At 55.0% G+C, this 40,874-nt stretch carries 42 protein-coding genes (1 of these 42 only partly in view); 23 read left to right on the forward strand and 19 right to left on the reverse strand.

Going from position 1 to position 40,874, the window contains the following annotated elements:
• A protein-coding gene (locus RC73_RS08865) for an aldehyde dehydrogenase (protein ID WP_039034303.1) crosses the window boundary here: on the reverse strand, positions 1-910 show its 5' portion. It extends 587 nt beyond the left edge of the window; 910 of the gene's 1,497 nt are visible here — the first part of the coding sequence; the start codon lies at positions 908-910; its stop codon lies off the left edge, out of view.
• Positions 911-1,165: 255 nt separating this feature from the next.
• On the opposite strand from RC73_RS08865, the gene RC73_RS08870 reads away from it, so the two are divergent.
• The 4 genes from RC73_RS08870 (at position 1,166) to RC73_RS08885 (ending at position 5,227) form a co-directional block, all read left to right on the forward strand.
• Complete coding sequence (locus RC73_RS08870) at positions 1,166-2,503, forward strand: aspartate aminotransferase family protein (protein WP_143078447.1); 1,338 nt, start codon at positions 1,166-1,168, stop codon at positions 2,501-2,503.
• A gap of 16 nt (positions 2,504-2,519) precedes the next feature.
• Positions 2,520-4,004 (forward strand): CoA-acylating methylmalonate-semialdehyde dehydrogenase, encoded by a 1,485-nt coding sequence (locus RC73_RS08875; RefSeq protein ID WP_039034305.1) that lies wholly within the window; start codon positions 2,520-2,522, stop codon positions 4,002-4,004.
• 18 nt (positions 4,005-4,022) lie between these two features.
• Entirely contained in the window at positions 4,023-4,385 is a 363-nt protein-coding gene (locus tag RC73_RS08880) for a cupin domain-containing protein (protein WP_052248106.1), read from the forward strand.
• A gap of 119 nt (positions 4,386-4,504) precedes the next feature.
• Complete coding sequence (locus tag RC73_RS08885) at positions 4,505-5,227, forward strand: TorF family putative porin (protein WP_373296848.1); 723 nt, start codon at positions 4,505-4,507, stop codon at positions 5,225-5,227.
• Positions 5,228-5,356: 129 nt separating this feature from the next.
• Here RC73_RS08885 and RC73_RS08890 read toward each other — a convergent pair whose 3' ends face one another.
• The gene (locus RC73_RS08890; RefSeq protein ID WP_327268473.1) at positions 5,357-5,608 is read right to left on the reverse strand and encodes a hypothetical protein; all 252 of its coding nucleotides are present in this window, start codon (positions 5,606-5,608) and stop codon (positions 5,357-5,359) included.
• Positions 5,609-5,746: 138 nt separating this feature from the next.
• Between RC73_RS08890 and RC73_RS08895 the strand changes: the two genes are divergently transcribed.
• Complete coding sequence (locus tag RC73_RS08895) at positions 5,747-6,088, forward strand: DUF3634 family protein (RefSeq protein WP_039034306.1); 342 nt, start codon at positions 5,747-5,749, stop codon at positions 6,086-6,088.
• Here the strand turns inward: RC73_RS08895 and RC73_RS08900 are convergent, their stop codons facing one another.
• The 13 genes from RC73_RS08900 to RC73_RS08965 all read right to left on the reverse strand — a co-directional run bounded on the left by RC73_RS08900 (position 6,089) and on the right by RC73_RS08965 (position 18,221).
• The gene (locus RC73_RS08900) at positions 6,089-6,343 is read right to left on the reverse strand and encodes a hypothetical protein (RefSeq protein ID WP_052248098.1); all 255 of its coding nucleotides are present in this window, start codon (positions 6,341-6,343) and stop codon (positions 6,089-6,091) included.
• Positions 6,344-6,757: 414 nt separating this feature from the next.
• The gene (locus tag RC73_RS08910) at positions 6,758-7,351 is read right to left on the reverse strand and encodes a DUF3833 domain-containing protein (protein ID WP_235369982.1); all 594 of its coding nucleotides are present in this window, start codon (positions 7,349-7,351) and stop codon (positions 6,758-6,760) included.
• Positions 7,345-8,037, reverse strand: coding sequence for a hypothetical protein (locus RC73_RS08915; RefSeq protein ID WP_052248100.1), 693 nt, complete (start codon positions 8,035-8,037; stop codon positions 7,345-7,347). The genes RC73_RS08910 and RC73_RS08915 overlap by 7 nt, the downstream gene beginning before the upstream one ends.
• Before the next feature lie 12 nt (positions 8,038-8,049).
• Positions 8,050-8,673, reverse strand: coding sequence for a DUF2878 domain-containing protein (locus RC73_RS19860; protein ID WP_052248101.1), 624 nt, complete (start codon positions 8,671-8,673; stop codon positions 8,050-8,052).
• Between the two features lie 3 nt (positions 8,674-8,676).
• Positions 8,677-9,936 (reverse strand): SAM-dependent methyltransferase, encoded by a 1,260-nt coding sequence (locus RC73_RS08925; protein WP_039034308.1) that lies wholly within the window; start codon positions 9,934-9,936, stop codon positions 8,677-8,679.
• 321 nt (positions 9,937-10,257) lie between these two features.
• The gene (locus RC73_RS08930) at positions 10,258-11,049 is read right to left on the reverse strand and encodes a DUF1365 domain-containing protein (protein WP_039034309.1); all 792 of its coding nucleotides are present in this window, start codon (positions 11,047-11,049) and stop codon (positions 10,258-10,260) included.
• Positions 11,046-12,317, reverse strand: coding sequence for an NAD(P)/FAD-dependent oxidoreductase (locus RC73_RS08935; RefSeq protein ID WP_039034310.1), 1,272 nt, complete (start codon positions 12,315-12,317; stop codon positions 11,046-11,048). Before RC73_RS08935 ends, RC73_RS08930 begins: the two co-directional genes overlap by 4 nt.
• A complete protein-coding gene (locus RC73_RS08940; protein ID WP_039034311.1) occupies positions 12,314-13,063 on the reverse strand; it encodes an SDR family NAD(P)-dependent oxidoreductase in 750 nt (249 codons plus the stop codon). The genes RC73_RS08935 and RC73_RS08940 overlap by 4 nt, the downstream gene beginning before the upstream one ends.
• Entirely contained in the window at positions 13,060-13,554 is a 495-nt protein-coding gene (locus RC73_RS08945; RefSeq protein ID WP_052248102.1) for a nuclear transport factor 2 family protein, read from the reverse strand. The genes RC73_RS08940 and RC73_RS08945 overlap by 4 nt, the downstream gene beginning before the upstream one ends.
• Before the next feature lie 27 nt (positions 13,555-13,581).
• On the reverse strand, positions 13,582-15,081 hold the full coding sequence (gene phrB, locus RC73_RS08950) for a deoxyribodipyrimidine photo-lyase (RefSeq protein ID WP_052248103.1): 1,500 nt from the start codon (positions 15,079-15,081) through the stop codon (positions 13,582-13,584).
• A 1-nt stretch (position 15,082) separates the two neighbouring features.
• Positions 15,083-16,054, reverse strand: a complete 972-nt coding sequence (locus tag RC73_RS08955) for a MerR family transcriptional regulator (RefSeq protein ID WP_052248104.1) — start codon at positions 16,052-16,054, stop codon at positions 15,083-15,085.
• Positions 16,044-17,000 carry a YbgA family protein gene (locus RC73_RS08960; protein WP_039034312.1) on the reverse strand — a complete coding sequence of 319 codons (957 nt, stop codon included), beginning with the start codon at positions 16,998-17,000 and terminating at the stop codon, positions 16,044-16,046. The genes RC73_RS08955 and RC73_RS08960 overlap by 11 nt, the downstream gene beginning before the upstream one ends.
• A gap of 300 nt (positions 17,001-17,300) precedes the next feature.
• Positions 17,301-18,221 (reverse strand): DUF368 domain-containing protein, encoded by a 921-nt coding sequence (locus RC73_RS08965; protein WP_039034313.1) that lies wholly within the window; start codon positions 18,219-18,221, stop codon positions 17,301-17,303.
• A gap of 372 nt (positions 18,222-18,593) precedes the next feature.
• Between RC73_RS08965 and RC73_RS08970 the strand changes: the two genes are divergently transcribed.
• From RC73_RS08970 to RC73_RS08980, 3 genes are all read left to right on the forward strand, one after another.
• Positions 18,594-19,088: a hotdog fold domain-containing protein gene (locus RC73_RS08970; protein WP_039034314.1), complete on the forward strand. Its 495-nt coding sequence runs from the start codon at positions 18,594-18,596 to the stop codon at positions 19,086-19,088.
• A 98-nt stretch (positions 19,089-19,186) separates the two neighbouring features.
• Complete coding sequence (locus tag RC73_RS08975) at positions 19,187-20,353, forward strand: DUF418 domain-containing protein (protein WP_082014285.1); 1,167 nt, start codon at positions 19,187-19,189, stop codon at positions 20,351-20,353.
• A complete protein-coding gene (locus RC73_RS08980) occupies positions 20,350-20,979 on the forward strand; it encodes a cold shock and DUF1294 domain-containing protein (RefSeq protein ID WP_039034315.1) in 630 nt (209 codons plus the stop codon). Before RC73_RS08975 ends, RC73_RS08980 begins: the two co-directional genes overlap by 4 nt.
• Positions 20,980-21,037: 58 nt before the next feature.
• On the opposite strand, the gene RC73_RS08985 is transcribed toward RC73_RS08980, so the two are convergent.
• A complete protein-coding gene (locus RC73_RS08985) occupies positions 21,038-21,598 on the reverse strand; it encodes a TetR/AcrR family transcriptional regulator (RefSeq protein ID WP_039034316.1) in 561 nt (186 codons plus the stop codon).
• A 116-nt stretch (positions 21,599-21,714) separates the two neighbouring features.
• Here RC73_RS08985 and RC73_RS08990 point away from each other — a divergent pair, with 116 nt between their 5' ends.
• On the forward strand, positions 21,715-22,263 hold the full coding sequence (locus RC73_RS08990) for an HPP family protein (protein WP_081737197.1): 549 nt from the start codon (positions 21,715-21,717) through the stop codon (positions 22,261-22,263).
• Here the strand turns inward: RC73_RS08990 and RC73_RS08995 are convergent.
• Entirely contained in the window at positions 22,250-23,560 is a 1,311-nt protein-coding gene (locus tag RC73_RS08995; protein WP_039034317.1) for a short-chain fatty acid transporter, read from the reverse strand. The two genes, RC73_RS08990 and RC73_RS08995, sit on opposite strands and share 14 nt — an antisense overlap.
• 469 nt (positions 23,561-24,029) lie before the next feature.
• On the opposite strand from RC73_RS08995, the gene RC73_RS09000 reads away from it, so the two are divergent.
• The gene (locus RC73_RS09000) at positions 24,030-24,500 is read left to right on the forward strand and encodes an FKBP-type peptidyl-prolyl cis-trans isomerase (RefSeq protein ID WP_039034318.1); all 471 of its coding nucleotides are present in this window, start codon (positions 24,030-24,032) and stop codon (positions 24,498-24,500) included.
• A gap of 141 nt (positions 24,501-24,641) precedes the next feature.
• On the opposite strand, the gene RC73_RS09005 is transcribed toward RC73_RS09000, so the two are convergent.
• Complete coding sequence (locus RC73_RS09005; RefSeq protein WP_039034319.1) at positions 24,642-25,142, reverse strand: zinc ribbon-containing protein; 501 nt, start codon at positions 25,140-25,142, stop codon at positions 24,642-24,644.
• Between the two features lie 122 nt (positions 25,143-25,264).
• On the opposite strand from RC73_RS09005, the gene leuS reads away from it, so the two are divergent.
• The 12 genes from leuS (at position 25,265) to RC73_RS09065 (ending at position 38,646) form a co-directional block, all read left to right on the forward strand.
• A complete protein-coding gene (gene leuS / locus RC73_RS09010) occupies positions 25,265-27,844 on the forward strand; it encodes a leucine--tRNA ligase (protein ID WP_039034320.1) in 2,580 nt (859 codons plus the stop codon).
• Positions 27,845-27,861: 17 nt separating this feature from the next.
• Positions 27,862-28,371 (forward strand): LPS-assembly lipoprotein LptE, encoded by a 510-nt coding sequence (locus RC73_RS09015; protein ID WP_025011678.1) that lies wholly within the window; start codon positions 27,862-27,864, stop codon positions 28,369-28,371.
• Positions 28,371-29,402, forward strand: coding sequence for a DNA polymerase III subunit delta (gene holA, locus RC73_RS09020; protein ID WP_039034321.1), 1,032 nt, complete (start codon positions 28,371-28,373; stop codon positions 29,400-29,402). Before RC73_RS09015 ends, holA begins: the two co-directional genes overlap by 1 nt.
• 9 nt (positions 29,403-29,411) lie before the next feature.
• Positions 29,412-30,068, forward strand: a complete 657-nt coding sequence (nadD, locus tag RC73_RS09025) for a nicotinate-nucleotide adenylyltransferase (protein WP_039034322.1) — start codon at positions 29,412-29,414, stop codon at positions 30,066-30,068.
• A gap of 91 nt (positions 30,069-30,159) precedes the next feature.
• On the forward strand, positions 30,160-30,489 hold the full coding sequence (gene rsfS / locus RC73_RS09030; RefSeq protein WP_039034323.1) for a ribosome silencing factor: 330 nt from the start codon (positions 30,160-30,162) through the stop codon (positions 30,487-30,489).
• Positions 30,489-30,959, forward strand: coding sequence for a 23S rRNA (pseudouridine(1915)-N(3))-methyltransferase RlmH (rlmH, locus tag RC73_RS09035; protein ID WP_039034324.1), 471 nt, complete (start codon positions 30,489-30,491; stop codon positions 30,957-30,959). Before rsfS ends, rlmH begins: the two co-directional genes overlap by 1 nt.
• Positions 30,960-31,046: 87 nt before the next feature.
• Positions 31,047-32,891: a penicillin-binding protein 2 gene (gene mrdA, locus RC73_RS09040; protein WP_039034325.1), complete on the forward strand. Its 1,845-nt coding sequence runs from the start codon at positions 31,047-31,049 to the stop codon at positions 32,889-32,891.
• Entirely contained in the window at positions 32,875-33,978 is a 1,104-nt protein-coding gene (rodA, locus tag RC73_RS09045) for a rod shape-determining protein RodA (RefSeq protein ID WP_039034326.1), read from the forward strand. Before mrdA ends, rodA begins: the two co-directional genes overlap by 17 nt.
• 11 nt (positions 33,979-33,989) lie before the next feature.
• Positions 33,990-34,985 (forward strand): lytic murein transglycosylase B, encoded by a 996-nt coding sequence (gene mltB, locus RC73_RS09050; RefSeq protein WP_039034327.1) that lies wholly within the window; start codon positions 33,990-33,992, stop codon positions 34,983-34,985.
• Positions 34,972-35,763, forward strand: a complete 792-nt coding sequence (locus RC73_RS09055; protein ID WP_039034328.1) for a septal ring lytic transglycosylase RlpA family protein — start codon at positions 34,972-34,974, stop codon at positions 35,761-35,763. Before mltB ends, RC73_RS09055 begins: the two co-directional genes overlap by 14 nt.
• Positions 35,764-35,891: 128 nt before the next feature.
• Complete coding sequence (locus tag RC73_RS09060) at positions 35,892-37,073, forward strand: serine hydrolase (RefSeq protein WP_039034329.1); 1,182 nt, start codon at positions 35,892-35,894, stop codon at positions 37,071-37,073.
• Between the two features lie 271 nt (positions 37,074-37,344).
• Positions 37,345-38,646 (forward strand): DEAD/DEAH box helicase, encoded by a 1,302-nt coding sequence (locus tag RC73_RS09065; protein ID WP_039034330.1) that lies wholly within the window; start codon positions 37,345-37,347, stop codon positions 38,644-38,646.
• 170 nt (positions 38,647-38,816) lie between these two features.
• Here RC73_RS09065 and RC73_RS09070 read toward each other — a convergent pair whose 3' ends face one another.
• Positions 38,817-39,374 (reverse strand): DJ-1/PfpI family protein, encoded by a 558-nt coding sequence (locus tag RC73_RS09070; protein WP_025889577.1) that lies wholly within the window; start codon positions 39,372-39,374, stop codon positions 38,817-38,819.
• A 295-nt stretch (positions 39,375-39,669) separates the two neighbouring features.
• Between RC73_RS09070 and RC73_RS09075 the strand changes: the two genes are divergently transcribed.
• On the forward strand, positions 39,670-40,302 hold the full coding sequence (locus RC73_RS09075; protein ID WP_039034331.1) for a DUF2913 family protein: 633 nt from the start codon (positions 39,670-39,672) through the stop codon (positions 40,300-40,302).
• The last annotated feature ends 572 nt before the right edge of the window (positions 40,303-40,874 follow it).

The following is a 40,874-nucleotide window of genomic DNA, read 5'->3' on the forward strand; positions in this document are numbered from 1 at the left end:
TGCAAACTTCGCCCTGGTTGAAGGCGATGGCCGAAGCTGCCGCCTGCGCCGCCGCCTTGAGATCCGGGCAATCGTTAAAGACTATGTGCGGGCTCTTGCCACCGGCCTCCAACCACACACGTTTCATATTGGACTGACCGGCGTAGACCATCAGTTGCTTGGCTATCTTGGTGGAGCCGGTAAACACCAGGGTATCGACATCCATATGCAGCGCCAGCGCCTTGCCAACGGTATGACCAAAACCGGGCAATACATTGAGCACTCCGGGCGGGATCCCGGCTTCCAAGGCAATGGCAGCCATACGAATCGCCGTCAGAGGGGATTTTTCCGAGGGTTTGAGGATAACAGAGTTACCGCTGGCCAGCGCCGGCCCCAGTTTCCAGCAGGCCATCAACAGGGGGAAGTTCCACGGCACAATCGCGGCCACCACCCCGACAGGCTCACGGGTGATCATGCCGATTTCATTGTCAGCGGTGGGCGCTATCTCGTCGTAAATCTTGTCAACCGCTTCGCCGGACCAACGCAAGGCCCTGGCAGCATTGGTCACATCCACCGACTTGGAAAAACGGATTGGCTTGCCCATATCCAGGGTTTCCAGCAAGGCCAGTTCATCACTATGCACCTCCAGCAAATCGGCAAAGCGTATCATCACCTTTTTGCGCTCTACCGGCGCCATTCGCGACCAGACTCCGGATTCAAAACTGGCTCTGGCACTGGCCACCGCCGCCTCGGCATCGGCCAGATCGCAACTGGCTACGGCGGCAAGCTTGTTGCCATCCACAGGGCTGATGCAATCGAAGGTCTCGCCGGATACGGCTGCACAATACTCTCCATGGATAAAGGCCTGGCCACAGATCTGCAATTGCGCGGCCAACTGCTGCCATTGCTGACGGGTTTGCGGTGTACTCATAAATCCTCTCATCTGCTTGCAAGCGGGCATTCCACTACCTCAGTAGGCCTATCGCGGCCAACTCGTGCAGCCATCGCCAGTTATTCGGGTCGCTCCAGATTAGCCTCGAGCACGGCATAAATTCAATATATTTTACAAAAATAGATTTTTTGGCACAAATAATTGCACACAGGCCTTCCATGTTCATTATTTCTGACATAGCATAGCGAAATATCAATCACCATTAACAAGCCCGCAACACTAAGGTTAATGCTTATGGCAGAGCTAAAACAACAGGCGAAAACACAGGGCAATCTCGAGCATTACTGGATGCCTTTCAGTGCCAACCGTCAATTCAAGCAGACTCCCAGGCTACTGGCTTCGGCCGAAGGCATGTATTACCGGGATGTCGATGGCCGTCAGGTGCTGGACGGCACCGCAGGTCTTTGGTGCTGTAATGCCGGCCATGGCCGGGCGGAGATCAGCGAGGCGGTCAGCCGTCAGATCCGCGAAATGGACTATGCCCCCAGCTTTCAGATGGGTCATCCGTTGGCATTCGAGTTGGCCGAGCGCCTCAGTGAAATCGCCCCGCCCGGCATGAACCGTATCTTCTTTACCAACTCGGGCTCAGAGTCGGTCGACACCGCACTCAAGCTGGCGCTGTGTTACCACAGAGCCAATGGCGAGCCGAGCCGCAGCCGTTTTATCGGCCGTGAGCTGGGCTACCACGGTGTGGGGTTTGGCGGTATTTCGGTGGGCGGAATTGGCAATAACCGTAAAGGTTTCAGCCCGCAGCTCCTCGGCGGCGTCGATCACCTGCCCCACACTCTGGATATGAAAGCCAACGCCTTCAGCCGCGGCTTGCCCGAGCATGGCGCCGACAAGGCCGAGGCGCTCGAGGGGCTGATTGCCCTGCATGGCGCCGAGAATATCGCCGCCGTTATCGTCGAGCCCATGTCAGGTTCGGCCGGGGTAATATTACCCCCCAAGGGCTATCTCAAGCGCCTTCGGGAGATCACCCAAAAGTACGGCATCTTGCTGATATTCGATGAGGTAATCACAGGTTTTGGTCGGGTGGGCGGCGCTTTTGCCAGCAACCACTGGGATGTGACCCCGGACATAATGACCACGGCCAAGGCGCTCAACAATGGCGCCATCCCCATGGGCGCGGTGTTTGTGCAGCAAGCTATTCACGATGCCTGTATGCAGGGCCCCGAGGCGATGATCGAGTTCTTTCACGGCTATACCTATTCGGGGCATCCGGTTGCGGCAGCGGCGGCACTGGCCACCCTGGATATCTACCGTGACGAAAAGCTGTTTGAGCGCACTACAGCGCTGGCGCCCTATTTTGAGCAGGCGCTGCACAGTCTCAAGGGGCTGCCCAATGTCATCGATATTCGCAATACCGGCCTGGTGGGTGGCATTCAGCTGGCCCCCAGCCCGCAAGGTGTCGGCAAACGCGGCTATCAGATTTTCGAGCGCTGTTTCTGGCAAGGTGCGCTGGTACGGGCCACCGCCGACATCATAGCCCTCTCTCCGCCGCTGATAGTGGAAGAGTCCCAAATAGATCAACTGATTTCCACCCTGGCCGACGCCATCCAAACCGTCGACTGAAGCACACAGGATAGTTATGCGTATTTACAGCCACTATATAGATGGACATGAAACAGATGGCAGCCGGGCACAGGCTTCACTGCCGATTTTCAACCCGGCCAACGGCAAAGAGCAAGCCAGAGTCGCCCTCGCCTCCAAGGCAGATACAGAGCGGGCAATAGACTCGGCCAAACAGGCTTTTGACGCTTGGTCAAAGGTATCGCCCCTTAACCGGGCGCGGGTGCTGTTTCGCTTCAAAGCCCTGGTAGAAGCCCACATGGATGAGCTGGCCGAGCTTATCTGCCTGCAACACGGCAAAGTGCTTGAGGATGCCAGGGGCGAGTTGGTTCGAGGACTGGAAGTGGTGGAGTTTGCCTGCGGCATTCCCCATCTTCTCAAGGGGGAACACACTGAACAGGTTGGCACTGGCGTCGATGCCTGGAGCATCAATCAACCGCTCGGGGTGGTTGCCGGCATTTCGCCGTTCAATTTCCCTGTGATGGTTCCCATGTGGATGTTCCCGATTGCCATCGCCTGCGGCAATACCTTTGTGATGAAGCCATCGGAAAAGAATCCGGCGCCGGTACTCAGAATTGCCGAGCTGCTGACCCAGGCCGGGCTGCCGGATGGGGTCTTCAATGTTATCAACGGCGACAAGCTGGCAGTCGATACCCTGCTCTGCCATCAGGATGTTCAGGCCATCTCCTTTGTCGGTTCAACGCCTGTGGCCGAGTATATCTACAGTAAGGCATCGGTTCACGGCAAGCGGGTACAGGCACTCGGCGGCGCCAAGAACCACATGCTGCTGATGCCGGATGCCGATCTGGAACTGGCCAGTAACGCCCTGATGGGTGCGGCCTATGGTTCTGCCGGCGAGCGCTGTATGGCTATTTCCGTGGTACTGGCGGTTGCTGATGTGGCCGATGCCCTGATAGAAAAACTGCAACCCAAGATAGCCGCGCTCAAGGTAGGTAACGGCCTGGAGCCGGGTATGGAAATGGGGCCGCTCATCTCCCGCGCGCATCTGGACAAGGTCTGCAGCTATATAGACAGCGGTATACAGCAGGGCGCAGTTTGTCTGGTCGATGGCCGCAATACCTTGGCAGACAGCGAAGGTTTCTTTCTCGGTGCGACCCTGTTCGATGGCGTCACCCCTGAGATGCAGATTTACCGGGAAGAGATCTTCGGCCCTGTGCTTTGCATAGTCAGGGTGGCCGACTATGACTCGGCGCTGGCTCTTATCAATCAACATGAGTTCGGCAACGGCACCGCCATCTTTACCCAGAGTGGCGAGCTGGCGCGCGACTTTTGCCACTCGGTGCAAGTCGGCATGGTAGGGGTCAATGTGCCTATCCCTGTGCCCATGGCATTTCACAGTTTCGGCGGTTGGAAACGCTCGCTGTTTGGCCCACTGCATATGCACGGCCCGGATGGAGTTCGCTTCTACACCCGGCGCAAAGCCGTTACCGCCCGCTGGCCCAAACAGCTGAGTGCCGATTTCATCATGCCGACCATGAAATAGGGAGAGATGGAGAGCCTGATGCACATCAACAATATCAGAGTACTGGCGCGCAATACTCCCGAGGTAAGTGAATACTCCATCGCCGAGGAAAAGCGTCTGCAGGGCGCGCCTATGCAACGACTGGAGAACCATTACTCCAGCCCCTGTGAGCAGTTTCATACCGGAATTTGGCAAAGCGAAACAGGCACTTGGAAAGTTAACTACACTGAGCACGAGTATTGCGAAATCCTCGAGGGTAACAGTGTCATCAGCGATGAGCAGGGAAATCATCTCGAAGTTGGCCCCGGCGACAGGTTTGTGATCCCGGCCGGGTTTCGCGGCAACTGGCAGGTAACGGTTCCCTGCCGCAAGCTCTATGTGGTGTTTGAATCCAACAGATAAAAACAAAACCGCCATGAGGTCTCAGCATAGCTGCTGTTGTTTGGCATAAACCAGGCCGCGCCGGAATATTTCCGGACGGGGCCGGCAAACCAAAGAAGGGAGAAATGCTTGTGAACCCAGTGATAAGAAGAACCAACCCTCTGCTATGGGCACTGCTGCTTGGCGGCGCCATAACCTCAACCTCTGCCATGGCCGAAATCAGCGGCGAGATAGCCGTGACCAATGACTACCGCTTTAGAGGCGTGTCACAAACTGCCGGTGACTTTGCCGTGCAAGCTAGTCTGGACTGGAGTCACGACTCGGGTTTCTTCGTCGGGGCCTGGGCCAGTAATGTGGAATTCGATGAAGATGGTACTCCCAAAGAGGATCAGGTGGGTGCCGATTTCGAACTGGATGTCTACCTGGGTTACGCCGGTGAAATCAACGACAACCTGGCCTATGACATTACCCTGCTGCGCTATATGTACCCGGGCGACAATGTCTCCCAGGACTACAACGAAATCTCTTTCGGCCTCGAGTTCAGCGATTTTAGGGCTGCCTACTGGTACACCAATGACTATTCGGGCTCAGATCTGGACTACCACTATGCAGAGCTGAACTATAGTTATGAGTTTGCCGAAAACTGGAGCCTGGATCTGCACCTGGGTTACAACTTCGGCGATGCGCCCGATGACGATATGGGTAAATATCTGGATTACTCCATAGGTGTCTCGACTGAGATTGCCGGTTTTGGTCTGTCTCTGGCCTGGTTGGACACAGATATAGATTCGGATGCCGAGATAAGCAGTGGCACCTTCCAGAATGACGGCACTGTGCTGGCGAGTGTCAGTTACGCTTTCTAAACCGAAAAATTGCTGTGCCCAGGCAAGCCATAGGACAGACCTGCACGGGCAAGCCACATCTTCCTCCCACCAGCCAAAAGTAACAGAGCCGCTCCCTGAGCGGCTCTTTTTTATAAATTGATTCAGTTCTCAACGCAGTGGCGGTACGTGGGGGGTATCGCCCCGGCGCACCTGATGTTTGACGTCTTGCCAGCTATGGGTGAGGTGTTGCAGTTGCTCTCGCCGCTCGGGAAACTGCTCACTGAGCTTTCCCATCAGTTCCACTTGTCTGTCACAGATTTGCGCCCAGCGCTCGGCATTGGAAAGGTACATGGCTTCATCCTTGATCTTGGTTTGTGGTAAACAGGTGTTACTGAACAAATAATAACCAAGGTTTGCCAATTTGCCAGTCCTTCTAGTCTTATCACAAAAATCCACCCTGGGTGCACTGTCAAACGCCGCTGCTTGCAGGTATAACTGAAGATATAAGATCACATCTGGATAGCAGTATTTACTCTTGCTGAAACAAGGAGTCTCACTATGGCCACTATGTTAAAAATACTCTTTATCGCCCTGGCGTTAGTGCTTATCTACAAACTGGTTTTCAGTAACAAGAAAGGAATGACAATATTTGAAATGCATTTCAAGGACGGTCGTATGACCTCGCACAAGGGCAAAATCCCGGAGAAGTTTGAACGTGAATGCCGCGCCCTGGTCAAGAAAGAGAAACTCACCTGCACAGTGCGCGCCGAGCGCAGCGGTGAAGTGCGGCTGCATATCAGCGCCAACGCCGGAGATGCCAATATTCAGCGTCTGCGCAACCTGTTTCCCTTCGAATACTATGACCGCAAGCAGAGCGACAACAGCAAACAACTGGGCTGATCAGCGCTGCCCGGGGAACACTTGAGGGTCGATTTTCCCTTCCCGGCGCGCATCATCTATGATCCTCTGGTTATCCTGTGCCATGGGATCTTCGGCGGGGAGATTGGGATTCACCCGCTCCTCCTCGGGCGCTTCAAAACTGAAATCGATACCATTCGAGCAGCCGCCGAGCGATACCAGTGCCAGTAAGCCCATCGAAACCCAAGGCAGTAAGCCCATCGAAACCCAAGGCAGTAGCAAAGACTTGTTGTTCATCAATATTGAAACCTGTGTTGAGAGACGGTTGTTATTAAAACAGAGCTAAGCTTAACTTAGGCTGAGACTCAGCGTTAGTCATGGCGTACCATAATTGATAGCGTTTATTCAGGAGAAAACATGCAAATGAACCAAAGGCACTATATTCATGGAGATCAATCTGAGCAGGACTGCTCACTGTTCTATTGCGCAGCCTGTGACGCGTTCTTAAATGAGCATCATTTCTTCAATAGAGACATAAGCTGTTGTGATCATTGGAGCAAATACGATGAAGCAATGAAACAATTAGGGAAATCGCCACAAAACCACAGTAATTTTGGCCGTCCAATAGACGCCGCAAATGTTTTTAGACACAAGCGGTAAAACGTCCTGCCGCAATTGTTCTTGTTCAACCAACGAATAAATAAGGAATATTCAATTATTTTTGTGCGGCGGGAGTGCTTCCTTGTTAGCATCAAATTCGTTCAGCTTACGGATCACCAGAGTCACCTCCCCCACTGTCAGGCCCCATTTGCGGATCTCGCTGCGGTTGATTATGGTGTCCGGCGCCGTTTGATACATCCAGTCGTCAAAATGTACCTGATACTCGCCGCTATCAAGCTTTAGCAGCATGTCGTAGCGCCAGCGCAGGGCAAAACCCTCTGCTTGCCCTTCTGCCACCCCCAGAATATCCGCGGCTCTGCCCTGGTAGCGGCCATCGGCAAGCTTGGTAATCTGCCAGGTTCGCTCGGCAAGCTCACCATCGTCATACTCAAACCATTCCTGCAACACACCTTGATTCCTCTGCCAACTGCCCGTCATCCGCACATTGAAACGGCGCACCACCTGGCCGCTGTAATCTTGCACCATACCGGAAGCCTGCAACTCCCCGTTAAAGAACTGCTGCAGATCCAACTTAGGTTCGCTGGCGCTATAGTCATGAATATCGACACTGCCGCAACCGCTCAGTCCAAGCATCAGAAGTAACATCCAAACCTTAGTGAAACTGATAAACCTGCTGATTAACATTTGCATGCCTGCTCTCCTATCAACTGGGCTCTCAGTTGCGGCCGACTGCTGCGCTCTGACAACCAAATCGCCAAAAAGGCATCAGCAAAACGCTTATGCTCGCTCGAAGCGCTCTCATCTATAACAATCGCGGCTAACGGCTTGTCGTTGAACAGAAAATGCCCTCGCTGCGGCCCGCTTGCCACAAAGCTCAATCTATCCCCTTGCTCCACATCCGGCCAGATATCTTCAAGCAGCGCCAACCAGGCAGATATCTGCTCTCTGTCGTATCCCAGGTGCAACCACTGGTGTTTGGTGGCCTCCAGGAGTCGCGAAGCGGGTATATCCCGGTAATACTGAATTTCCAGCTGCTGCGGGAAGCTATTGGGCTGGTAACTACCATCCGGCGTCAGCAACCTGGCCCGATAAAGGGTTATAAACCACCAGTCCATTTCACCGCGGCCCACTTCCCGAAAGCTGGCAAGCTCCGCCTTGGATGGCTCGACCTGGGCAGCTTTGGGCTCAGGGGTCTGCTCTTGGCTCAGCGCTTGAGCCTGCTGTGCTTGAGTCTGTGCTTGAATCTGTAAATTGTCGGCCCAGGCCTGAGAGGGTAGGCCAAGCAGTATCATCAGCCCGGCAAAGCCTACTTTATGCAGCTTACCGACTTGCTTTGCTCCCTTGTTTACACCCTTGATGAATCGTTTCATTGCCGGTCTCCGTCAGAGAAATCCTGTAGTTGGGGGATTTTTACCCCATTCAAGCTTAAGGTTGCAATAACTTAACAGTGGCAGCAGCAGCGACCAGATGATTATCAACAAGCTAAAAGTAGCCGATTGCCCCAGGGGCCAAGCCACGGCCTCCAACCTGAATGCCGCCAGGTAACTGCCTGCGCCCCCCACAGCACCAAAGAGTGCCTGCTGCCATTTAGGCAAGTCCCTGAGCCAGGCCAGACTCACCCCCAAGGTCGCGGCAAAATGCCCCCAAAGACAGCAGAGCCACAAGGGTAAAAGTCGCGAGGGGCTGTCAAACTCAAATACTCCGCCAAGGTGCAGCATGGCGTCCAAAACTATGCCAATGACAGCAGGTATCAGTACGGCGTTGAATGCTTTCATACTGTATCCGCTACGCTTTACGCTTTGCTCTGCCAGTTGGCTGTGCTGATCCTGGGCATTCTCGGCCATGAGGGCTGAGCGGTAGCCCGGATTGACAAGCAGCAACTGGACACAAAGCAGCAAGAGAGCAAACACCAGCGCCTGATTGGCAAACAGGATCAAAGACCACCAGCCCAACTGGAAAACGATGGCGTTGAGCAGCAGAAAAAACCAAGGCGATGACAGTTTCATGGCCTAACCTGCGATTTGCCTTGAGCTCAGCGGACGATAGCCGTCCTTGACCGCAGTCAGTTGCACTGTGCTTATGGTGCGCTCAAGAAAACCACCTTCGCAGTAACTCAGGTAAAACTTCCACATACGCACAAAGTCCTCACCATAACCGAGTTCACGCACCCGCTCCCTGGCGTCATCGAAATTGGCATGCCAGTCATTCAGGGTGCGGGCATAGTCGAGACCTATATCATCCAACGACCAGAGGGTCATGGAGGTTTGCCGCTGCAAGTGGCGTGTCATCTCGGTGACAGATGGCAGGCAGCCGCCGGGGAAAATATAGCGCTGAATAAAATCCACCCCTTTGCGGTAGCTGTCATAGCGCTGATCTTTAATGGTGATCGCCTGCAGCAACAGCTTGCCGTTCGGCTTGAGCAGGGCATCCAGGCCGGCAAAAAAGCCCGGCAGATAATCGTGGCCCACAGCCTCTATCATCTCTATCGAAACCAAACGGTCATACTGGCCGCTGAGCTGGCGATAATCCTGCCGCAACAGGGTAATGCGCTCACTCAGTCCTTCGGCGGCAACCCGTTCACTGGCATATTGGTACTGGGCATCGGAAATCGTGGTGGTGGTTACCTTGACGCCATAGTGTTTGGCGGCATAGATAGCCAGGGCGCCCCAACCGGTACCTATTTCCAGCAGAGTCATGCCGGGCTGCAGATCCAGCCGCTCGCAAATCAGTTGCAGCTTATACTGCTGCGCCTCATCCAACTGCGCCTGTTCATGGGGATAGACGGCGCTTGAATAGAGCAGCTCAGGGTCGAGAAATGCCTGATACAAGGGGTTGCCCAGATCATAGTGCGCCAGAATATTGCGCTTTGAACCGGCCTTTGAGTTTCGGCGCAGCAGGTGTTTCACCCGGCTAACTGTGTTGGAAAACCAGGAGAACCGCTGCTCTATCTTATCCAGCAGCGGCAGATTACGGGCAAACAGCCGCACCACTGCGGTAACATCCGGACTGGACCAGTGCCCCTGAATATAGGCTTCACCGGCGCCGATAGAGCCGCCCAGAATCACCTGGCGAAAAAAGCGCTCATCGTGAATACGAATTATGGCGACCAGGTCTGTGTCGAGCGGGCCGAAGGTCCACTGCTCACTGCCCAGTTGCAGTTTAAGACAACCGCCCTCCAAGGCATTCAAGGCCTGTTGCATGACTCTGGCCCATAGGCTCTTGCCGCTGGCGGCCAGCTGCTGTCTGTTCTTGGCTACTGTGTTTTCCATCTCATTCTCCAATGTTTGCTGTCACACTCGGGGAAATTTCCAAACCTTTAGGGAAGGTGCAAATAAGTCCTCGTGGCACTCTGGCTTGCACAGCAATTGGCGTTCAAGACATCTGACTGAAGGCATGCCGGGGCCTGTCGAAGTCGGATAACGCAGAGAGCCGGTTGCTGTGAAAGCCCCGAAGGGCGTGGCTTACAGGCCTGCCTGCTGTGTTGTGCTTCTTGCAAAGGACTAGGGCCATTTGCTGCGAACCACGCCTTGCATCCAAGCCCGTAAGCCGACGCAGAGTACACATGGGACTTGTTCGCACCTTCCTTAGCCTCAGTCCGTGCCGCCCTGAGGCCTGCGCTCGTAAGGCACAAAGGGCACCCGCTTAAGCCACAAACGCAGCGCTTGCCAATAGATGAGCCAAAGAATTTTCAGGCTCATCAAGGGAAAGCCCCACAGATAACGTCTAAGTTCACGACCATTGAAGGGGCGGCGTTTAAGGCTTAATACCGCATCGAAGCTGACCTTTTGCGACTCGGGGGCAGCCTCTGCCTCATCTCCCTTGCCGGGCAGATTGCTGATCCGCAAGTCGAGCCGCTCTGCCGGCGCCGGAATATGCCAGCGATAGCGATAATCCAGCGACATAAAAGGCGATACATGGAAGCACTTGTCGCCAAGCGCCGGCGCCTCGGCCGACACCAGATAACAGTGACGCTCATTCCAGGGGGTATTGCTCACCTCTGCCAACAGGTATTTATATTCATCACCTTGAAAGCAGTAGAAAAAATTGACCGGGCTGAAATAGAGCCCGAAGTGGCGCAGCTGCCCGGCGAACAGCACGCTGTCGCAGCCGGCCTCGCCGCCGAGCGCAATCACCTTATCCAGTACCCGCTGTTTAAGCGATGAGGCAGTATTCGATATTGAAGCCGCCTTGAGGTAATCCTGCTGCCGAAAACGCAGCACTGACCAAGGGGATTCACCAAACAAGCCGCTGAGGGATGAGAGCCTTGGCAAGTCATCCAAGTCCAGCAGCATCAAGGCAAAGGGATAGCGAAAGCTGTGCCTTACCGGCGTTAGCCTCAAGTGACTGACGCTGCCGAGGTAGAGACCCGTTTCAGGTTTCATAGGCTCACCCCGAACCTTTCACAAACATCCAGGGCGCTGCGTACCCCGTCTTCATGAAAGCCGTTGTACCAGTAGGCGCCGACAAAATGGATACTGTCTTGGCCGCAGATCTCGCTGCGGCGTTGCTGCGCCGCCTGACTCTGTTCATTGAATACCGGGTGAGCATAAACAAAACGTTTGAGCACCTTGTCCTCGGCTATCGCCTCATCCTGGTTCAGGGTCACCAAAAAATCCGGTGCAGACTTTGGCAGGCGCTGCAAAATATTCATGTTGTAGGTCACGCAGGCGGGACGGCTGGCATCACCATCGAGACGATAATTCCAACTGGCCCAGGCGGCGCGATGCTTCGGTAACAGCGAGGTATCAGTGTGCAAGGTCACCTGGTTATCCTGGTATTTAAGCCTGGAGAGTATCTCCCGCTCCAGCTCACTGGCGTCACTGAGCATGGCCAGCGCCTGATCGCTGTGACAGCCGAGGATCACCTGATCAAACTCATGCCAGCTATCCTTGACTCTGAGCTGCACGCCCCCCGCTTGGCGGCGGATTTGTGCTACCGGCGAGTTGAGATGCACCCGCTCGGCAAAGGGCGCGCTGAGCGCCGGAATATAACTGCGGGAGCCGCCTTCGAGCACATACCACTGCGGCCGATTGCTGACGGCCAACAGTCCATGATGTTCAAAGAAACGGATAAAGAATGGCAGCGAGAAGGCGCGCATATCCTGAATGCTGGACGACCAGATAGCAGCGCCCATCGGCAGGATATAGTGCTGACAGAAGAAGTCGGAAAACCCCTGCTGGTCGAGAAATTCCCCCAGCGTCACCGCCGGGTAACGACCACTTTGGTACAAGGCTTTGCAGCGGCTGTTGAAGGCCAAAATCTCCCTCAGGAACCCCCAAAAAGTCGGACTCAGCAGATTGCGCTTTTGCGCAAACAGGGTCGCCAGGCTATGGCCATTGTATTCAAGACCGCTGACAAGGTTTTGCACCGAGAAGCTCATCTCGGTCGCCAGCGCCTTGATACCGACCCGGGCCATCAAGGCCTGAAACCTGGGATAAGTGCGATCGTTGAACACAATAAACCCTGTGTCTATGGCGTAGGGTTTGCCGTCAAGCTCAACATCCACAGTGGCCGTATGCCCACCCAGATAATCGGCGGCTTCAAACAACGTCACCTCATACTGCTGTGACAACAGATAACCACAAGTGAGCGAGGAGATCCCCGAACCGACTATGGCGATGCGCGGCTTATTGCCGGTTGAAACTGTCATACTGGGCTCCCGTTTTTTGCAGAGGGTTTACCAAGGGCGGCGGCCAGCCAACTGCGGGGCAGCCAGCTCAGCAGAGTCAGCAGCCAGATAAAACGCCCGGGAAAGGCAATCAGGCGCCGTCTGGCGGCCAGGGCTTGGATGATGGTGTTGGCGGCTTTATCGGCGGAAATCCGCATCGGCATGGCGAAGTCATTTTTGTCGGTGAGCGGCGTTTTAACAAAGCCCGGGCGAATTTCGCTGACATCTATTCCCTTGTGGGCCAGATCGAGCCGCAAGCTCTGCGCCAGGTAACTGATCCCGGCCTTGGAGGCGCCATAGGCCTCCGCCCTCGGGAAAGGCAGCATCACAACGCTTGAACTCATCAGCGCCAGTTGGCTGCCACGCTCAAGCAAAGGCATAAAGGCTTCCAGGCAATAGCCCACAGCCAACAGATTGGTGCGGATAACCCGCTCAAACAGGGCGCTGTCAAAGGCCATAGCCTCGTCTATGTACTCACAGGTACCGGCATTGAGCAGCAGCAGATCCACACAGTCGGCTTGGCCTAACTCCAATTTGAGCTTGCTGCCCAGCTTCAGCACCGAGTCTCTGTCGGTGACATCGAACCTCAAAGGCTCGCAGCCTTCGAGGGCGGCCAGAGCTTGTTCATTGCGGCCACAGGCCAAGACCCGCCAACCGGCGGCGGCATATTGTCTGGCAAGCTCGGCACCTATGCCTGAGCTGGCACCCGTGATCAATACCGTCTTCATCGGCTTGCCCTACCCTTGACCATGCGCACCACTGAGCCCAGCAGCGGCAACTGTTCATAGAGCATCTGCCCCAGATCCAGATAATCCCTGTGATAATGGACTTTGTCGCCAAACTTGATGAGGCTGATACCATCGACGCTGATGCTCTGCCCCCGGTTCAATTTGGGGTGGCAATACTTCATCTGCCAACTGATAGCGGCCTGGTCCCCGGCGGGCAAGACGTCAGTGATCTCAAAGGCGATTTCGGTCAGGTTGCGATACAAACCGGCAAAATATTGTTCCAGTTGCTCAAGCCCCTCCAGTCGGTGCATGGGATCGCAAAAACAGATCTCAGGCGCATAGACGGCCTGCAGCCTTTGGCGCAATATGGGCAATTGCTCAGGGCCCAGGGATTGATACAAGGCAATAAATGCCTGAATAATCTCCTGAGACTGCGGCGCTGCCGGCTGTGAAGCGGGTGCTATGTTCGCAGTGACTGAGTGGCTGGTCATGATAATCCCTCGGCTAATGAACTGAGTTCAGGCAGACTTTTTCAGTACGGCCAGGGCGGTCAACGCCCTTTGCCGCGCCGCGCTGTGCTCGACTATAGGTGGTGGGTAAGCCGCAGTGGCAAACAGACTCGGCTCGGTGAAGCGGGACGATGCGGCTGTGCCCGGATGGTGTATCTGTTTAAGCGGCCAGTGCGCCAGTTCGGGCAGATAACGGCGGATAAAACTGGCGTCAGGGTCGAACTTTTCGCTCTGGCTCATGGGGTTGAAGATCCTGAAATAGGGCTGGGCATCACAGCCGGTGCCGGCAGACCACTGCCAGCCGCCGTTATTGGCTGCCAGGTCGCCATCTATCAGGGCGCGGCGAAAATACTGCTCGCCCCAGCGCCAGTCCACCAACAGGTGTTTGGTGAGGAAGCTGGCGGTCACCATTCGCAGCCGATTGTGCATCCAGCCGGTCTGGTTTAGCTGACGCATGGCGGCATCCACCAGCGGATAACCGGTACGGCCCTCGCACCAGGCGGCAAACTCTTGCGGGTCGTTACGCCAGACTATGTCATCACCGAGTGAGTTGAAGTTGCGCCCCATACACAGCTGGGGCCAGGCGTGCAGCAGATGGCGGTAAAACTCGCGCCAGGCCAGCTCAGCCAGCCAGCTGCGCCCTGGACTATTGTCCTCTGCCATAGCCTCGGGGAAACGATTGAGCAGCGCCGCCACACATTGCCGCGGGCTGAGAATTCCAAACGCCAGATAGGGCGACAGGCAACTGGTGCCATCGAGCGCCGGGAAATCCCGCTCCTGGCCGTAATCGGCAAGCTGGTTGGCAATAAAGCTATCGAGGCGCTGCCTGGCCGCCCCTTCACCCACTGGCCAGTGGTGGCTGTCTTGTTTACTGCCTTGATTGCTGATCTTAAAACTCAGCTCTGCGGGTTCAGGTAAAGCCGGGGCCAGAGGCGCAGGTACCGGCAGCGGCATTATCGCCTCACTTCCCAGCAGCTCACGCCAGCGGCGAAAGAAAGGGGTAAATACCCGATACATTTCGCCACCTTGGGTACGGACGCTGCCGGGCGGCAGCAGACAGTGCTCATCGGTAAACTGCAGGCCCACCCCTATAGTCCTGGTGAGCTGTGCCAGCGCCTGATCCCGGCGCTGCTCGTTAATCTCCACCTCGCGCCCGGCAAAAATCTGCTTAACGCCCTGGCGTTGGCAATACTCCTCGACAGTGACATTCACCAAAGAGAAATCGTCACAGTGCAGCAAATCAAAAGCTATCCCCAAAGATGCCAACGCCCGTTGCAGTTGATTGACGCTGCGCTCGATGAAATCCAGCTGCATGGGACCAACAGAGTGCTGCTGCCACTGGGCCGGAGTCGCAATATAAAAACCCCGCAGCGGCAGACCTTGGGCCCTTGCCGCTTCGCACGCCAGCCACAGGGCCTGGTTATCTGAAGTGCGCAGATCGCTGCGAAACCAGATGGCAACACAGGCCTTTTCACTGGAAGGCACATGATTGGGCAAGGACTGGGACATGTTACTTGTCCTCCGGTTGTTTTGAGGCGGACTCGGCCTGACCCAGCAGTGCCAATATGGCGGCATTGCTGCTGCAAAGCACAGGATTCTTGACGGGCTCCCGGTTCTTGTTGGCGCCTTTTTCAGTCACAGCCAGTTCCTTGGCATAGTGCTCAAAGGCATTGGTGTGAGCCGCCACATAATCCCCGCTCAAGATCAATGGATATTCCAAAGCGCTCGCCAACTGGAACAGGGCTTTGACACTGCTGCCCGGCAACTGGGAAGGCGGCAGCAACAAGAGTCCCTGCAGCGGCAGCCTGTGTGCCAAGAGTTGCAACCCCTGACCTTCCAAAGGCTCCTCTATATTGAGCGGCAAAAGGCTGACACCCCGGGTGATAAGCTCCAGTTGCAACAAGATCTCACTCCAGGCCGGCTGCTTGCCAAGCGGCAGATAAAGAAGTTGCCAGCGGGGTTTCTGGCGCAGCAACTGCTCGCTGCGGGCGCCGACATAGTGAGCCAGACGGCTTTCGAGCCAACTGCGGACAAATGCGCCGTCGAGGCGTTCATCGAGTTGGGTGTCCAATACTTGCAACCAATGGCGCAAGCGCCGACAACACAAGGCGATGGGATAGAGGGCACTGAATTCATCCAGCAAGCGGCCAAAGCGGGCACTGCTGAGAGAAAGTGCCGCCTCGGTGAGACTGCTGCTGAACTTCAGCCAGTCGTCGTCTTCATTTTCTTGCTGCAGCTGTTTTTCTGTCTGGCCACTGAGCAGTGGCTTGACCTTGCTGATGGCCACGCCCTGCTCAAGCCAGGAGAGGATTTCACGGATCTGTTGCACCTGCTCCTGAGTGTAGAGTCTATGGCCCTTGGGGGTGCGCTGCGGGATAACCAGTCCAAACCGTCGCTGCCAGGCGCGCAAGGTGACAGGATTCACCCCGGTCAGTCTGGCGACTTCGCCGATGGAAAGGTTGGCAATGTTATCAGTAGGCATAACGCAGTTTTAACTCCTGTGGATGAGGGTTGAGATAAACCTGGGCCGCAATATACGGCTGCGGATGCTCCCTCAAGTAGTGTTTAATCAATGTCAGCGGCACCAACAGAGGTTGCAACCCCTGACGATATTCATCTATCACCTGACTAAGCTCAGCCTTCTGTGCCTTAGTCAGTTTTTGTTTGAAATAGCCCTGAATGTGTTGCAGCGCACTGGTGTGATTGCGGCGACTGGCCTTATTTTTCAGCGCCTCCATAAAGCCTTCGAAGTAACGCCGGGCAGTTTCCTGCAAGTCTTCACCACCTTCAGCCAGCAAGGGGCCAAGTTGGCGATAATGAGCCGGACTGTGCGCCAACAAGAGGTATTTGTATCTGGCATGAAATTGGGTCAATTTGTGCAGGCTCAAGCCGGAGTGCAGCAGACACTGCCAGTCGTGGAAGGCGTACACCCGGGTGAAAAAGTTTTCCCTGATCACCAAATCGTTCAAGCGCCCCTCTTCTTCAACCGGCAGTTGTGGCCAGCGTTGCATCAGGGCCTTGGCGAACACACCTATGCCACTGCGATTCCCCTGATCGCCGCCTTCCTTGTAGACAGTGACCCGTTCCATGCCGCAGGTAGGTGATTTGGCACAAAGCAGATAGCCACTTAAAAACCCCAACTCAGCGACTTTTTGCTCACTGAAACTTTGCAGGCTCTCGGTTACATCCAAGCTGGCATCACGGCTCTGGATCCTAATCTCATCACCGCGGCGCACCTGACGTATGCTCTTGCGTGGCGCGCCCATGCCTATTGCCATCTCAGGACAGACTGGCACAAAGTCGAAATGTTGCCTAAGCTCCTGCTGGCAATAAACAGAATTCTTATGACCACCGTCAAAACGCACCTGCTGCCCCAACAGGCAGGCACTGATACCCAGTTGAATTCGCCGCGGCTCAAACTTGTACATATTGAGAATCCTTGTATAACCTTGTAGTAGATTAAGGCATACACCTGTACAAGGATCAAGTTTTTGTACAATATTTTTTTAGTAAAGAAGGATCGACTTGCCGGGCAAGTCATACAAGACCTTAAAAGGAGTCAAGCTCAGCAAGCCTGGGCTATCCGCTGGCGAAGTAGCCCCCATCTTGGATGAAACCTGTAACGCAAAGGCATTTAAGAGAGATTCGAAGGGAGATAAAAAACGGGAGTCTTGAACTCCCGTTTTCTGTCATTGATATCTTTCACTGCAGGGCACTAACGCCTGAAATTATTGCTTGCCTGCCCCCAGACGCTCAACCAGGAGTACCAGGCCAATTCCAGCGGCGGCGCACAAGAGCGCCAACCCCAACTGATGCGGCTGCTGTGTCAGCTGCTCAAAGCCAAAGGGTGACAGGTTTTGCTGCACCAGGGGTACCTGCTCACCATGGGAGTTGGTGCGCCAGCTCAGCGTCTGTTTCCAGGGCCAGATCTTGCCCAGCGTTCCCAGCATAAGCCCGGTAAGGAAGATAAGGGTGGCATCGTGAAAGCGCCGCAGCAACGCCGACAGCAGATGGCTGAAACTCAGGATACCTATCACGGCGCCGACAGCAAAACAGCCGAGAATGTCCAACTGGATATTCTTGGCCGCCGCCAGCACGGCTGGATAAAGCCCCAACAGCAAGAGGATAAAGCTGCCGGATATCCCTGGCAGTATCATGGCGCAAATGGCAATGGCACCGCCAACAAAAATATTAAAGTAGCTGGCCTCCAACTCGACCGGGCTCAGCACGGTAATGCCCCAGGCAAAGGCCACTCCCAACGCGAATATCAATAGCCGTGGCAGTGAAAAACCGCCCTTGACCTGGCGCAGCATATGCACCACAGAGATAAGGATCAGCCCGAAAAAGAATGACCATACAGGAATAGGATGATGTGCCAGCAGGTAAGAAATAAGCTTGGCCAGGCTCAGAATACTGCTGAGGATACCCGCCAACAGACTCAACAAAAAGGCGCCATTGATATGCGCAAACGCCGCCTTGATACCGTCACGGCGTATAATGCCCCAAAGACTGGGATTAATACGGCGAATACTTTCCAACAGGGTGTCATAGATGCCGGTGATAAAGGCTATGGTTCCCCCGGAAACGCCGGGCACCACATCGGCGGCCCCCATGGCCAGCCCCTTGAGGTAGGTCAACAGAAATTTCACTAGGTTTCCTTACTACTGTTTTGATAATTCTCGCGGATTATACCAATCCTGATTGAAGTTGGATTGTCCAAGGAAGTGATTCTTGCACTTGCAAAAGGTTCACCCATTCGCACCTTCCCGAAGAAACCGCCATTTAAGCACAGGCACCAGTTGCTGCCACGCGTTTTTATTCTATCGGTTCAGCCCCAGATCAGATTGGCGAGCCCCTCGCTCATCTCAGCCAATGCTCTTGGTTCTTTCCTTTTAGCTCTTGCCTCTTGGCTCTTGCCAAAGCGCTCGTCAGCATACACACTCATCCGACCAGAGTAATAACAAAAACATTACCCTATACCAACAAAAAACATCAAAAAGGAATACCCACAAGGAATCACTATGAGTAAAACCGCCAATTCGACCCTGAACTTGTATCACAAATGCCGGCGCCTGCCCTTTGGCAATAAGATATTCTCCTTGCTGGTCAGCCGGATGGCGCCCTACTTTGGCAGTATCAAGCCGATAATTACTCAGTTGGAGCCCAACTACTGTGAATGCCTGTTGCGTAAACGCCGCGCAGTGGAGAATCACATAGGTACAGTACATGTCATTGCCATCTGCAACGGCCTGGAAATGGCGATGGGGGTCATGGCCGAGGCTTCAATACCACCTCATCTGCGCTGGATCCCCAAGGGCATGACGCTGGATTACACCGCCAAGGCCGGCAGCGATATCCGCTGTGTGGCCAAGGTTGATGCCAACGCCTGGCAGCCGGGGGATCTTGATGTCGAGGTGCTCGCCTATGACAGCAATGATATCCTGGTGGTCAAGGGCAATATCAGGCTCTGGATCTCGGCCAAGCCGGCTAAAAACGCGACCGAGAAGGGATCATAATTTGAAACAAGCGAGCACTTCCCTCATTCGGGTTTGATTGCTAACTTAGCTCTGTTAATAAAAGCCATAGATGGTATACAAAAATAGGCAGGGAAAAGATGCAGGGACAGCCGGTCAAAATCAGTCACAACCCCAATATCGATGCCGTCAGAGGGCTGGCGGTATTAGGGATATTCTTTCTCAATGTGAGTTTTATGGGCGTCACCTTATATGGTTATGCGCCCTTTCCCGAGTTTCATTTAACCGATGCCATTACCGAAACCCTGAGTAATTTTCTGCTGGAGGGGCGCTTCCTCAGCCTGTTTTCCATGCTCTTCGGTGTCGGCCTCTATATTCAACAACAGAATTTCCTCGCCAGAGGATTGGAGCCCTTCCCCTTAATACGCTCGCGCTTACTCTGGCTGATGTTCTTTGGGGCGCTGCACAGCCTGTTTATCTGGCCGGGGGATATCCTGCTCACCTATAGCATTTGTGGCTTCCTCACCTGGCATTATCGTAACCTGGAGATTGAAGCCCAGCAAAGGCGGGCACTGCTCTTTATCGCCATCGGCATCCTGGCCTATGGCCTGATGATCTTTCTGCCGGGTGATGAAGCCTGGATCCGCGGCAACGCCCTTTTCAATGAACAATACAGCGCCTGGACCGGCAGCTATGGCGAGCAGTTGCTGATGCACCTGTTTATGACCTTGCTGATGCTGATTTCCCTGCCATTTACTCTGCTGTGGTTTGTCAGCGGTGTGATGCTGCTGGGGATCAGCCTGTATCGTCGCGGGCTGTTTGACCAAGGTTTACCCCAGGGCAAATTGGGGAAATTGCTGGCACTGAGCTTGCTGCTGTCGCTGGCGGACACGATTCTCAGCCTGCAATCCCGCCCCAAACTGGTGATGCTTTCCGATATTCTGGTCATGCTGAGCGCCATTCCCATGGCTATCGTCTATGCGCATCTGTTAGTTAAGTTCGGCCGACGCCTGCCATGGCTGCAAATGCGCCTGCAGGCGGTTGGCCGGATCCCCTTGAGCCTGTATATTCTGCAGTCCTGTTTTGGGATCTGGCTGTTTCGCCATCAGGCGCCCGAATTGCTGCTGACACTTGAGCGCATAGACTACCTGGCCATAGCCCTGGGTTATGCCTTGGTACAGATAATACTGGCCGGCTGCTATCTTAGGTTCTTCAACCAAGGGCCGCTGGAATGGCTCTGGCGTCGTCTGGCCTTTGGCAAGAAGCCAACCAATAACGCCATGAATACTCACGAGTCAAACACATGAAGCACAAAGGAAAAGTCAGCCATTGGCAGGACGATAAAGGCTTTGGGTTTATCAGCCCCAATGACGGCAGTGAACGGGTGTTTCTGCACATTAAATCACTGAGCCTGAGCGGTCGCAGGCCACAAGTGGGCGACGTGCTGACCTTTGAAATCACCCAGGATGACAAGGGTCGGCGCCAGGCAAAACAGGCCTTCTTTCCCGAGGACAGGGGCAGACTCAAACAAAAGCAGCGTCAGCAGAATAAGCGCAGCAGTCACAAGTATTTCATCGGTAAGCTCACCGCCCTGTTTGCCCTGCTGCTACTGGCTTTAGTGGCACTGGATAAGCTGCCGCTCTTGGTGCCCGTCTGGTATCTGCTGCTGAGCCTTCTCTGTTATTGGCTCTATGCCCGCGATAAAAAGGCCGCTGAAACAGGCCGCTGGCGCACCAAGGAGTCGACCCTGCAACTGACCGGCTTGCTCGGTGGTTGGCCCGGCGCTTTACTGGCACGCCATCAGTTTCGCCACAAGACCAGTAAAACAAGTTTCAGACTCCTGTTCTGGTGCTGTGTCGGCCTCAACCTGTTGGTGCTTGGCGCCGCTCTTAAGCTGGGATGGCTGGCACAGCTGCCCGAGATAGCCTTTTAACGGTTGGCTCTAAACTCAAGGGCAAGCTCACCTATCAAGCAGGCTCAATCATCTAGGCTTAATCAAGTAAGCTCAGTGCCAGCTTGCGGCCGCGCTCGGCAGCATACTGCCGACTGACGAGCTGGGCCGAGACTATCGCCCCCTCTTTAATCAAACACAACTGCCCGGCCAACTCACGAGCGCGCTCGTTGCCAAGCCAAGGCGACAACTTCTGCTCAAGCTCATTTTGAACCCTGGCCTTATGCTCACGGCAGAGACGATTTACCGGATGCTCGGGTGAGGGATACTCGGCGGCGGTATTGATAAAGAAACAGCCGCGAAACTGGCTCAGGGATTCAACCCGGCTGTTGAACCAATCATCCAGGGCGTTAAACAGCTCATGAACCAGCTCCGTCGGCGTTTGCGCCGCCTCCAGCCTTTGATTCAACCAATCAAAAAACAGCTGATCGCGATAACGCACCACGGCCAGCACCAGGGCCTCCTTACCCTCGAAATGATGATAAAGGGTCTTCTTGGCTATGCCGGCCTCGGCCAGAATTTGATTGATACCCACCCCATGCACACTCTCTCGATAAAAGAGTTCAAAGGCGCCGGCAAGCAGTTGGGAAACCTTGTCCATCTCACGCTCCTTAACGATTCAATCTGAGTTTGACAAAAGTAGAACGGTCTGTCTACCATAAAAAGTAGACCGATTGTTCTACCAAGCGAAACGCTGACAACCAAAGGAAAACAGATATGGACAACACACCGCCCCTGACCGCAACACCTGCTGCAAAAAACACAGCCCAAGCGGCGACAAACCGTTGGCAAGCTGCCGCCTGGGCCACACTGGGCGCCGGAAGCTGTATTGGATTACTGGCGGGATTACAGGAGATGCTGACGCAGAACCTGAGCTGGAGTCTGCTGCTGATGGCACCATTCGGCGCCACTATGGTGTTGCTCTACGCCCTGCCCCAAAGCCCGCTGGCGCAGCCGAAAAACATTTTCTTCGGCCATCTGCTCACCTGCGCTCTGGGACTCTTGTTATTGCACACCTTGGGAGTGTCGCCGCTGACACTGGGGCTGGGAACCGGCCTGGGTGTCGGCCTGATGATGCTGACCAACACCACACATCCACCGGCCGGTGCCAACCCCTTGCTGGTGATGCTGGCCGGGGCCGACTGGCAGTTTTTGCTAACCCCTGTGGTTTCGGGGTTGCTGCTGATCCTCGCTTTCGGTTGGGCCTATCACAAGAGCCTGTATATCAAGGGGATCAGCAAGCATAGCTGGCCTAAAACCAACTGAGGGCAACACTTATCACCACGCCGGTGATCAGCAACTGCATCAGACAAAACCCCATGATATCCCGGGCCTTGAGCCCGGCAATGGCCAACACAGGCAGCGCCCAAAAAGGCTGGATCAGGTTGGTCCAGGCATCCCCCCAGGCCACCGCCATGGCCACCCTGGCGACATCGGCGCCAAGTGCCTCGGCGGCCGGCAACATGATAGGTGCCTGTACCGCCCACTGGCCGCCACCGGATGGCACGAAGATATTCACCACCCCGGCGCTGATAAAGCTCCAGAATGGCAGTGACTCGGCGCTGGCAATGGCAACAAAACCCGAAGAGATACTCTGCGCCAACCCGGACTGTACCATCACCGCCATGATGCCGGCGTAGAAGGGAAACTGGATCACTATTCCGGCGCCGCCCTTTATCGCCTCATTGAGACTGACCAGCAGACTGCGCGGCGTCTGGTGCAAGGTTATCGCCAGGAACAGAAACAGGAAGTTGACTATGTTGAGGTTAAGACTGCCCCCCTGAACAAAGAACCAATACCCCAGATACCCGAGACCACACAGGCCCACCAGGATCCCGAGTATCCGGCTGTTCTCCAGATAGTCGGCCGGGCGTTTGTTCTCACTCTGAGTCGGCGCAGCATCCTCGAGCAGCGCAGGATCGACTATCACTGACTCTTTGTCATCCGGCAGCATAAAGCGATTGACCAGCGGCATTATGATAAACAGCAAGGCAAGTAGCAGCAGATTAAAGCCGGCAAAAATAGTTTCCGAGGTAGGAATAATGCCTATCTGCGCCTCGGCAAAGTGTCCTGGTGTGGCCACTGTCAAGGGCACTGAGCCCGCCAAGCCGCCATGCCAGACCACAAAGCCCGAATAGGCGCTGGCCACCAGCAAACGGTAATCCACCTTGACCCGGCGCGCCAACGCCTTGGCAAACAAGGCACCAACCACCAAACCGAACCCCCAGTTAAGCCAACTGGCCGCCAAGGAAACCAAGGTCACCAGTATGATAGCCTGCGGCGCGCTGCGGGCCACGGACGCTATGGCATCCAGCAACTTCTTCACCGGCGGCGAGCTGGCCAACATAAAACCGGCCACCAGCACCAGCAACATCTGCATCGAGAAACTAAGCAGGTTCCAAAAACCGCTGCCCCAATAACCCAGCACTTCTACCGGTGTCTTTTGCTGGCCGAGCATGGCGGCGGCAAACACCAATAAAGTAAGCAGGAGCACAAAGATATAGGGATCGGGCAGATACTTATCCACCAGCTTGACCAGTGGCCGGGAGGCGCGATTGAGCATAGGGGTTTCCTTGAGTCTTATTATGATTATTCTGCGGAGAGCTGATTTAGCTTTCACTTTTTTATCAATAGCCTACACAAGTCTGCCCGAGGGATAAAGCCCGACAAAAGTACACTATAACCCTAAGGAAGGTGCGAATAAGTCCTCGTGGCCTTCTCTTTTGTAGAGAGTGGCTTGCACAGCAATTGGCGTTCAAGGCATCTGACTGAAGGCATGCCGGGGCCTGTCGAAGTCGGATAACGCAGAGAGCCGGTTGCTGTGAAAGCCCCGAAGGGCGTGGCTTACAGGCCTGCCTGCTGTGTTGTGCTTCTTGCAAAGGACTAGGGCCATTTGCGGCGAACCACGCCTTGCATCCAAGCCCGTAAGCCGACGCAGAGTACACATGGGACTTGTTCGCACCTTCCCTTAGCTGTAAATGCCGCAGTCCAACTGCTAAGATAGCGCCACCTTCAGGACAGAGGATCCCCAAATGAGAATGTTGCTTGCCGTGGTGGTTATCGCCGCAGTTATTTTTTACTTTTTCACCACTATGAATGGCCAGAAACTGGCAAAAGAGAATGTTGCCAAGGGCGAGGTATTTCTTGAGGCCAACAAGCATAAAGAGGGGGTGGTCACCACAGACTCGGGGCTGCAGTATCAGTTACTGCACAAGGGGCAAGGCCAGGTTCATCCGGGTCCCAAGGATAAGGTGACAGTGCACTACCATGGCACCCTGATTGACGGCACTGTGTTTGACAGCTCGGTCGATCGCGGTGAGCCCATCGCCTTTCCACTCAATCAGGTGATCAAGGGCTGGACCGAAGGGGTTCAGTTGATGACAGAAGGCGACAAGATGCGCTTCTTTATTCCCAGCAGTCTGGGCTACGGCAATCGCTCTGCCGGCTCGATCCCGCCGGGTTCAGTACTGATTTTTGATGTGGAGTTGCTCAAGATCAACTGACAATCCCCAACAACAAGCCCGGCCAAAGCCGGGCTTGCTAATTGGCACTTTTCTCACTCAAACCCAGCTCTCACAACACGATCCCTTTTTACGAGTTTGCAACTCCGGGCCTCGTCCATTCAAAATCTGGATGCTGGCAACTCAGGGCGCCAGCGCTTCACGGGTAAATTCCGAGTGGTCACACTCGGGGCAGTCGGGAATAATGCCAGGGAACTCGAAGTCCATCTCATGGCCGCAGTTACTGCAGACCATTTTACCCTGACTGACGATATCGCCGCTCTGATAATAGCCATGGTGTTTGAATTCATGGGCCAGTTCGTGCCACTCCACCTGGCTGCGGTCGCTGATTTCACCCAACCAGTGCCAGAGGGTATTTTCCAGCGTCAGCATAGTAGGGCTGTAACTGATGTCATCTTCCGTTTGGCTCTGAATATAGCTGGCGATATCCCGCTTGAGGAATTCCTCGACCAGAGACAGCTCGGCCTCACCGGCCTGCTGCTTGATAGCCAAATACTCTTTCCCTTCCTTGATAGAATTAAATAAGCTCTTCACTGTCAATGAGTTATCTTGGTCATACTGTTGTTTGACTCTGTCAATCAAGGCCTGATACAGCGCCAGTAACTCCGTACTTCTCTCACTCATGGCCAATACTCCTTTAAGACGAACCTTTCTTAATGACTCACTTCTGGTTTATTCTATGCAGATCTAAACGGCGCAGTATAGCGCGCATGTCAAAATAATGGGCGGCATTGCCGAAAAACCTGATGCAAGAGCAATATAATCCCTCAGAAATCGAAGCCAAAGTGCAAACGCACTGGGCAGAAAAGAAAACTTTTGAAGTCACCGAAGATCCGAGTAAAGAGAAGTTCTACTGCCTCTCTATGTTCCCCTATCCTTCAGGTCGGCTGCATATGGGACACGTGCGTAACTACACCATAGGTGACGTAGTTTCCCGTTTCCAGCGTCTGCAGGGTAAAAATGTGCTTCAGCCCATCGGCTGGGATGCCTTCGGTCTACCGGCAGAAAATGCCGCGATCAAGAACGCCACTGCGCCGGCGCCTTGGACCTATGAAAACATAGATTACATGAAGAACCAGCTGAAAATGCTGGGTTTTGGCTACGACTGGAGCCGTGAAATTGCCACCTGTACCCCGGAATACTATCGCTGGGAACAGTGGTTCTTCACCAAACTGTATGAAAAAGGCTTGGTGTACAAGAAGACCTCTTCGGTCAACTGGTGCCCCAATGACCAGACAGTGCTGGCCAACGAGCAGGTTATCGATGGTTGCTGCTGGCGCTGCGACACTGTAGTGGAGCAGAAAGAGATCCCTCAGTGGTTCATCAAGATCACTCAGTACGCCGAAGAGCTGTTGAATGATATCGATACCCTCGAAGGTTGGCCTGAGCAGGTCAAGACCATGCAGCGTAACTGGATTGGTCGCTCCGAAGGGGTCGAGATGACCTTCAAGGTGGCTGGTTCTGACGATAGCTTCGACATCTACACCACACGTCCGGATACCGTGATGGGCGTGACCTATGTGGCCATTGCCGCCGGTCACCCGCTGGCCGAGAAAGCCGCCGCCAACAACCCGGCGCTGGCAGCCTTTGTTGAAGAGTGCAAGCAGAGCACCGCCTCCGAGGCCGAGCTGGCCACTATGGAGAAAAAAGGTGTTGATACCGGCCTCAAGGCTATCCACCCGCTGACAGGCGAAGAAGTCCCGGTTTGGGCCGCCAACTTTGTCCTGATGAACTATGGTACCGGCGCCGTAATGTCGGTTCCCGGCCACGACCAGCGTGACTATGAATTCGCCACCAAGTATGGCCTGGCGATCAAGGGCGTGATTAAGCCTGCCGATGGCGAGCTGGATATCTCTGAAGCCGCTTACACTGAAAAAGGCATACTGTTCAACTCGGCCGAGTTCGATGGTCTGGACTTTGAAGCCGCCTTCAACGCCATCGCCGACAAGCTGAGTGCCGAAGGCAAAGGCAAGCGCCAGGTTAATTTCCGTCTGCGCGACTGGGGCGTCAGCCGCCAGCGTTACTGGGGCGCACCTATCCCTATGGTGACTCTGGAAGACGGCACTGTGATGCCGACGCCGGAAGAACAACTGCCGGTCATTCTGCCGGAAGATGTGGTCATGGACGGGGTCCAAAGCCCAATCAAGGCCGACAAAGAGTGGGCCAAAACCACAATCAACGGCCAAAATGCCCTGCGCGAAACCGACACCTTCGACACCTTTATGGAGTCCAGCTGGTACTATGCCCGCTACTGCTCGCCCAAGGCAGATCAGATGCTGGATCCAGCCAAGGCCGACTACTGGCTGCCGGTAGATCAATACATAGGCGGTATCGAACACGCCTGTATGCACCTGTTGTACTTCCGCTTCTTCCACAAACTGCTGCGCGATGCCGGTTTGGTTAACTCCAATGAGCCTGCCAAGCGCCTGTTGACCCAAGGCATGGTACTGGCCGATGCTTTCTACTACAGCAACGAGAAAGGCGCCCGCGTTTGGGTATCGCCACTGGAAGTGACTGTGGTTGAGAAAGACGACAAGGGTCGGATCCTCAAGGCGGTGGACAGCGAAGGCCATGAACTGACTTACACCGGCATGAGCAAGATGTCCAAGTCGAAAAACAATGGTATCGACCCGCAAGTGATGGTGGAGAAGTACGGCGCCGATACTGTGCGACTGTTCATGATGTTTGCCGCACCACCGGAGCTGACACTGGAATGGCAGGAATCAGGCGTGGAAGGTGCCCACCGCTTTATCAAGCGTCTGTGGAAACTGGCCCACGACCATATATCCAAGGGCGAAGCTCCAGCGCTGGATATCGCGGCTCTGACCGGCGAGCAGAAAACGCTGCGCCGCGAACTGCACAAAACCATCGCCAAGGTGACCGACGATATCGGCCGCCGCCAGATGTTCAACACCGCCATTGCTGCTGTGATGGAACTGATGAATGCACTGCAAAAGGCTCCACAGGAAACCGAGCAGGACAGAGCCCTGATGGCCGAAGCCCTGTCGGCCATTGTGCGTCTCTTGTACCCCATCACCCCGCACCTGAGTTTCAACCTGTGGCAGGAGCTGGGCATGGAAGGCGATATCGAGTCAGCCAGCTGGCCTGAAACCGACGAATCTGCACTGGTCGAAGACAGCAAGCTTATCGTGGTGCAGGTCAACGGTAAGCTCAGAGCCAAGATCACTGTGGCAGCCGATGCTGCCAAGGAAGAGGTCGAAGCCCTGGGTCTGGCCGATGAGCAGGTGATGAAGCACACCGAAGGCAAGACCATCCGCAAGGTGATCTATGTTCCCGGCAAACTGCTGAACATAGTCGCCAACTGAGAAAAAACAGGACATCCATGCTGAAACTATCTTTAAGCGTGAAGCAGTTGATGTTCGCCCTGCTGGCACTGGTCGTTATGACCAGTGCCGGTTGCGGCTTTCAACTCCAGGGAAGTTATTCCATTCCGCCCGAGCTAAGCAAGCTGAGCCTGGAGAGCAGCGACAAATACAGCGAGCTGAGCCGCCTGGTGCGTGAACGTCTGCGTCTCAACAATGTCGGCATAGAGGAACCCGCCAAGGGCATTCCCCGGCTGGTGCTGCTGAGCGACACTCTGGAGCGCTCAACCTTATCGCTCTACCCCACAGGCAACGTCGCCGAATATGAACTCATCTACCATGTGCGTTTTGCCGTGTCTCTACCGGGTAAGGAAGCACAGCCTTTCGATGTGGAAATCCGCCGCGATTATCTCGACGACCCCCGCACCGCCTTGGCCAAGAGCCGGGAGATGGAGTTGCTGGTCAAAGAGATGCGCATTCAGGCAGCCGATAACATCATCCAGACCCTGGCCGCCATCGAGGTGAACTGATGCGGGTCTATCCGGATCAGTTACACCGGCAGTTATCGCCGCTGAAATCCTGCTATCTGCTGCTGGGCGACGATCCCTATCTGCTGGACAGCAGTAAGCGGCAAATCCTGGCTGCCGCCCGTAGCCAAGGCTTTGAAGAAAGGTTACAACTAACTCAGGAAGCCAACTTCAACTGGCAGGATCTCGCCAACGAATGGCACGCCATGAGCCTGTTTGCCAGTCGCAGGATCATAGAGCTCAACCTGCCACAGGCCAAGCCGGGCGCCGATGGCGGCGCCATGCTGCAAAGCCTTATCGCCGAACAAAACCCGGATATCTTGCTTATCATCGACGGCCCCAAGCTTGGCCGCGATCAGCAAAACAGCAAGTGGTTCAAGGCCCTGGACAGTCAAGGTCTTTATGTTCCTTGCGCTACCCCCGAAGGGGCTCAGTTTCAGCGCTGGCTCGACGGCCGTATTCAATACTATCGGCTCAATCTCAAAAACGATGCCAGAGCCATGCTGTATGCCCTCTACGAAGGCAATCTGCTGGCGGCCGATCAGGCGATGCAACTGCTGCAACTGCTGGCCGGTGCCCGTCCTGTGGACAGCGAAGAGTTGAGCCGCTACTTCGAAGATCAATCCCGCTTCAGCGTGTTCCAATTGACCGATGCCCTGCTGGCCAACCAACAGGATAAGGCCCAACATATCCTCGCCCAGCTCAAGGCCGAAGAAACCGCCATGCCCATTATCCATTGGGCGCTGCAAAAAGAGCTGACCTTGCTGCTGACGCTGCAATCGGCCCGCAGTCAGGGCGAGAGCCTCAATAGCCTGTTCGGCAAGCATAGAATTTGGGACAAGCGCAAGCCGCTCTATCAGGGCGCCCTCACCCGGCTGAGCCTGGAAGCCATAGAGTCCATGCTGGCTATCGCCTCCAAACTGGAGCTGGCACTGAAACAGCAAGGCCAGGAAAACTGGACCGGCCTGTCCCATCTGTGTTTGCTGTTCGATCCCAAAGCGGCGCGCCATCTTGGCCATATTGAGTTCGACTGAGGAGACTAGATGCGTATCGGGCTGATGGGCGGTACTTTCGACCCAGTTCACTATGGTCACCTCAAACCCGCGGCCGAAGTCAAAGCCCGGCTAGAACTGGATAAGCTCTGGTTGCTGCCGAACCATATTCCGCCGCACAAGGCTAAGGCCACCGCCAGCAGCGAGCAGCGCCTGGCCATGCTTAAACTGGCCTGCGACGAGTTCCCCGATATGGACATTTGCGATATCGAGCTCAAGCGCAATGCCCCCTCCTACAGTGTCGCGACGCTGGAAGCGCTGCAGCAGGCTTTCCCAGGCGCCGAATTTCAATTCATCATGGGTACAGATTCCTTGCTGTCGCTGCCGAGCTGGCATCAATGGCAGCGGCTGTTTTCCCTCTGTAACCTGGTGGTTTGCCAGCGCCCGGACTGGCACCTGCCAAAGGACGCCGAAATCCAAACCGAACTGGCCCAAAGAAGCTGCTCAGTCACCCAGGCCTTGGCAGCAAGAGACAAGGGCCAACATCAAAGCGGCAAAATCATCAGCCTCTCGGTCAAGCCGCAGCCCTTCTCCTCCACGGCCATTCGCCGCGCCATCGCCGCCGGTAACATTAATGCCTGCAGCGCCGCCATGCCCAAAGCCGTGCTCGAATATATAGTTACAAACCGCCTCTATCTTGGCGGTTAACTGCGGTGGATGGGCGATAAATCCTATGGGACTTGCCCGCCAGCGCTGATATACTACTGCGCTTGATCAAAAACATGAGAGGATCTTCAGCGTGCAAGGCACAGAACTGAAACAATTTGTTGTCGACAAGGTCGATGATCTCAAGGCCCGGGACATAGTCGTGCTGGATGTCAGCAAAACGTCCAACGTGACCGACTTTATGGTTATCTGCTCAGGCACATCCAAGACCCATGTTCGCGCCATTGCTGAAAATGTAGTTGCCGAAGCCAAACAAGCCGGTATGCAACCTCAGGGCGTAGAAGGCCGCGACAGCAGCGACTGGGTTCTGGTGGATCTGGGTGATGTGATTCTGCATGTGATGCAGGAGCAAACCCGCGAACATTACCAGTTGGAAAAACTCTGGTCTGACGCCAACGCCTGATGAAACTGCAACTCGTTGCCGTAGGCACCAAAATGCCGGACTGGGTCAGCAAGGGTTTCGCCGAGTACCAGCGCCGCTTCCCCAGGGACATGGCGCTGGAGCTGGTTGAAATCCCCGCCGGCAAGCGGGGCAAGAATGCCGATATCGCCCGTATTCTGCAAAAAGAGGGCGAAGCCATGTTGGCCGCGATCCCCAAGGGCAACCATATCGTCACTCTGGATCTGCCGGGCAGGAACTGGACGACTCCAGAGCTCGCCTCTGCCATGGAAAAGTGGCAGCTCGATGGCCGGGATGTCAGCCTGCTGATAGGCGGCCCGGAAGGCCTGGCTCCTGCCTGTAAACAAGCCGCCAGCCAAAGCTGGTGTCTGTCGGCCCTGACCCTGCCCCACCCTTTGGTGAGAGTCGTGGTGGCCGAGAGTCTGTACCGGGCCTGGAGCATCAACAACAATCATCCCTACCACAGGGAATAAGGCACCCAAGAGCCACTTGCTTTAGCTGACTTTGCATTAACTGTTTGAGCCGGAGAGAATCCATTGCCGCGTAGAAAGCGAATAACCATGCATGATCACGCCGCCGAGGCGGCACTGTTCAAACGCCGGGCGCTGTTTACCTTTGTCTGCGTGGTCGCTTTGCTCAGCCTGTTGCTCGGCAATCTTTACTATCTGCAGGTGGTGTCTTTCAAAGACTACGAAACCCGCTCCAATGATAACCGTATCCGAGTGGTACCGCTGGCACCCAGCCGCGGCCTGATCTATGACCGCAACGGCAAGCTGCTGGCAGAGAACCTGCCCTTCTACACCCTGGAAGTGATCCCGGAGAAGGTGAAGAACATGCAGCAGACGCTGGATGAACTCTCAACCGTTATCGACCTCAGTCAGGATGAGCGCGACAGCTTCACCGAGTCACTGAAATATCACCGCCGCTTCAAGCCCTTGCCGCTCAAGACCAGGCTGACGGAAGATGAGGTGGCCCTGTTCAGTGTTAACCAACACAGGTTCGATGGTTTCTATGTCGATGCCGGTCTCAAACGCCACTACCCCTACAGCAGCCTGCTGACCCATGTGCTCGGCTATGTCGGCAAAATCAACTCCAGAGACAGAGACGCGCTGGAACGCTCCGGCAGTTGGAAAAACTATGCCGCCACCAAGGACATAGGCAAACAGGGTATAGAAAAGTTCTATGAGAGCCTGCTACACGGCCTGCCCGGGCATTTGGAGGAAGAGGTCAACAACCTGGGGCGCAGTGTCCGCACCCTCAAGGTGACCCAGCCCGAGCCCGGACAGGATATCTACCTGACACTGGATCTGCAGCTGCAGCAAAAGGCCACCGAACTGCTGGATGGCCGCCGCGGCTCAATCGTGGCGATAGACCCAAGAGACGGCGGTATTCTGGCCATGGTCTCCAGCCCCAGCTATGACCCGAACCAATTTGTGCACGGGATCAGTTCAAAAGCCTACAGCGAGCTGCTCAACAGCCGCTCGCGTCCCCTGATTAACCGCGCAACCCAAGGGCAATATGCCCCGGCCTCCACGGTCAAGCCGCATCTGGCGCTCCTGGGGCTGGAAGATCAAACCATTAGCGAGAAGACCCGCATCTGGGATCCCGGCTTCTGGCAGATCCCAGGGGTCGACCGTAAATATCGCGACTGGAAACGCTGGGGCCACGGCTGGGTGGATGTATATGACTCCATAGTTCACTCCTGCGATACCTTCTACTACGACATGGCCTACAAGGTGGGCATCGACAAGATCTCCGGTTTTATGGATCAATTCGGTTTCGGTCAGAATACCGGGGTGGATATCTTCGAAGAATCTGCCGGGGTAATACCATCGAGGGATTGGAAACGCCTCAAGTACAACCAACCCTGGTACATAGGCGACACCATCTCGGTCGGGATTGGTCAGGGTTACTGGACCACCACGCCTTTGCAGCTGGCCAATGCCACAGCCATTTTGGCCAACCGCGGCAAGCGTTTTACCCCGCACCTGCTCAAGGCCATCAAGGACAACACAGCCCGCATCGAGACGCCGGTGGATGAAAGGCCACCGATAGTGCTGAAAAACAAAAACAACTGGGAGATCATCAACGAAGCCATGCGCCGCACCGCGCAGAAGAGTCGCTTCACCGATGCCAGTTATACTGCGGCGATGAAGACAGGTACCGCCCAGGTCTTCAGCGTTGCCGAAGATGAGAAGTATGATGCGGACACCATTGACGAGCATCTGCGCGATAACGCGCTGATCATCGCCTATGCCCCCTACGAAGATCCAAAAATTGTGCTGGCGGTGGTACTGGAAAACGCCGGTTGGGGTGGCGCCAACGCCGGGCCGGTTGCCCGGGCCATGCTGGACGAATATCTGCTACGGGATACCTGGGAGTTGAAACATGAGCCACAGCCGTAAACCCAATATCTGGCAGAAGATGCATATCGATCTGCCACTGCTGCTAGGCATCCTGGGCCTGATGGGCTTTGGCCTGTTCGTCATCTATTCTGCCAGCGGCGAAGACCTGGCCATGATGGAGCGGCAGCTATTCCGTATGGGATTGTCCCTTGGACTAATGTTGATCCTTGCCCAGATTAACCCCGAGGTATTTCGCCGCTGGGCTCTGCCCATCTATCTTGCCGGGGTCGCGCTGCTGCTGGGGGTGCATTTCTTCGGTGAGATCAACAAGGGCGCCCAACGCTGGCTCAATCTGGGCTTTATGGAGTTTCAGCCGTCTGAGCTGATGAAACTGGCGTTCCCGATCACCATGGCCTGGTTTATCTCCAAGTTTCCCTTGCCGCCGAAGAAGCGTTATCTGGCCGGTGCCGGGGTAATTTTGCTGATCCCCACTCTGCTTATCGCCAAACAACCGGATCTCGGTACCTCAATTCTGGTGGCCGCCTCGGGGATCTTTGTGCTGTTTCTCTCCGGTATGAGCTGGGCCATTGTCGGTGGTTTTATTGCCGCCGTGCTGGCGCTGCTGCCGATTCTATGGTTCTTTTTGATGCACGACTACCAGCGCAATCGAGTGATGACCCTGCTGGATCCCGAGGCCGATCCACTCGGTACCGGCTACCACATCATTCAGTCCAAAATTGCCATAGGCTCGGGCGGACTCTGGGGCAAGGGCTGGCTCGATGGTACTCAGTCGCAGCTGGAATTTTTGCCGGAGCGCCACACCGACTTTATCTTCGCCGTGATCGGCGAGGAGTTTGGCCTCATCGGCAGTCTGCTACTGTTGGCGCTTTATCTCTATGTGATCGGCCGCGGCCTGGTGATCGCCTCCAGAGCCCAAACCAGCTTTGCCCGCTTGCTGGCCGGCTCGCTGACCCTCACCTTCTTCGTTTATGTGTTTGTGAATATCGGTATGGTGTCCGGTATTTTGCCCGTAGTAGGAGTCCCGCTGCCGCTGATAAGTTATGGCGGCACCTCTATGCTGACATTGATGGCCGGTTTTGGCATTCTAATGAGTATTCACACCCATAGACGCTTCATCGACAGATAGGAACGCCTTAGATGCCGACATTCAAAAAGCTGCTCGCCCCTCTGGGCCTGCTGCTGAGTCTCAACCTCAGCGCCTGTGCCACCGCCGAGGTGCCCGCTTCCGAGCAGCTCAAACAGGATTTTATCAAACAGCAACAGAGCCAAGGCTTTAGCCAGGAAGAAGTCGAAAGCTTCCTCGCCTCGGCCAAAAAAAACCAGGCGGTATTGGACGCCATTTCCAGCCCTTGGGAGGCCAAACCCTGGCATCAGTACTACCCCATTTTTCTGACCGAAAAGCGCCTCGAAGCCGGGCTGAATTTCTGGCAGCAACATGAGCAAACCATAGCGCGCGCCGCCAAGACCTATGACGTTGATCCGCAAATCATAGTCGCCATTATCGGTATTGAAACCTTCTACGGCGGTTATATGGGCAAGTACCCGGTGATCGATGCCCTCTATACCTTGGGGTTCTACTACCCGCCACGGGCGACTTTCTTTCGCGGCGAGTTTGCCAAACTGATGACGCTGCTTAAAGAGGAGCAACTCGATAAGGAAACGCTCCTGGGCTCCTACGCCGGCGCTATGGGTTATGGCCAGTTTATTCCTTCAAGCTATCTGGCCTACGCCGTCGACTTTGACGGTGACGGCAAGCGGGATCTGCTGGGCAGTGTCGACGATGCCATAGGTTCAGTAGCCAACTATTTTCACCGTCACGGCTGGAAAGCCGGTGAGCCGGTGGCGCTGGAACTAAGCACAACGGCCACGCCCAAGGCCAAGGTCTGGAAAGGAGAAAAGCTCAATTACCAAGTGGCCGATATCCTCTCCCCCGAGGTGGCTCTGATGGAAAACCGGGATCTGGATGCCAGCCAAAAAGCGCTGCTTATCGAGCTGGAACAGGCCGATGCCAAAGACTATTGGCTGGGGCTGAACAACTTCTATGTAATCACCCGTTACAATCGCAGCCCGCTGTACGCCATGGCGGTTTATCAATTCAGTGAACAACTCAAAGCCCACCATGACAAGACTTAAACTATTGCTGCCACTGACCGCCTCGATTCTGCTGGCCGCCTGTGCCGGCAACTCGGGCCGTTACACCATGAAAGATGATAGGCCTCCGGCCGATGCACCGGATGTCTCCAAGGTGGAAGATGCCCATCCCAGATTCGAGCCCTACAGCAAACAGGGCAACAAGGATTACCAGGTCAGAGGCAAATCCTACCAAGTGATGCCGTCCGGCAAGGGGTACAAGGTTGAGGGGCTGGCATCCTGGTATGGTGCCAAGTTTCACGGCCATCTGACCTCCAACGGTGAAACCTATGACATGTACTCCATGTCCGCGGCGCACAAGACATTGCCACTGCCCAGCTATGTCAGGGTCACCAATTTGGCCAACAACAAGAGCGTAGTGGTCAGGGTCAATGACCGTGGTCCCTTCCATCCCGACCGAGTGATAGATCTGTCCTACGCCGCGGCTTACCGGCTGGACATGCTGAAAACAGGCACCGCCAAGGTCAGACTGGAAGTCCTGTTTGAAGACAGTGAAGAGAGCCAGACCATGGCCGAACTTCGCAGCAACAACCTGCACTATGTACAGGTGATGGCATCCGGCTCGCGCGAACGTCTGCTTGAGTTGGCTTCAGAGCTTGAAAACAAATACCAGGTCAAGAGCCGAATCACAGATGCCAAGTCGGTATACAGGCTGCAACTTGGGCCGGTCAGCCATGAAGGTATTGCCGCCAAATTGCTGGAAAAGCTGAAGCAGGACGGCTTTCCGAGCAGCTATATGGTGACTGAACCAAAAACATAAGCGTTCAAAATTCCACCACATTTTTAACTAATTAAGGAACCTTAACTGAAATTTCCGGTCGACTAATGTTATACTCGCTGCGAATTTCAGCATATTTTCCGACTCCAACCAGAAGACGTATTCAGGTAATGATGAATTTTGTAAAAAGTCCCGCGAAAGCCTTTCTGTTGTTCGCCTGTGCCTCGGTTTCCGCCGCACAGGCCAACAATGCCCCGATAGTCGTCCCAGATGCACCGGACGTTGCCGCCAAGGCTTATGTCTTGATGGATTACAACTCAGGACGCTTACTGGCGGAAAATAACGCCTACGAAAGCCTTAACCCAGCCAGCCTGACCAAGATGATGACCAGCTATGTCATAGGTCAGGAGATCAAGGCAGGTAACGTCTCTGCCGATGACGACGTGACCATCAGCAAGAACGCTTGGTCGAAGAACTTCCCCGACTCATCCAAGATGTTTATCGAAGTCGGCAAGACGGTTAAAGTTTCGGATCTGAATCGGGGTATCATTATCCAATCCGGTAACGATGCCTGTGTCGCCATGGCCGAGCACATTGCCGGAACCGAAGGCGCCTTCGTCGATCTGATGAACTCCTGGGCCAAACAGCTGGGCATGCGTGACAGCTACTTTGAAAACTCCCACGGCCTGGATTCAGACAACCACAAGTCCACCGCCTATGATATGGCGCTGCTGGGCGCGGCCCTCATTCGTGATGTTCCCGACGAATACGATATCTACAAAGAAAAATCTTTTACCTACAACGGTATCAAGCAGTACAACCGTAACGGCCTCTTGTGGGATAACAGCCTCGATGTCGACGGTATCAAGACAGGCCACACCTCGGGTGCCGGCTATAACCTGGTATCCTCGGCCACCAAAGACGGCATGCGCCTGATTGCCGTGGTCATGGGCACCAAGAGTGAAGCCGCCCGTAAGGCCGAGAGCAAGAAACTGCTCAACTATGGCTTCCGTTTCTTTGAAACCATCGCTCCTTACAAGGCCGGTGACAGCTTTGTCACCCAGAAGATCTGGTATGGCGACCGTGACACAGTGGACTTGGGTGTAACCACTGACACTCCTGTGACCATCAACCGGGGCCAGGCTAAAAACCTGCAAGCCAACTTCGAACTTACCAAAGAGCTCACCGCACCGCTGGCCAAGGGTGAAGTCGTCGGCCGGGTATACTTCCAGCTTGACGGTAAAGACATTGCCCAGTTCCCACTGGTGACATTGGAAGAAGTCAACGAAGGCAGCTGGTTCAGCAAGCTGATGGACTACTTCAAGCAGATGTTTGCCGGCTGGTTCAGCTAAGCCGATAAATTGTGAGAGAATGCCGCCTGCGGGCGGCATTCTTGTATCTGCCCAAAACATTGATATCAGCAGTGCCTGAGGTCATTTATCCTTGCAGCGCAAGAATAAAGCAGAAATGATCGGGCCTTGGTGAATTTTTTGCTATACTCCGCGCCCGCCCGGGTTATCCCGGCACTTGGCGTATACTCAGGCCTGAGCTTCCGGCATTTGGGCCGCCGACACCCGAAATAGCTAAGACACACGCCAAGCGGTTGAATACAGGAATATCGAGATGAAGTTTGAATCTTATAGTTTTGCCCCCGAAATACTCCGCGCGCTCAAAGAGTGCGGTTATGAGAGCATGACACCGATTCAGAGACAGGCCATCCCTGCGGTTCGCCGCGGTCAGGACGTACTGGCCAGCGCCCAGACGGGCACAGGCAAGACAGCCGCCTTTGTGCTGCCTATTTTGCAGCGCCTGCAGGATAACCCGCTCGAACTCAAACCCGGCAATATCCGGGCCCTGATCCTGGCACCGACCCGTGAGCTGGTGTCCCAGGTTGCCGACAATGCCCGCCAATACGGCAAATACCTGCAGTTGTCGGTGGCCACCCTGTTTGGCGGCGTCAAGTCAGCATCTCAGGTCAACAAGCTCAAGCAAGGCGCCGACATAGTGGTAGCCACTCCGGGGCGTTTACTGGAACAACTACTGGCCGGTAACCTGAGTCTGGGCTCGCTGGAAGTGCTGGTGCTGGATGAAGCCGACCGTATGCTGGATATGGGCTTTATCAACGATATCAACAAAATACTTCAGAGCGCCGCCAAGCAGCGGCAAAATCTGATGTTCTCGGCCACCTTCTCTGGCGCGGTAAGGCGCCTAGCCGATGAGATAATGAACAAGCCCAAGGTCATCACCGCCGACCGCCAAAACACCACAGCGGTGACCGTCAGCCAGGTAGTCTACCCGGTAGAGCAGCGCCGCAAGCGTGAACTCCTGTCTGAACTTATCGGGCGCAAGAACTGGCAGCAGGTGCTGGTGTTTACCGCCACCCGTGAAGATGCGGATCATCTGGTCAAGGAGCTGAATCTCGACGGTATCGCCAGTGCCGTGGTGCACAGTGAAAAAGCCCAGGGCAGCCGCCGCCGGGCGCTCAGAGAATTCAAGGAAGGCAAGGTACGGGTATTGGTATCCACCGAAGTGGCCGCCCGCGGCCTGGATATTCCGGATCTCGAGTATGTGGTCAATTACGATCTGCCCTTCCTGGCAGAGGACTATGTGCACCGTATCGGTCGCACCGGCCGCGCCGGCAAGACGGGTGTCGCCATCTCTTTTGTCAGCCGCGAAGAAGAGCGCACCCTGGCCGACATTGAAAAACTGATTGGCCAAAAACTCAAGCGCATCATGATGCCAGGCTATGAAGTGAGTAATCGCGATCTCCTGCTCAAGCAACTGCAAAAGCGCCGCAGCTTCGCCAAGAAAAAGCCGGGTGCCAGCAGCGCCTCGGAGCAGGTCGCAGCGGAAAAGAGCATGTCCGGCCGCAGAGTTAAGGTTAAAGTCGGCTCCAGCGGCATCAAGCCAAAGAAGCTCAAGTGAGCCGCCCCGCTTGACAGGCTTTAGCTCCTATGTAGAACCATTAAAAAGCCGCGCACTGCGCGGCTTTTGGCTAATTGGGTTTTAGCTGGACTTTCTACCGGCTGGAAACACTTGCATTCTCGGCGGCAAAGCTTGCTCCCCTAAAGGATAAGCGCTTTTGTTTACCGAATTCAAAGCAAGGCGTGGAACTGCGCCAACCACTGAGGATGGGCAGGCCAAGCCGGCGCTGTAACCAACTTGCCGTCAGTAATCGCTTCTGTCACCTCGATATCGGCATATTCACCACCGGCTTGGCGTACTTCGGGGGCACAGGCGGGATAAGCCGACACCTTCTTGCCCTGCACCACTCCAGCGGCGGTCAGCAGTTGCGCCCCATGACAGACGGCGGCAATCGGCTTATCCGCCTTGGCAAAGGCTCGAACCAGCTCAAGCACTTCATCATAGAGACGCAGATACTCGGGTGCTCGGCCGCCGGGGATCAGCAGCGCATCAAAGTCATCGGCACTTATCTGCTCAAAGTCACCGTTGAGAACGAAATTGTGCCCAGGTTTTTCACTGTAAGTTTGATCGCCTTCAAAATCATGAATAGCCGTCCTGACAGTATCACCGGCCTCTTTGTCAGGGCACACGGCAGTCACCTTATGGCCCACCATCTGCAGCGCCTGAAACGGCACCATGATTTCATAGTCTTCCACATAATCACCGGCAAGGATCAATACGTTAGCCATTGTCTTCTCCTGTTATTCCATCGACTCACCATCAGACTCATCTTAACCAAGCCCATAGAGGCAGAGGTAACATCCGACTACTACCTCACCTTGTTCATTAAACAACCCAGTTGCCCGGCAGACAAGAGATATCCTTGAGATTGAAAAATTTACAGTAAGATAGCGGCGAAGACAGATCGGATAACTGTCTTACTGATAACCATTGTGGTGGTTTTTCTTTGTCTACCTGATATTGATAACTGCAGCATAGGGTATACTCAGCGCCCCATCCATATCTCTTATACGCGGAAATACAATGACAGAACAAAGCTACAATCAGGCCTTGCTGGCATTAACCCAAGCCGGCCTCGCTGCTTTGGCGGAACGTAACCATGCCGCCGGCAGCATCAAGACCCCGGCGGCGGAAAGTCATTTCCTCTGCAACTGGATGGTGCAGTCACTAAAAGAGAAGCGTTTCTCAAAGTTAGTGGCAGAAGATCTCACTCGCTGGATAAGAGAGGGACGAAGCCTGGGGGCCGGTGCCAAGTTACCCGAGGTGCTTCAACGTATCCAGGCGCAGTATCTGCCAGCCATCAATAATGCCGCAGTGGGGCAATCGCTCCAGAACCTGATTGCCGAGCTCCAGGCCGAAGGCTGGCTCGTCATCCTCGACTGTGAAGTAAGCGGTAAACTCAAATTAGACAGCCAGGGGCAAAACAGCTTGGTGATCTCCACAGAGCAGTATCAGCAGCATCTGCTCGATGGCAAATTGATCAAACCCATCACCCTTTACATCCGCGCCGACGAGCAGTTGATTGCCCAGTTTGCTGTCAAACATGCGCTTCTATTCAGCCAAGGGGATAAGAAAGCCAGTTGCATCAAGCACCATAAGGCTTATCGACTCTATCCTGATAACCAACAGCCCGCATTGGCATTGCTCAAGGCTTAACTTTCAGCATTGGAAATGACCTTGGAAGTAGCACTGGTGAACACTCTCACCGCCAGAGCCAAATAACATTGATTGGGCTTCCAGCCCATTGCCTGCCGCAGGCTTATGCACAGGCGCCCCTATGACTCGCTGCGAGTACTTCCCTGGCTCGGAAGGTCACAGTTCCGCCTATGCCTGGAAAATAGGCGTATGTCTGTAGCTGAATACGACTCTGTGTGGGAAAACTTGCACCCATTCCCCCTTCGGAGCCGCCGCTGGCGTTGTTGCAAATTGGCGTAGCCGAGACAGGGACGTCGAGGCTCGAAGGTCGAGCATGGCGAATGTTGCGAAGCAACAAGCTTATGAGCGCGAGCCAAGGAAGGCGAGCTGGTCGTTATGCATGGATGTATTTGGCGAGTCCTGAGTGTAGCCAATTTGTTTCATAAGCCAGCGGGGATTTCGGCTACGTCGGGGTGTCCTTGGGGATGCAAGGGGCTTTGGACAAGCAAAGCCCCTTGCCCGGTGTGGTTTGGCGAGTGTCGCGCAGCGACTGGCTGCGAGCGAGAGCCAGGGATGGCGAACTGGCCGTTGTG

Origin of the sequence: Shewanella sp. ECSMB14102 (assembly GCF_000813075.1) — a bacterium.
GTDB lineage: Bacteria > Pseudomonadota > Gammaproteobacteria > Enterobacterales > Shewanellaceae > Shewanella > Shewanella indica.

What these genes read in the sequence shown, in the direction of transcription:
- RC73_RS08900 (WP_052248098.1), bottom strand. Translation starts at nt 6,343, where the DNA reads ATGAACAACAAGTCTTTGCTACTGCCTTGGGTTTCGATGGGCTTACTG.
- RC73_RS08940 (WP_039034311.1), bottom strand. Translation starts at nt 13,063, where the DNA reads ATGAAGACGGTATTGATCACGGGTGCCAGCTCAGGCATAGGTGCCGAG.
- RC73_RS09075 (WP_039034331.1), top strand. Translation starts at nt 39,670, where the DNA reads ATGACAGAACAAAGCTACAATCAGGCCTTGCTGGCATTAACCCAAGCC.
- leuS (WP_039034320.1), top strand. Translation starts at nt 25,265, where the DNA reads ATGCAAGAGCAATATAATCCCTCAGAAATCGAAGCCAAAGTGCAAACG.
- rodA (WP_039034326.1), top strand. Translation starts at nt 32,875, where the DNA reads ATGAGCCACAGCCGTAAACCCAATATCTGGCAGAAGATGCATATCGAT.
- RC73_RS08895 (WP_039034306.1), top strand. Translation starts at nt 5,747, where the DNA reads ATGGCCACTATGTTAAAAATACTCTTTATCGCCCTGGCGTTAGTGCTT.
- RC73_RS08975 (WP_082014285.1), top strand. Translation starts at nt 19,187, where the DNA reads ATGCAGGGACAGCCGGTCAAAATCAGTCACAACCCCAATATCGATGCC.
- RC73_RS09015 (WP_025011678.1), top strand. Translation starts at nt 27,862, where the DNA reads ATGCTGAAACTATCTTTAAGCGTGAAGCAGTTGATGTTCGCCCTGCTG.
- RC73_RS08870 (WP_143078447.1), top strand. Translation starts at nt 1,166, where the DNA reads ATGGCAGAGCTAAAACAACAGGCGAAAACACAGGGCAATCTCGAGCAT.
- RC73_RS09055 (WP_039034328.1), top strand. Translation starts at nt 34,972, where the DNA reads ATGACAAGACTTAAACTATTGCTGCCACTGACCGCCTCGATTCTGCTG.
- RC73_RS09000 (WP_039034318.1), top strand. Translation starts at nt 24,030, where the DNA reads ATGAGAATGTTGCTTGCCGTGGTGGTTATCGCCGCAGTTATTTTTTAC.
- rlmH (WP_039034324.1), top strand. Translation starts at nt 30,489, where the DNA reads ATGAAACTGCAACTCGTTGCCGTAGGCACCAAAATGCCGGACTGGGTC.
- RC73_RS08990 (WP_081737197.1), top strand. Translation starts at nt 21,715, where the DNA reads ATGGACAACACACCGCCCCTGACCGCAACACCTGCTGCAAAAAACACA.
- RC73_RS09070 (WP_025889577.1), bottom strand. Translation starts at nt 39,374, where the DNA reads ATGGCTAACGTATTGATCCTTGCCGGTGATTATGTGGAAGACTATGAA.
- RC73_RS09065 (WP_039034330.1), top strand. Translation starts at nt 37,345, where the DNA reads ATGAAGTTTGAATCTTATAGTTTTGCCCCCGAAATACTCCGCGCGCTC.
- RC73_RS08985 (WP_039034316.1), bottom strand. Translation starts at nt 21,598, where the DNA reads ATGGACAAGGTTTCCCAACTGCTTGCCGGCGCCTTTGAACTCTTTTAT.
- holA (WP_039034321.1), top strand. Translation starts at nt 28,371, where the DNA reads ATGCGGGTCTATCCGGATCAGTTACACCGGCAGTTATCGCCGCTGAAA.
- RC73_RS08925 (WP_039034308.1), bottom strand. Translation starts at nt 9,936, where the DNA reads ATGGAAAACACAGTAGCCAAGAACAGACAGCAGCTGGCCGCCAGCGGC.
- RC73_RS08995 (WP_039034317.1), bottom strand. Translation starts at nt 23,560, where the DNA reads ATGCTCAATCGCGCCTCCCGGCCACTGGTCAAGCTGGTGGATAAGTAT.
- RC73_RS08930 (WP_039034309.1), bottom strand. Translation starts at nt 11,049, where the DNA reads ATGAAACCTGAAACGGGTCTCTACCTCGGCAGCGTCAGTCACTTGAGG.
- RC73_RS08945 (WP_052248102.1), bottom strand. Translation starts at nt 13,554, where the DNA reads ATGACCAGCCACTCAGTCACTGCGAACATAGCACCCGCTTCACAGCCG.
- RC73_RS08960 (WP_039034312.1), bottom strand. Translation starts at nt 17,000, where the DNA reads ATGTACAAGTTTGAGCCGCGGCGAATTCAACTGGGTATCAGTGCCTGC.
- RC73_RS08955 (WP_052248104.1), bottom strand. Translation starts at nt 16,054, where the DNA reads ATGCCTACTGATAACATTGCCAACCTTTCCATCGGCGAAGTCGCCAGA.
- RC73_RS08910 (WP_235369982.1), bottom strand. Translation starts at nt 7,351, where the DNA reads ATGTTAATCAGCAGGTTTATCAGTTTCACTAAGGTTTGGATGTTACTT.
- RC73_RS08915 (WP_052248100.1), bottom strand. Translation starts at nt 8,037, where the DNA reads ATGAAACGATTCATCAAGGGTGTAAACAAGGGAGCAAAGCAAGTCGGT.
- RC73_RS08980 (WP_039034315.1), top strand. Translation starts at nt 20,350, where the DNA reads ATGAAGCACAAAGGAAAAGTCAGCCATTGGCAGGACGATAAAGGCTTT.
- phrB (WP_052248103.1), bottom strand. Translation starts at nt 15,081, where the DNA reads ATGTCCCAGTCCTTGCCCAATCATGTGCCTTCCAGTGAAAAGGCCTGT.
- mltB (WP_039034327.1), top strand. Translation starts at nt 33,990, where the DNA reads ATGCCGACATTCAAAAAGCTGCTCGCCCCTCTGGGCCTGCTGCTGAGT.
- RC73_RS19860 (WP_052248101.1), bottom strand. Translation starts at nt 8,673, where the DNA reads ATGAAACTGTCATCGCCTTGGTTTTTTCTGCTGCTCAACGCCATCGTT.
- RC73_RS08875 (WP_039034305.1), top strand. Translation starts at nt 2,520, where the DNA reads ATGCGTATTTACAGCCACTATATAGATGGACATGAAACAGATGGCAGC.
- RC73_RS08970 (WP_039034314.1), top strand. Translation starts at nt 18,594, where the DNA reads ATGAGTAAAACCGCCAATTCGACCCTGAACTTGTATCACAAATGCCGG.
- mrdA (WP_039034325.1), top strand. Translation starts at nt 31,047, where the DNA reads ATGCATGATCACGCCGCCGAGGCGGCACTGTTCAAACGCCGGGCGCTG.
- RC73_RS09060 (WP_039034329.1), top strand. Translation starts at nt 35,892, where the DNA reads ATGATGAATTTTGTAAAAAGTCCCGCGAAAGCCTTTCTGTTGTTCGCC.
- RC73_RS09005 (WP_039034319.1), bottom strand. Translation starts at nt 25,142, where the DNA reads ATGAGTGAGAGAAGTACGGAGTTACTGGCGCTGTATCAGGCCTTGATT.
- RC73_RS08935 (WP_039034310.1), bottom strand. Translation starts at nt 12,317, where the DNA reads ATGACAGTTTCAACCGGCAATAAGCCGCGCATCGCCATAGTCGGTTCG.
- nadD (WP_039034322.1), top strand. Translation starts at nt 29,412, where the DNA reads ATGCGTATCGGGCTGATGGGCGGTACTTTCGACCCAGTTCACTATGGT.
- RC73_RS08880 (WP_052248106.1), top strand. Translation starts at nt 4,023, where the DNA reads ATGCACATCAACAATATCAGAGTACTGGCGCGCAATACTCCCGAGGTA.